The 56,686-nt window shown below is 67.1% G+C and carries 54 protein-coding genes and 3 tRNA genes (1 of these 57 cut by a window edge); 36 read left to right on the forward strand and 21 right to left on the reverse strand.

The window, feature by feature from the left end:
• From dnaA to ACWW1C_RS00055, 11 genes are all read left to right on the forward strand, one after another.
• Positions 1-1,470 (forward strand): chromosomal replication initiator protein DnaA, encoded by a 1,470-nt coding sequence (gene dnaA, locus ACWW1C_RS00005; protein WP_455981514.1) that lies wholly within the window; start codon positions 1-3, stop codon positions 1,468-1,470.
• A 652-nt stretch (positions 1,471-2,122) separates the two neighbouring features.
• Positions 2,123-3,313 (forward strand): DNA polymerase III subunit beta, encoded by a 1,191-nt coding sequence (gene dnaN / locus ACWW1C_RS00010; RefSeq protein ID WP_455981515.1) that lies wholly within the window; start codon positions 2,123-2,125, stop codon positions 3,311-3,313.
• A 28-nt stretch (positions 3,314-3,341) separates the two neighbouring features.
• Complete coding sequence (gnd, locus tag ACWW1C_RS00015; protein ID WP_455981517.1) at positions 3,342-4,235, forward strand: phosphogluconate dehydrogenase (NAD(+)-dependent, decarboxylating); 894 nt, start codon at positions 3,342-3,344, stop codon at positions 4,233-4,235.
• Positions 4,236-5,399 (forward strand): DNA replication/repair protein RecF, encoded by a 1,164-nt coding sequence (gene recF / locus ACWW1C_RS00020; RefSeq protein WP_455981518.1) that lies wholly within the window; start codon positions 4,236-4,238, stop codon positions 5,397-5,399.
• Positions 5,400-5,455: 56 nt separating this feature from the next.
• Positions 5,456-6,004 carry a DUF721 family protein gene (locus tag ACWW1C_RS00025; RefSeq protein ID WP_455984486.1) on the forward strand — a complete coding sequence of 183 codons (549 nt, stop codon included), beginning with the start codon at positions 5,456-5,458 and terminating at the stop codon, positions 6,002-6,004.
• Positions 6,005-6,222: 218 nt separating this feature from the next.
• A complete protein-coding gene (gene gyrB, locus ACWW1C_RS00030) occupies positions 6,223-8,250 on the forward strand; it encodes a DNA topoisomerase (ATP-hydrolyzing) subunit B (protein ID WP_455981519.1) in 2,028 nt (675 codons plus the stop codon).
• Between the two features lie 90 nt (positions 8,251-8,340).
• Complete coding sequence (gyrA, locus tag ACWW1C_RS00035) at positions 8,341-10,863, forward strand: DNA gyrase subunit A (RefSeq protein ID WP_455981520.1); 2,523 nt, start codon at positions 8,341-8,343, stop codon at positions 10,861-10,863.
• A gap of 44 nt (positions 10,864-10,907) precedes the next feature.
• Entirely contained in the window at positions 10,908-11,831 is a 924-nt protein-coding gene (locus ACWW1C_RS00040) for a DUF3566 domain-containing protein (RefSeq protein WP_455981521.1), read from the forward strand.
• Between the two features lie 90 nt (positions 11,832-11,921).
• Positions 11,922-11,995, forward strand: a tRNA-Ile gene (locus ACWW1C_RS00045).
• A gap of 152 nt (positions 11,996-12,147) precedes the next feature.
• A tRNA-Ala gene (locus ACWW1C_RS00050) sits at positions 12,148-12,220 on the forward strand.
• Between the two features lie 116 nt (positions 12,221-12,336).
• On the forward strand, positions 12,337-12,702 hold the full coding sequence (locus tag ACWW1C_RS00055; protein ID WP_455981522.1) for a hypothetical protein: 366 nt from the start codon (positions 12,337-12,339) through the stop codon (positions 12,700-12,702).
• A 67-nt stretch (positions 12,703-12,769) separates the two neighbouring features.
• Here ACWW1C_RS00055 and cwsA read toward each other — a convergent pair whose 3' ends face one another.
• Positions 12,770-13,138, reverse strand: coding sequence for a cell wall synthesis protein CwsA (cwsA, locus tag ACWW1C_RS00060; protein WP_455981523.1), 369 nt, complete (start codon positions 13,136-13,138; stop codon positions 12,770-12,772).
• Between the two features lie 120 nt (positions 13,139-13,258).
• On the opposite strand from cwsA, the gene ACWW1C_RS00065 reads away from it, so the two are divergent.
• Positions 13,259-13,786, forward strand: a complete 528-nt coding sequence (locus tag ACWW1C_RS00065; RefSeq protein ID WP_455981524.1) for a peptidylprolyl isomerase — start codon at positions 13,259-13,261, stop codon at positions 13,784-13,786.
• Between the two features lie 66 nt (positions 13,787-13,852).
• Here the strand turns inward: ACWW1C_RS00065 and ACWW1C_RS00070 are convergent, their stop codons facing one another.
• Positions 13,853-14,266 (reverse strand): PH domain-containing protein, encoded by a 414-nt coding sequence (locus ACWW1C_RS00070; RefSeq protein ID WP_455981525.1) that lies wholly within the window; start codon positions 14,264-14,266, stop codon positions 13,853-13,855.
• 148 nt (positions 14,267-14,414) lie between these two features.
• Positions 14,415-14,699 (reverse strand): cell division protein CrgA, encoded by a 285-nt coding sequence (gene crgA / locus ACWW1C_RS00075; protein ID WP_020099906.1) that lies wholly within the window; start codon positions 14,697-14,699, stop codon positions 14,415-14,417.
• Between the two features lie 80 nt (positions 14,700-14,779).
• Between crgA and ACWW1C_RS00080 the strand changes: the two genes are divergently transcribed.
• Both ACWW1C_RS00080 and ACWW1C_RS00085 read left to right on the forward strand, forming a co-directional pair.
• Positions 14,780-15,601, forward strand: a complete 822-nt coding sequence (locus ACWW1C_RS00080; protein ID WP_455981526.1) for a DUF881 domain-containing protein — start codon at positions 14,780-14,782, stop codon at positions 15,599-15,601.
• A 37-nt stretch (positions 15,602-15,638) separates the two neighbouring features.
• On the forward strand, positions 15,639-16,307 hold the full coding sequence (locus ACWW1C_RS00085; protein ID WP_455981527.1) for an aminodeoxychorismate/anthranilate synthase component II: 669 nt from the start codon (positions 15,639-15,641) through the stop codon (positions 16,305-16,307).
• A 19-nt stretch (positions 16,308-16,326) separates the two neighbouring features.
• Here the strand turns inward: ACWW1C_RS00085 and pknB are convergent, their stop codons facing one another.
• The 7 genes from pknB to ACWW1C_RS00120 form a co-directional block, all read right to left on the reverse strand.
• Positions 16,327-18,210 (reverse strand): Stk1 family PASTA domain-containing Ser/Thr kinase, encoded by a 1,884-nt coding sequence (gene pknB / locus ACWW1C_RS00090; protein ID WP_455981528.1) that lies wholly within the window; start codon positions 18,208-18,210, stop codon positions 16,327-16,329.
• Positions 18,207-19,436, reverse strand: coding sequence for a protein kinase domain-containing protein (locus tag ACWW1C_RS00095; protein ID WP_455981529.1), 1,230 nt, complete (start codon positions 19,434-19,436; stop codon positions 18,207-18,209). Before ACWW1C_RS00095 ends, pknB begins: the two co-directional genes overlap by 4 nt.
• Before the next feature lie 31 nt (positions 19,437-19,467).
• Complete coding sequence (pbpA, locus tag ACWW1C_RS00100; protein ID WP_455981530.1) at positions 19,468-20,946, reverse strand: D,D-transpeptidase PbpA; 1,479 nt, start codon at positions 20,944-20,946, stop codon at positions 19,468-19,470.
• Positions 20,943-22,358 carry an FtsW/RodA/SpoVE family cell cycle protein gene (locus ACWW1C_RS00105; protein WP_455981531.1) on the reverse strand — a complete coding sequence of 472 codons (1,416 nt, stop codon included), beginning with the start codon at positions 22,356-22,358 and terminating at the stop codon, positions 20,943-20,945. The genes pbpA and ACWW1C_RS00105 overlap by 4 nt, the downstream gene beginning before the upstream one ends.
• A 28-nt stretch (positions 22,359-22,386) precedes the next feature.
• A complete protein-coding gene (locus tag ACWW1C_RS00110) occupies positions 22,387-23,913 on the reverse strand; it encodes a PP2C family protein-serine/threonine phosphatase (protein ID WP_455981532.1) in 1,527 nt (508 codons plus the stop codon).
• Positions 23,910-24,377 (reverse strand): FHA domain-containing protein FhaB/FipA, encoded by a 468-nt coding sequence (locus ACWW1C_RS00115; RefSeq protein WP_455981533.1) that lies wholly within the window; start codon positions 24,375-24,377, stop codon positions 23,910-23,912. The genes ACWW1C_RS00110 and ACWW1C_RS00115 overlap by 4 nt, the downstream gene beginning before the upstream one ends.
• A 124-nt stretch (positions 24,378-24,501) precedes the next feature.
• Complete coding sequence (locus tag ACWW1C_RS00120) at positions 24,502-26,067, reverse strand: DUF3662 and FHA domain-containing protein (protein WP_455984487.1); 1,566 nt, start codon at positions 26,065-26,067, stop codon at positions 24,502-24,504.
• Between the two features lie 278 nt (positions 26,068-26,345).
• Here ACWW1C_RS00120 and ACWW1C_RS00125 point away from each other — a divergent pair.
• From ACWW1C_RS00125 to ACWW1C_RS00150, 6 genes are all read left to right on the forward strand, one after another.
• Positions 26,346-26,428: transfer RNA gene (locus ACWW1C_RS00125), tRNA-Leu, on the forward strand.
• A 174-nt stretch (positions 26,429-26,602) separates the two neighbouring features.
• The gene (locus ACWW1C_RS00130; protein WP_455981534.1) at positions 26,603-27,058 is read left to right on the forward strand and encodes an SRPBCC family protein; all 456 of its coding nucleotides are present in this window, start codon (positions 26,603-26,605) and stop codon (positions 27,056-27,058) included.
• Positions 27,059-27,184: 126 nt separating this feature from the next.
• Positions 27,185-27,403, forward strand: a complete 219-nt coding sequence (locus ACWW1C_RS00135) for a hypothetical protein (protein WP_455981535.1) — start codon at positions 27,185-27,187, stop codon at positions 27,401-27,403.
• Between the two features lie 100 nt (positions 27,404-27,503).
• Positions 27,504-28,337 (forward strand): SDR family NAD(P)-dependent oxidoreductase, encoded by an 834-nt coding sequence (locus ACWW1C_RS00140; RefSeq protein ID WP_455981536.1) that lies wholly within the window; start codon positions 27,504-27,506, stop codon positions 28,335-28,337.
• Positions 28,337-29,383, forward strand: a complete 1,047-nt coding sequence (locus ACWW1C_RS00145) for a DUF6670 family protein (RefSeq protein WP_455981537.1) — start codon at positions 28,337-28,339, stop codon at positions 29,381-29,383. The genes ACWW1C_RS00140 and ACWW1C_RS00145 overlap by 1 nt, the downstream gene beginning before the upstream one ends.
• 112 nt (positions 29,384-29,495) lie before the next feature.
• Positions 29,496-30,101 (forward strand): TetR/AcrR family transcriptional regulator, encoded by a 606-nt coding sequence (locus ACWW1C_RS00150; protein ID WP_455984488.1) that lies wholly within the window; start codon positions 29,496-29,498, stop codon positions 30,099-30,101.
• On the opposite strand, the gene ACWW1C_RS00155 is transcribed toward ACWW1C_RS00150, so the two are convergent.
• Both ACWW1C_RS00155 and ACWW1C_RS00160 read right to left on the reverse strand, forming a co-directional pair.
• Positions 30,098-30,595 carry a nuclear transport factor 2 family protein gene (locus ACWW1C_RS00155; RefSeq protein ID WP_455981538.1) on the reverse strand — a complete coding sequence of 166 codons (498 nt, stop codon included), beginning with the start codon at positions 30,593-30,595 and terminating at the stop codon, positions 30,098-30,100. The genes ACWW1C_RS00150 and ACWW1C_RS00155 overlap by 4 nt on opposite strands.
• The gene (locus tag ACWW1C_RS00160; RefSeq protein ID WP_455981539.1) at positions 30,592-31,458 is read right to left on the reverse strand and encodes an LLM class F420-dependent oxidoreductase; all 867 of its coding nucleotides are present in this window, start codon (positions 31,456-31,458) and stop codon (positions 30,592-30,594) included. The genes ACWW1C_RS00155 and ACWW1C_RS00160 overlap by 4 nt, the downstream gene beginning before the upstream one ends.
• Positions 31,459-31,542: 84 nt before the next feature.
• Here ACWW1C_RS00160 and ACWW1C_RS00165 point away from each other — a divergent pair, with 84 nt between their 5' ends.
• Genes ACWW1C_RS00165 through ACWW1C_RS00175 form a run of 3 tightly spaced genes read left to right on the forward strand, consistent with a single transcriptional unit; the run spans position 31,543 to position 33,505 of the window.
• Positions 31,543-32,367, forward strand: a complete 825-nt coding sequence (locus tag ACWW1C_RS00165; protein WP_455981540.1) for an SDR family NAD(P)-dependent oxidoreductase — start codon at positions 31,543-31,545, stop codon at positions 32,365-32,367.
• A gap of 2 nt (positions 32,368-32,369) precedes the next feature.
• Positions 32,370-32,990: a TetR family transcriptional regulator gene (locus ACWW1C_RS00170; protein ID WP_455981541.1), complete on the forward strand. Its 621-nt coding sequence runs from the start codon at positions 32,370-32,372 to the stop codon at positions 32,988-32,990.
• Positions 32,987-33,505 (forward strand): nuclear transport factor 2 family protein, encoded by a 519-nt coding sequence (locus ACWW1C_RS00175; RefSeq protein ID WP_455981542.1) that lies wholly within the window; start codon positions 32,987-32,989, stop codon positions 33,503-33,505. The genes ACWW1C_RS00170 and ACWW1C_RS00175 overlap by 4 nt, the downstream gene beginning before the upstream one ends.
• A 5-nt stretch (positions 33,506-33,510) precedes the next feature.
• Here ACWW1C_RS00175 and ACWW1C_RS00180 read toward each other — a convergent pair whose 3' ends face one another.
• The 3 genes from ACWW1C_RS00180 to ACWW1C_RS00190 are packed head-to-tail and all read right to left on the reverse strand — an operon-like array spanning position 33,511 to position 35,754.
• The gene (locus ACWW1C_RS00180; protein WP_455981543.1) at positions 33,511-33,825 is read right to left on the reverse strand and encodes a hypothetical protein; all 315 of its coding nucleotides are present in this window, start codon (positions 33,823-33,825) and stop codon (positions 33,511-33,513) included.
• 24 nt (positions 33,826-33,849) lie between these two features.
• Positions 33,850-35,208, reverse strand: coding sequence for a neutral zinc metallopeptidase (locus ACWW1C_RS00185; protein WP_455981544.1), 1,359 nt, complete (start codon positions 35,206-35,208; stop codon positions 33,850-33,852).
• A 9-nt stretch (positions 35,209-35,217) separates the two neighbouring features.
• A complete protein-coding gene (locus ACWW1C_RS00190) occupies positions 35,218-35,754 on the reverse strand; it encodes an anti-apoptotic protein (protein WP_455981545.1) in 537 nt (178 codons plus the stop codon).
• A 234-nt stretch (positions 35,755-35,988) separates the two neighbouring features.
• Between ACWW1C_RS00190 and ACWW1C_RS00195 the strand changes: the two genes are divergently transcribed.
• Together ACWW1C_RS00195 and ACWW1C_RS00200 are read left to right on the forward strand one after the other, a co-directional pair.
• The gene (locus ACWW1C_RS00195) at positions 35,989-36,720 is read left to right on the forward strand and encodes an LpqN/LpqT family lipoprotein (protein WP_455981546.1); all 732 of its coding nucleotides are present in this window, start codon (positions 35,989-35,991) and stop codon (positions 36,718-36,720) included.
• 4 nt (positions 36,721-36,724) lie between these two features.
• Positions 36,725-37,126 carry a hypothetical protein gene (locus ACWW1C_RS00200; protein WP_455981547.1) on the forward strand — a complete coding sequence of 134 codons (402 nt, stop codon included), beginning with the start codon at positions 36,725-36,727 and terminating at the stop codon, positions 37,124-37,126.
• Between the two features lies 1 nt (position 37,127).
• On the opposite strand, the gene ACWW1C_RS00205 is transcribed toward ACWW1C_RS00200, so the two are convergent.
• The 3 genes from ACWW1C_RS00205 to ACWW1C_RS00215 all read right to left on the reverse strand — a co-directional run bounded on the left by ACWW1C_RS00205 (position 37,128) and on the right by ACWW1C_RS00215 (position 42,216).
• Positions 37,128-40,214, reverse strand: a complete 3,087-nt coding sequence (locus ACWW1C_RS00205) for a BTAD domain-containing putative transcriptional regulator (RefSeq protein ID WP_455981548.1) — start codon at positions 40,212-40,214, stop codon at positions 37,128-37,130.
• A 103-nt stretch (positions 40,215-40,317) separates the two neighbouring features.
• A complete protein-coding gene (locus ACWW1C_RS00210) occupies positions 40,318-40,911 on the reverse strand; it encodes a DUF3592 domain-containing protein (RefSeq protein ID WP_455981549.1) in 594 nt (197 codons plus the stop codon).
• A 141-nt stretch (positions 40,912-41,052) separates the two neighbouring features.
• On the reverse strand, positions 41,053-42,216 hold the full coding sequence (locus ACWW1C_RS00215) for a S1C family serine protease (RefSeq protein WP_455984489.1): 1,164 nt from the start codon (positions 42,214-42,216) through the stop codon (positions 41,053-41,055).
• Between the two features lie 567 nt (positions 42,217-42,783).
• Here ACWW1C_RS00215 and ACWW1C_RS00220 point away from each other — a divergent pair.
• From ACWW1C_RS00220 to ACWW1C_RS00240, 5 genes are all read left to right on the forward strand, one after another.
• A complete protein-coding gene (locus ACWW1C_RS00220; protein ID WP_455984490.1) occupies positions 42,784-44,415 on the forward strand; it encodes a metallophosphoesterase in 1,632 nt (543 codons plus the stop codon).
• 48 nt (positions 44,416-44,463) lie between these two features.
• The gene (locus ACWW1C_RS00225; RefSeq protein ID WP_455981550.1) at positions 44,464-46,137 is read left to right on the forward strand and encodes a serine/threonine-protein kinase; all 1,674 of its coding nucleotides are present in this window, start codon (positions 44,464-44,466) and stop codon (positions 46,135-46,137) included.
• Positions 46,138-46,191: 54 nt separating this feature from the next.
• Complete coding sequence (locus ACWW1C_RS00230) at positions 46,192-46,818, forward strand: TetR/AcrR family transcriptional regulator (protein ID WP_455981551.1); 627 nt, start codon at positions 46,192-46,194, stop codon at positions 46,816-46,818.
• Positions 46,815-47,471, forward strand: a complete 657-nt coding sequence (locus ACWW1C_RS00235) for an enoyl-CoA hydratase-related protein (RefSeq protein WP_455981552.1) — start codon at positions 46,815-46,817, stop codon at positions 47,469-47,471. Before ACWW1C_RS00230 ends, ACWW1C_RS00235 begins: the two co-directional genes overlap by 4 nt.
• 83 nt (positions 47,472-47,554) lie before the next feature.
• A complete protein-coding gene (locus ACWW1C_RS00240) occupies positions 47,555-48,061 on the forward strand; it encodes a pyridoxamine 5'-phosphate oxidase family protein (protein ID WP_455981553.1) in 507 nt (168 codons plus the stop codon).
• Between the two features lie 49 nt (positions 48,062-48,110).
• On the opposite strand, the gene ACWW1C_RS00245 is transcribed toward ACWW1C_RS00240, so the two are convergent.
• Positions 48,111-48,422, reverse strand: a complete 312-nt coding sequence (locus ACWW1C_RS00245) for a GNAT family N-acetyltransferase (protein ID WP_455981554.1) — start codon at positions 48,420-48,422, stop codon at positions 48,111-48,113.
• A gap of 78 nt (positions 48,423-48,500) precedes the next feature.
• Positions 48,501-48,797 (reverse strand): WhiB family transcriptional regulator, encoded by a 297-nt coding sequence (locus ACWW1C_RS00250; RefSeq protein WP_455981555.1) that lies wholly within the window; start codon positions 48,795-48,797, stop codon positions 48,501-48,503.
• Positions 48,798-49,209: 412 nt separating this feature from the next.
• On the opposite strand from ACWW1C_RS00250, the gene ACWW1C_RS00255 reads away from it, so the two are divergent.
• Positions 49,210-49,917: a transcriptional regulator gene (locus ACWW1C_RS00255; protein ID WP_455984491.1), complete on the forward strand. Its 708-nt coding sequence runs from the start codon at positions 49,210-49,212 to the stop codon at positions 49,915-49,917.
• A gap of 13 nt (positions 49,918-49,930) precedes the next feature.
• Here ACWW1C_RS00255 and ACWW1C_RS00260 read toward each other — a convergent pair whose 3' ends face one another.
• Complete coding sequence (locus ACWW1C_RS00260; RefSeq protein WP_455981556.1) at positions 49,931-51,145, reverse strand: MinD/ParA family ATP-binding protein; 1,215 nt, start codon at positions 51,143-51,145, stop codon at positions 49,931-49,933.
• Between the two features lie 505 nt (positions 51,146-51,650).
• On the opposite strand from ACWW1C_RS00260, the gene ACWW1C_RS00265 reads away from it, so the two are divergent.
• The 5 genes in view from ACWW1C_RS00265 to eccCa are tightly spaced (at most 3 nt apart) and all read left to right on the forward strand, a layout consistent with a single transcriptional unit that may run on beyond the window.
• A complete protein-coding gene (locus tag ACWW1C_RS00265) occupies positions 51,651-52,511 on the forward strand; it encodes an ESX secretion-associated protein EspG (protein WP_455981557.1) in 861 nt (286 codons plus the stop codon).
• Between the two features lie 2 nt (positions 52,512-52,513).
• Positions 52,514-53,029, forward strand: a complete 516-nt coding sequence (locus ACWW1C_RS00270; protein ID WP_455981558.1) for a YbaB/EbfC family DNA-binding protein — start codon at positions 52,514-52,516, stop codon at positions 53,027-53,029.
• Complete coding sequence (gene eccA, locus ACWW1C_RS00275; RefSeq protein ID WP_455981559.1) at positions 53,022-54,743, forward strand: type VII secretion AAA-ATPase EccA; 1,722 nt, start codon at positions 53,022-53,024, stop codon at positions 54,741-54,743. The genes ACWW1C_RS00270 and eccA overlap by 8 nt, the downstream gene beginning before the upstream one ends.
• A 3-nt stretch (positions 54,744-54,746) precedes the next feature.
• On the forward strand, positions 54,747-56,222 hold the full coding sequence (gene eccB, locus ACWW1C_RS00280; RefSeq protein ID WP_455981560.1) for a type VII secretion protein EccB: 1,476 nt from the start codon (positions 54,747-54,749) through the stop codon (positions 56,220-56,222).
• A protein-coding gene (gene eccCa / locus ACWW1C_RS00285) for a type VII secretion protein EccCa (protein ID WP_455981561.1) crosses the window boundary here: on the forward strand, positions 56,219-56,686 show its beginning. 1,770 nt of this gene lie beyond the right edge of the window; 468 of the gene's 2,238 nt are visible here — the first part of the coding sequence; the start codon lies at positions 56,219-56,221; its stop codon lies off the right edge, out of view. The genes eccB and eccCa overlap by 4 nt, the downstream gene beginning before the upstream one ends.

A 56,686-nucleotide genomic window follows, 5' to 3' on the forward strand; every position in this document is an offset into this window, starting at 1 on the left:
TTGACCGCTAACCCCAGTGCATCGTTCACCGACATCTGGAAAAGCGTGGTCGCCGAACTCAACGGTGACCTCGGCGGCACCACGACCCTGACTGCCCAACAACGGGCCTGGTTGCGCATGGTTCAGCCGCTGGTGCTGACCGAAGGTTTCGCGTTGCTGTCGGTGCCGACGCAGTTCGTCCAGAACGAGATCGAGCGTCACCTGCGCGAACCGATCATCGCCGCATTGAGCCGACATCTCGGCCAGCGCGTCGACCTGGGTGTTCGCATCGCAGTCCCGGATACCGACGACCGGCCGGTGGCCTCGGAGCCCGCCGACGTGCCCGAACTCGAACCACTCACGGCTGCCGACGACCTGGACGACGACGCCGAAGAACTCTCGAGCGCCGAAGAGAACTGGCCCCGGTACTTCAACCGGCCGCCCGCCGACGAATCGGCCGACCTGAGCCTCAACCGGCGCTACACCTTCGACACCTTTGTCATCGGGGCGTCCAACCGGTTCGCGCACGCCGCGACCCTGGCCATCGCCGAGGCCCCGGCCCGGGCCTACAACCCGCTGTTCATCTGGGGTGAATCGGGTCTGGGTAAGACGCACCTGCTGCATGCGGCCGGTAATTACGCGCAGAAGCTCTTCCCGGGCATGCGCGTGAAATACGTCTCAACCGAGCAGTTCACCAACGACTTCATCAACTCGTTGCGTGACGACCGCACCGCGTCCTTCAAGCGCAGCTTCCGCGACATCGATGTCCTGCTGGTCGACGACATCCAGTTCATCGAAGGCAAGGAAAGCACTCAGGAAGAGTTCTTCCATACCTTCAATACGCTGCACAACGCGAACAAGCAGATCGTCATCTCGTCGGATCGGCCGCCGAAACAGCTTGCGACGCTGGAAGACCGGCTGCGGACCCGCTTCGAGTGGGGTCTGATCACCGACGTTCAGCCGCCCGAACTGGAGACACGCATCGCGATCCTGCGCAAGAAGGCGCAGATGGATCGCCTGGACGTGCCGGACGACGTGCTCGAGCTCATCGCGAGCCGGATCGACCGCAACATCCGCGAGCTCGAAGGTGCGCTGATCCGGGTGACGGCGTTCGCGTCACTGAACAAGACGATGATCGACAAGTCCCTCGCCGAGATCGTGCTGCGAGATCTCATCGCCGACGCCGGCACCACCCAGATCAGTATTGCCACGATCATGGCGGCGACGGCCGAGTACTTCGAGACCTCCGTGGAGGAGCTCCGCGGCCCCGGTAAGACCCGCGCCGTCGCGCTGTCCCGGCAGATCGCCATGTACCTGTGCCGGGAGCTCACGGACCTGTCTTTGCCGCGCATCGGGCAGGCCTTCGGCCGCGACCACACCACGGTGATGTACGCCGAGCGCAAGATCAAGAAGGAAATGGCCTCGCGGCGTGAGGTTTTCGATCACGTCAAGGAGCTCACCACCCGGATTCGACAGCGTTCCAAGCACTAGATCCGACTTTCCGACTTTCTGACACCGGCCCCGGGCACTCACGCCTGCGGGCCGGTGTTGTTTCAGGCGCCCGATCGTGGGTACTCCCCCGGCAGACCGGTCCAGGATCCCGCCCGATTCCTCGTCCGGCGATGTGATTTGTCCGAAAAAACTTTGGCATCACACGCACCTTGAGTCACACGATTCGGGTGTGCACAGCGCTGTGTACTACATGGGATAAACCCGGTGGTTTTGCTCAGAACAATCCACACGGCCCGATCGCTCCACAAATACACGGATTGGATTAACGCCGCGTGCACAGTCTGCTCACAGCCCGAGATCCCGCCGGTGAGGCCCCGACCAGCAACTCCGTGGATCCATCCACAGCGTGCACAGCCCCTATTACTAATACTTTTAGATCTATCTGGATCTTCTTCTAAAAGCAGTCTGTTGGGGAAACTCCCGGTGGACAACCGGATCCCGGCCGGTTTCCGGGGGTCGTCGCGGGCTGTCCGGCCTGATCGTTTAGCTTTCAACTTCACGCAGAACGCTCTACGGTGTTCTTCGATAGCCGGAACCACCGCCGATGCACCGCAAGCGCCCAGCGCCCATGCGACCTGCGTCCGCTGGGATCCGGCAGGCAAGCGTGGTGGGGTTACAGCGAAGGGACGCTATGGACGTGGCGACGACAGCGGGTCTGACCGATTTGAAGTTCCGTCTCGTTCGGGAAGACTTCGCCGACGCCGTGGCCTGGGTGGCCCGGATCCTGCCGTCCCGGCCCCTGAACCCAGTCCTGGCCGGTGTGCTGCTGACCGGCTCCGATGACGGTCTGACCATCTCCGGATACGACTACGAGGTGTCCGCCGAGGTTCGCGTTGCGGCTGAAATTGCTTCTCCCGGAAGCGTTTTGGTTTCCGGAAAGTTGCTCTCGGACATCACCCGCGCGCTGCCGGCCAAGCCCGTCGAACTCAGCGTCGAAGGCACCCGGGTGGCGCTGAGCTGCGGTAGCGCCCGCTTCTCACTGCCGACCATGGCGGTCGAGGACTATCCGGCGCTGCCGGCACTCCCGGATGAGACCGGCATCGTGCCCGCCAACGTCTTCGCCGAGGCCATCGGTCAGGTGGCCGTCGCCGCCGGCCGCGACGACACCCTGCCGATGCTCACGGGCGTGCGCGTCGAGATCTCGGGCGAGAAGGTCGTGCTGGCCGCCACCGACCGGTTCCGTCTCGCGGTTCGTGAACTGACCTGGAATTCGGCCGTGCCGGATCTCGAAGCCGCCGTGCTGGTTCCGGCGAAGACGCTGGCCGAGTCGGCCAAGTCCGGCTCCGACGGCACCGAGGTGCACCTGTCGCTGGGTGCCGGCCAGGCCGTCGGCAAGGACGGCATGCTGGGTATCCGCAGCAACGGCAAACGCACCACCACGCGCCTGCTGGACGCCGAATTCCCGAAATTCCGCCAGCTGCTGCCGGCCGAGCACACCGCGGTCGCCACCATCGGTGTCGCCGAGCTCGCCGAGGCCATCAAGCGTGTCGCACTGGTCGCCGATCGCGGTGCCCAGGTCCGCATGGAGTTCGCCGATGACATCCTGCGCCTGTCGGCCGGTGCCGATGACGTGGGTCGTGCCGAAGAAGACCTGCCCGTGGAGTTCTACGGTGAGCCGTTGACCATCGCGTTCAACCCCACCTATCTCACCGACGGCCTGGGTTCGCTGCACGCCGACCGCGTCACTTTCGGCTTCACCACCCCCAGCAAGCCTGCAGTGTTGCGTCCGGCCGGGGAGAATCAGTACTCGGGATCCGGACCGTTCCCCGCCGGGGACACCGACTATGTGTACTTGCTGATGCCGGTGCGCCTACCGGGCTGACCGGAACACAACAGCGGAGGAAGCACTGATGCAGCTGGGGTTGATCGGCCTCGGAAAAATGGGCTTCAACATGCGCGAGCGTCTGCGCGGTGGAGACCACGAAGTAATCGGGTACGACCCGCGGCCGGAAGTCAGCGACGTGCCGTCGCTCGCCGCGCTCGCCGAGCGGCTCGAAGCGCCCCGCGTGGTCTGGGTCATGGTGCCCTCAGGTGAGATCACCCGGGAGACCATCGAGGACCTCGCCGCCGTACTGAGCTCCGGCGACCTGGTGATCGATGGCGGCAACTCCCGCTTCACCGAAGACGCTGTGCACGCAAAGTTGTTGGCGGACAAAGGAATCGGCTTCATCGACGCCGGCGTGTCCGGCGGTGTCTGGGGCCTGCACGAGGGTTACGGCCTGATGGTCGGCGGCAGCGACGAGGACGTCGCGCGCGTCATGCCGATCTTCGAGACGCTGCGGCCCGAGGGAGATCTCGCCGACGGTTTCGTCCACGCCGGCCCGGTCGGTGCCGGACACTTCGCCAAGATGGTGCACAACGGCGTCGAGTACGCGTTGATGACGGCGTACGGCGAGGGCTACGAGATGCTGGCCGCCGAGCCGCTGATCAAAGACCCGCAGGCGGTTTACCAAGCCTGGACCAACGGCACCGTCGTGCGGTCCTGGCTGCAGCAGCTGCTGGCCAAGGCGCTCAAGGAAGATCCCAAGCTCGAAGACATCAGTAGCTACACCGAGGATTCCGGCGAGGGCCGCTGGACGGTCGAGGAAGCCATCCGGCTGCGGGTGCCGGTGCCAGGTATCGCGGCATCGCTGTTCGCGCGGTTCCTGTCCCGGCAGGACGACTCGCCGACCATGAAAGCCGTTGCGGCACTTCGTAATCAGTTCGGTGGTCACGCCGTACAAAGGGTCAGTAAGTCGGGCTAGGTGTTTGTTCGACAGCTCACCCTGACCGATTTCCGATCATGGCCGCGGCTCGACCTGGAACTCGCGCCCGGGCGTACCGTGTTCGTCGGCCAGAACGGTTTCGGTAAGACGAATATCGTTGAGGCCCTGTGGTATACCGCCACGCTCGGCTCCCACCGGGTCGCCTCGGACGCTCCTCTCATCCGGACGGGATGTGACCGCGCCGTCGTTTCCACCATCGTGGTGAACGACGGCCGCGAACTTGCGGTGGATCTCGACATCACTGCCGGCCGTGCCAACAAGGCGCGCCTGAACCGCTCCCCCGTCCGGTCTGCGCGTGAAATTCTCGGCGCCCTTCGGGCGGTGTTGTTCGCACCCGAGGATTTGTCGCTGGTCCGTGGCGATCCCGGAGAACGACGGCGCTACCTCGACGAGCTGGCCAGCACCCGGCGGCCCAGGTTGGGCGGGGTGCGAGCGGATTACGAGAAAGTGGTCCGACAGCGCACCGCGCTGCTGAAATCCGCGGGCGCCAGCCGTTTTCGCGGCACCGACGCGGGCGCACTCGAAACCCTGGACGTCTGGGACGGCCACCTGGCCAGTCACGGCGCGGAGCTGATCGCGGCCCGCGTCAACCTGATCAACGAATTACACCCGGAGATCACCAAGGCCTACCACCTGCTGGCGCCCGCGTCGCGGCCCGCATCGGTCCGCTACCGGAGTTCGGTGGAGGCAATCGAAGAGCAGGCGGGCACCGGATCGGTCGACGTCACGGCGTACGAGACAGCGCTGCTCGAGGAACTGTCCCGGCGCCGCTCCGCGGAACTCGAGCGTGGCGTATGTCTCGTCGGGCCACACCGGGACGATCTCGAATTGCGCCTCGGTGACCAGCTCGCGAAAGGTTTTGCCAGCCACGGGGAATCGTGGTCCATGGCCCTGGCGCTACGGCTGGGCGCGTACGAACTGTTGCGGACCGACGGCTCTGACCCGGTGCTTCTCCTCGACGACGTGTTCGCCGAACTCGATTCAGCACGCCGGCGCGCACTCGCCGACGTGGCACAATCGGCAGAGCAGGTTTTGGTCACAGCGGCGGTGCCTGACGACATTCCTCAGGACTGGGACGGTGTCCGGATCAACGTGGTGATGCGCGACGACGACGGCGGGCGGATTTCGGTGGTGGACGCATGAGCGAGGCTGACCGACCGGATCAACCGGGTCGCGCGGGCGATCAAGCCGGGCCCGACATGCCCGAAAGTGCCTTTCCACCACCACATCTCGCCCATCTGAAGGGTATGGATCTGGTGCGCCGCACGCTGGAGGAAGCGCGCGGCGCGGCCCGCAGTCAGGGAAAAGATGTCGGCCGCGGTCGTAACGCCCCGGTCGCGCGTGCTCGCCGTGGCGGGGGCCGGCGGAGGTGGTCCGGGCCCGGGCCCGATGCTCGGGATCCACAGCTGTTGGGCTCGGCGACCATGGACATGGCCCGCAACCGGGGTTGGTCCGGTCGCATGGCCGAAGGGTCGGTATTCGGCCAGTGGTCGATCGTGGTCGGTGAGCAGATCGCCGAACATGCCTCCCCCACCTCTCTGCGCGAGGGCGTTCTGACGGTGACGGCCGAATCGACGGCCTGGGCGACCCAGCTCCGGATGGTGCAGTCGCAGATTCTGGCGAAGATCGCGGCGTCCGTCGGCGACGGGGTCGTCACGTCGCTGAAGATCCTTGGTCCGTCGGGTCCGACGTGGCAGAAGGGCCCGCGGAATTTCGGCGCCCGCGGCCCGCGCGACACCTTCGGCTGAGGCGTTTTTCCGGCGACGCTCAGCGCGCCGATGAGTCTCAGATGATGCCCCTGGAGCGTCCGGACGCGACATCACCCGAGAAATTCCCCGCACGGCGCGAACAGACGTGTCAAAACGCTGTCAGAAAGTCAGTGCCGTCCGTACCTACCGGTAGACTGTCGACAGATCTGAGTGCGGTGTCCTCACCGCCCCGCGAACCCCAAGGAGACGCGTCCGACGTGGCTGCCCAAAAGAAGGATGCGCCGGCTGAGTACGGCGCCGATTCGATCAAGGTCCTCGAAGGTCTGGAAGCGGTCCGCAAGCGTCCCGGTATGTACATCGGGTCCACCGGCGAGCGCGGTCTGCACCACCTGGTCTGGGAAGTTGTGGACAACGCGGTCGACGAGGCAATGGCCGGTTTCGCGACCAAGGTCGACGTCCGCATCCTCGAGGACGGCGGCGTCCAGGTCACCGACGACGGCCGCGGTATCCCCGTGGCGATGCACGCCACCGGTATCCCGACCGTCGACGTCGTCATGACCGTGCTGCACGCCGGCGGCAAGTTCGAAGAGGGCGCCTACCAGGTGTCCGGTGGTCTGCACGGCGTCGGCGTCTCGGTGGTGAACGCCCTGTCGACGCGACTCGAGGCCGACATCCACAAGGACGGCTTCGAATGGCACCAGACCTATGACAAGTCCGTCCCCGGCACACTGCGCAAGGGCGAGCCGTCCAAGAAGAACGGCACGACCATCCGGTTCTGGGCGGATCCGGACATCTTCGAGACCACGGTCTACGACTTCGAGACGATCGCCCGCCGCCTGCAGGAGATGGCCTTCCTCAACAAGGGCCTGACCATCGAACTGACCGATGAGCGTGTCACTGCCGCCGCGGTGGTCGACGAGGTGGTCAGCGATCACGCCGAAGCGCCGAAGACCGCGGAGGAGAAAGCCGCGGAGGCGGGGGCGCCGCACAAGGTCAAGCACCGCATCTACCACTACCCCGACGGTTTGGTCGACTTCGTCAAGCACATCAACCGCACCAAGAGCGCCATCCAGCAGAGCATCATCGATTTCGGTGGCAAGGCCGAAGGCCATGAGGTCGAGATCGCGATGCAGTGGAACGCCGGGTACTCGGAGTCGGTGCACACCTTCGCGAACACCATCAACACTCACGAGGGTGGTACCCACGAAGAGGGTTTCCGCGCGGCACTGACCACGGTGGTCAACAAGTACGCGCGCGACAAGAAGCTGCTGAAGGAAAAAGAAGCCAACCTCACCGGTGACGACATCCGTGAAGGCCTGGCCGCTGTCGTGTCGGTGAAGGTCCGCCAGCCGCAGTTCGAGGGCCAGACCAAGACCAAGTTGGGCAACACCGAGGTCAAGTCGTTCGTGCAGAAAATCTGCAACGAGCAGCTGACGCACTGGTTCGAGGCCAACCCCGCCGAAGCCAAAACCGTTGTCAACAAAGCGGTTTCGTCCGCGCAGGCCCGCGTCGCGGCGCGTAAGGCGCGGGAGTTGGTGCGCCGCAAGAGTGCCACCGACATCGGCGGCCTGCCCGGCAAGCTGGCCGACTGCCGCTCCACGGACCCGACCAAGTCGGAACTGTATGTGGTGGAGGGCGACTCGGCCGGTGGCTCGGCCAAGAGCGGCCGCGACTCGATGTTCCAGGCGATCCTGCCGCTGCGCGGAAAGATCATCAACGTCGAGAAGGCCCGCATCGATCGCGTGCTGAAGAACAACGAAGTCCAGGCCATCATCACTGCCCTGGGCACCGGTATCCATGACGAGTTCGACCTGTCGAAGTTGCGGTACCACAAGATCGTGCTGATGGCCGACGCCGACGTCGACGGCCAGCACATCTCCACCCTGCTGCTGACCCTGTTGTTCCGCTTCATGAAACCGCTGGTGGAGAACGGCCACATCTTCCTGGCGCAGCCGCCGCTGTACAAGCTGAAGTGGCAACGCAGCGAGCCCGAGTTCGCCTACTCGGACCGCGAGCGCGACGGTCTGCTCGAAGCGGGCAAGGCGGCCGGCAAGCGCATCAACACCGACGACGGCATCCAGCGCTACAAGGGTCTGGGTGAGATGGACGCCAAGGAACTGTGGGAGACCACCATGGATCCGTCGGTCCGCGTACTGCGCCAGGTCACCCTCGACGACGCCGCGGCGGCCGACGAACTGTTCTCGATCCTCATGGGCGAGGACGTCGAAGCGCGTCGCAGCTTCATCACCCGGAACGCGAAAGACGTGCGTTTCCTTGATGTTTAGCGACCACCCCACGCCGAAGCGCTGTGAGTCCGGCTCTGCACGAGGCCAAAAAGCAATGTTTAACGTGAAACAATCCGCAGAAGGAACTCGATGACCGACACCATGCCGCCCGAGGGCGACCGCATCGAACCGGTTGACATCCAGCAGGAGATGCAGCGCAGCTACATCGATTACGCCATGAGCGTCATCGTCGGCCGTGCCCTCCCCGAGGTTCGCGACGGCCTCAAGCCCGTGCACCGCCGCGTGCTCTACGCCATGTACGACTCCGGCTTCCGGCCGGACCGCTCGCACGCCAAGTCCGCGCGCTCGGTCGCCGAGACCATGGGTAACTACCACCCGCACGGCGACTCGTCGATCTACGACACCCTGGTCCGCATGGCCCAGCCGTGGTCGCTGCGCTACCCGCTGGTCGACGGTCAGGGCAACTTCGGTTCACCGGGTAACGACCCGGCCGCCGCCATGCGTTACACCGAGGCCCGGCTCACCCCGCTGGCCATGGAAATGTTGCGCGAAATCGACGAGGAGACCGTCGATTTCATCCCCAACTACGACGGCCGCGTCCAAGAGCCGACCGTCCTGCCCAGCCGGTTCCCGAACCTGCTGGCCAACGGCTCCGGCGGTATCGCCGTCGGTATGGCCACCAACATCCCGCCGCACAACCTCCGCGAACTCGCCGAGGCCGTGTACTGGTGCCTCGAGAACCACGAAGCCGACGAGGAGACCACCCTCGAAGCGGTGATGGAGCGGGTCAAGGGCCCGGACTTCCCCACCCACGGCCTGATCGTCGGGACGCAGGGCATTTCCGACACCTATCGCACCGGCCGCGGCTCGGTCCGGATGCGCGGTGTCGTCGAGATCGAGGAAGACGCCAAGGGCCGCACCTCGCTCGTCATCACCGAGCTGCCCTACCAGGTCAACCACGACAACTTCATCACCTCGATCGCCGAGCAGGTACGCGACGGCCGGATCGGCGGCATCTCCAACATCGAGGACCAGTCCAGCGATCGTGTGGGTCTGCGCATCGTCGTCGACCTCAAGCGTGACGCCGTCGCCAAGGTGGTGCTGAACAACCTCTACAAGCACACCCAGCTGCAGACCAGCTTCGGTGCCAACATGCTGTCGATCGTCGACGGCGTACCGCGCACCCTGCGTCTGGACCAGATGATCCGCTACTACGTCGCGCACCAGCTCGACGTCATCAACCGGCGCACGCGGTACCGGCTGCGGAAGGCCAACGAGCGCGCCCACATCTTGCGCGGCTTGGTGAAAGCCCTTGACGCCCTTGATGAAGTCATCGCGCTGATCCGCGCGTCGGCCAACGCCGATGCGGCCCGGACCGGCTTGATGGAGCTGCTCGAAGTCGACGAGATCCAGGCGCAGGCCATCCTCGACATGCAGCTGCGTCGCCTGGCTGCCCTGGAACGGCAGCGCATCGTCGACGATCTGGCCAAGATCGAGGCCGAGATCGCCGACCTCGAGGACATCCTGGCCAAGCCCGAGCGGCAGCGCGCCATCGTCCACGACGAGCTCAAGGAGCTCGCCGACAAGTACGGCGACGACCGTCGTACCCGCATCATCGCGGCCGACGGTGACGTCACCGACGAGGACCTCATCCAGCGCGAGGACGTCGTCGTCACCATCACGGAGACCGGCTACGCCAAGCGCACCAAGACCGACCTGTACCGCAGCCAGAAGCGCGGCGGCAAGGGCGTGCAGGGTGCCGGGCTGAAGCAGGATGACATCGTCAACCACTTCTTCGTGTGCTCCACGCACGACTGGATCCTGTTCTTCACCACCCAGGGCCGGGTGTACCGGGCCAAGGCGTACGACCTGCCCGAGGCCTCGCGGACCGCGCGCGGCCAGCACGTCGCGAACCTGCTGGCCTTCCAGCCGGAGGAGCGCATCGCTCAGGTCATCCAGATCAAGAGCTACGAGGACGCGCCCTACCTGGTGCTCGCCACCCGCAACGGCCTCGTGAAGAAGTCCAAGCTGGCCGACTTCGACTCGAACCGGTCCGGTGGCATCGTCGCGATCAACCTGCGTGACGGCGACGAGCTCGTCGGCGCCGTGCTGTGCTCCGCCGAGGAGGACCTGCTGCTGGTGTCCGCCAACGGCCAGTCCATCCGGTTCTCGGCGACCGATGAGGCGCTGCGGCCGATGGGTCGCGCCACCTCCGGTGTGCAGGGCATGCGGTTCAACGAAGACGACCGTTTGCTGTCGCTCAACGTGGTGGTGCCGGACACCTACCTCTTGGTCGCGACCGCGGGCGGTTACGCGAAGCGGACGGCGATCGACGAGTACACCGCGCAAGGTCGCGGCGGCAAGGGCATCCTCACGATCCAGTACGACCCCAAGCGTGGCAGTCTGGTCGGTGCGTTGATCGTCGATGACGACACCGAGCTGTACGCCATCACTTCCGGCGGTGGTGTCATCCGGACCGCGGCACGTCAGGTGCGCAAGGCCGGACGGCAGACCAAGGGTGTGCGGTTGATGAACCTCGGTGAGGGCGACACACTGATTGCCGTCGCACGCAACGCCGAAGGGGCTGAAGGTGGCGACGAGGTTGACGCCGAGATCGACACCGCGGCCGAAACCGAGACCGACGAAACGTAGTGCTGCGACTGCTCCGCAGCCGCACTGATTGAAGGAGCCGCCAGGTGAGTTCCCCGAACGAGCCGGGATACACCCGTACCGGTGACGGGCCCACGAGCAATAGCGGGCCGGCCACCGGATCGGGTGGCGGCGCCCACGCGGCCGACCAGAGCGGTGAGGCGCCGCCCTGGCAGCGGGCCCGTACCGGGGCTCCGGCGGACGCTTCGGCGGCCGGCGGGCAGAGTCTCGACGAGCGACTGAACCGGTTCGTCAGCGGCACGGGTTCGTCAGCTGGATTGGCCGGTGGTTCGGCCTCCGAGGCAGAGACCACCATCACCCCCGCCATCACTCCGGATACCCCGGCCCCGCCCCCGGTGCCGGCTGTCCCGTCGTCACCCCCGGCGACCCCGCAGGGCAACGTGCCGCCGAAGCCGGTCCGCACAGCCGAGACGGTCCGGACCGAGACGCGGCCCGAGGCTGCGTACGCCAGCGAGATCCCGGACCTCTCCCGCCAGCCGCAGCGCCGGGCGGGCGAGCCGCGGGAGCCGCGCAGCACCGTCGCCACGGTGTCCCAGGCACCGGCCCGGGCGGCGGCGCAGCGGAGCCGTTCCGGCAGTCGGCAGGATGGCCCGGTGCGGGCCAGCATGCAGGTGCGCCGCGTCGATCCGTGGAGCGTGTTGAAGGTCTCCCTGGTGCTGTCGGTGGCGTTGTTCTTCGTCTGGATGATCGCGGTCGCGTTCCTGTACCTCGTCCTCGGCGGCATGGGTGTGTGGAGCAAGCTGAACAGCAATGTCGGCGATCTGCTCACCAGTGGTGGCGGCAGCGGCGGCGAATTGGTTTCTGCCAGTACGATTTTCGGCGGCGCGACCCTCATCGGGTTGGTCAACATCGTGCTGCTGACGGCCATGGCCACCGCCGCGGCGTTCGTCTACAACCTGACCACCGATCTGGTCGGTGGCGTTGAAGTGACGCTCGCGGATCGGGATTAGTCGGCAGGCCTGCGGGCGCGGCTGACGTCGCGTTTTGGGCGCAGAGGTACCCATACGGTAATCTCATCGCTCGGCCGCAAGGCCACTTTCGGGCCTATAGCTCAGGCGGTTAGAGCGCTTCGCTGATAACGAAGAGGTCGGAGGTTCGAGTCCTCCTAGGCCCACGGAAGTCGGTTTGACCGACTCCCCCACCGGAAGGGTGCACCGTGAGATTGGTTCTGCTGGTGCTCGGTGCCATGGTCGCAGTCGCCGCCGGCTTCGTGTGGCGGACCCGGCATGGCGCAGAGGTCTGGCATTCGATTCCGGACACCATCGAGGGGCCTTAGCTCAGTTGGTAGAGCGCTGCCTTTGCAAGGCAGATGTCAGGAGTTCGAATCTCCTAGGCTCCACAAAATCCACAGCAGTTCGCAAAGCGGTTCCGACAGCGATCGGGGCCGCTTTTGTTGTCTGCGAGGGCGGTCCGCCTTCCAACACCGCTCCAACATTGCGGTTCTACGCTGCCCTCATGACGACAGAGATCAGCTACACGAAGTGGATGTTGCCGCTGTCGGTGCCGTTCGGCCTCGGACCGAAGCACAGCGAAGTGGCAGTGCGCGACGGCGCGTTGCATGTGACCATGGGCTGGGGCTTCTCCGCCGAGATCCCGTTGACGTCGATCACGGAAGCCGGCCGCTGGGAAGGCCGCATCGCGTCCTGGGGTGTGCACGGCTGGCGCGGACGCTGGCTGGTCAACGGTTCGTCGGACGGCGTCGTGGCTCTCACCATCGATCCGCCCGCCAAGGCCAAGGTCTGCGGGGTGAGGGTGACGCTGCGGGAGCTGGGTGTCAGCGTGACCGACCCGGACGCTCTCATCGCAGCCTGTACACGCTGACGAACGTGAGCTTGGGTGCCAAATCCGGTCCGGAGCTGGCACCCAAGCTCAGTCTCGGTGCGAAAAACTAGGGCTGAGGCGTCACATCCACGCTCGGGGGCAGTGGGGAGGGCTCCGGCTGCATCGAGCGCCGCACGATCGAGAAGGTGACGCCACCCAGGGCCAGGACCGCGACCGTGGCACCCGCGATCAACAAGGGCCGGCGACGCTTGGCACCCGCCTGCACCACCACGGCCAGATCGCCGGCGGAGTCCTCATTGCGGTGGCAGCGTCGGCCCACCCAGCGGGCGGTTCCGACGGTCGAGCCGACGCCGAGCCCGAGCACCCCGCGCAGCATGAGCAGCGGCCCCACGACGGTGTATTTGAGCCCGCGACCCAGATGGGAACCGGAGCTGGGGCGGCTGACCTCGGGGACGTTCTCGGTGACAGTGCTCATCAACCAACCTCTCTGCCGGACACGATTTCTGCAGACCTCCCGAGCGGAGGTTCGGCCTCCCACGTTATTCGTTGGGGGGCGACTTCGGGGTCTTAAATGTGAGTGGCAGACTGACTTTCCGTGACGAGCCCCATTCAGACCGCGACCGCGACGCTGCACACCAACCGCGGCGACATCAAGATTGCTTTGTTCGGTAACCACGCGCCCAAGACCGTCGCCAACTTTGTTGGTCTCGCCCAGGGCACCAAGGATTACTCCACCGAGAACGCCTCGGGCGGCACCTCCGGCCCGTTCTACGACGGCGTCGTCTTCCACCGTGTCATCGACGGCTTCATGATCCAGGGCGGCGACCCGACCGGCACCGGCCGTGGCGGCCCGGGCTACCAGTTCGCCGACGAGTTCCACCCGGAGCTGCAGTTCGACAAGCCGTACCTGCTGGCCATGGCGAACGCCGGCCCGGGCACCAACGGTTCGCAGTTCTTCATCACCGTCGGGCCGACCCCGCACCTGAACCGTCGCCACACCATCTTCGGTGAGGTCGTCGACGAGGCGTCGCAGAAGGTTGTCGACGCCATCGCCACCACCGCTGTCGACCGCGGTGACCGCCCGACCGAGCCGGTTGTCGTCGACTCGATCACCGTTTCCTGAATTTCAGCCTGACGCGCGGCGCGGCAGTCCCCTACCGGGGGTTGTCGCGCCGTTTGCGTTGCGGAACTAAGGAATGAGTCCGGCGTCGGTCAGGGCGTCGAGGACGTCGATGGGGTCGGTGCCGACGTCCCACCGGGTGAAGACCAGGAGCCGGTCGTCGACGGTGTCGAGTTCCAGGAGCCGGACCTTACGGGTCACCCGGCGGAATTCGGTGATACGCACACTCTTGAGGTCTGCCTGTGTATAAGTGTCGGTCCGCCACCAGCCGCGAACGACCAGTCCCCCCGGTGTGATGGCGAGCTTGGGCCGGGCGCGCCAGGACATGCCGGCGAAGACCAGCAGACCGATGGCGGCGATGCCGCCGAGAACACGTCCGGGCAGGTCAGTGACCGAAGTCAGGGCCACCGCCGCGAGTACGACGCCGAATGCTCCACAGGCGGCGATACCGGCTGTCGGGGGACTCCATTGAGTTTGTTCCACGAGATGTCCACACCCTTGGGGGCAAGTTATCCACAGGCACTATCCCCAATGGGGATGAATCACATCGATGTGATTGTGTGTCGGTCAGGTTGCCAGTTGGGTTACGTAACGAGGCCGGAATGTAACGAACCGGGGTCGTTGACGCAGCTCAGCGCCACCGCATGGTCAGCAGTAGACCGGTGATCATGAACGCGAAGGCGATCGCGTAGTTCCACTGGGCGAGATCGGCCATCCACTGCAGGAGATGCGGAGTACCGGCCGGGTTCAGCGCGGCCAGCTGGAACACCGCCAGCCAGATCAGACCGATCAGCATGAGCGAGCAGAAGAACACCACGAACCACACGCTCGACGGTCCGGCCTTGACCTTCACCGGCGTCCGACTCACCGGGTTGATGGTGAAGTCGTTCTTCTTGCGAACCTTGGACTTGGGCATTGGTACCTTCGCGGACAGTCGGTGCCGCACTCCGGCGCCGGCGGAGAAAAACCGGCAATTCGGTGCGACGATGGAGCGGTATGCACTCAGAGCCTAACGCAGAAGACGTGTCGCCTCGCAGGCCCTGGTGGACGGCCGGGACCTCGGAACCTGCCCAACCGGCCCGCCACTCCGCGTGGCGATTCGGTGTGCCGGTTGTCTGTGTGCTCGCCGGCCTCCTGCTGGCCACCACCCATAGCGTGTCGGGGGGTAGCGAGATCCGGCGCAGTGACGCGCCCCGCCTCGTCGACATGGTGAAGGAAGCACAGCGCACCGCGGCGACGCGGACCGCCGAGCGTGACAACCTTCAGCATCAGCTCGAGAACCACCACGGCGGTACGCCCGGCGCCGACGCCGCGCTCGGTGCCATCACGAGCCGGGCCAACGAACTCGGTCTCGAGCTGGGCCTCGACCCCATGCGTGGACCGGGCCTGGTGATCACCCTCAACGACGCGCAGCGCAACGCACAGGGCCAGTACCCGCGCGACGCCACCCCCGACGATCTCGTCGTGCACCAGCAGGACGTCCAGGCGGTGCTCAACGCACTGTGGCTGGGCGGTGCCGAGGCGGTCCAGATGCAGGACCAGCGGATCCTGGCGACGTCGGCTCCGCGCTGCGTCGGCAATACCCTGCTGCTCAACGGCCGTACCTACAGCCCGCCGTACGTCATCACCGTGATCGGCAACGTCGAGGGCATGCGCGCCGCGCTCGCCGCCGCACCGCTGGTGACCCTCTACAAGCAGTACGTGGTGCGGTTCGGGCTCGGCTACACCGAGGTGCCGCGCACGTCGGTGGACGTCGTCGGTCACCGGATGCCGGTGAAGCTCCGGTATGCCAAACCGGCTGGACCGGTCACATATTGATTGATCAGGTACGTGGGTGACCCAGTAGCCTGACGGCATGCAGGTTCTCGTCCTCGACAACTACGACAGCTTCGTGTTCAACCTGGTCCAGTACCTGGGCCAGCTCGGGGTGCACGCACAGGTCTGGCGTAGCGACGACGAACGCGTCTCCAGTCCCGAAGGCGTCGCTGCTGTCGCGAAGGAGTTCGACGGGATCCTGGTGAGCCCCGGCCCCGGTACTCCGGAGCGGGCCGGCGCGTCCATTCCGTTGGTCCGCGCCTGTGCGGAAGCCCGCACTCCCCTGCTCGGGGTGTGCTTGGGACATCAGGCCATCGGGGTGGCTTTCGGCGGCACGGTGGACCGCGCACCGGAGCTGCTGCACGGCAAGACCAGCCTGGTGCATCACGCGGATAGCGGTGTGCTGCAAGGACTTCCGGACCCATTCACGGCGACCCGGTACCACTCGCTGACCATCCTGCCGGAGACCCTGCCGGACGAGCTGGAGGCCATCGGGCAGACCGACAGCGGCGTCATCATGGCCGTCCGGCACCGCGAACTACCGATCCACGGGGTGCAGTTCCACCCGGAGAGCATCCTGACCCAGGGCGGCCATCGGATGCTGGCCAACTGGCTCGCGTTCTGTGGTCAGGCGCCCGACGAGGGTCTGGTCAGCCGACTCGAGCAGGAAGTCGCCGACGCGGTCTCGGCCGCGACCCGCACCGCCTGACCGCGCACGCTGAGCAACGCTACGAAGCGAAGCTCAGCGTGATCGAGGCGCCGAAGTTGACTCCGCTGCCGGCTGCTGGCACCTGGCTCACCACCGCATTGCTGCGCTGGCCGCTGTTCTGGACGTCGGCGCCCTTGATCAGCACGCCGGTCCAGCCGAGCGCTCGCAGGTTCGGCTCGGCGTCGGTCCAGAACTGACCGGCCAGGTTCGGCATGACGAACTGGTTGCCCTGCGACACCTTCAGCGTGATCGGCGCGTCCTTGGCGGTGGGGGTGCCCGACGGCGGGTCGGTGCCGATGATCTCGCCGGCGGGTTTCGGGCTGTCGATCGGCGCCGTCAGGATCGTCTGGAAGCCGACGGTGTTGAGGTTCTTGGTTGCGATTTCGACGGTCTGCCCGTTGACGTCAGGGATCGGCACCAGGCCGGGCCCGGAGCCGACGATGATCGTGATGACGTTCGTGATCGCCGACGTCTGGTGGGCCGGCGGGTTGGTCGCGATGACGCGGTCCTTCTGCTCCGGCAGCGACTGCGACACCGTCTGCTGGATGTTCCGGAAACCGGTGGACTGTAGCTTGGCCATCGCGTCGGCAGGCGACAACTTCGAGACGTCGGGGACCTCGCGCTGCTCGGGGCCGGTGGAGATGTTGATGGTGATCTCGTCGCCGGCGGCGACGGACGCGTTGGCCGACGGTTCGGTGCCGATGACGTGGTCCGGCGCCACCGTGGAGTCGGGTCGCTGCTGTGTACGGGTCTTGAAGCCGCGGTTCTGCAGGTTGGCGACGGCGTCGGCCTGAGCCAGCCCGCGCACGTCCGGAATCTGCTGGTCGTGCGGTTTGCCGCCGATCAGGTTGATCGCGACAGTGACGACGACCGTCAGCACGGCCAGGATGGCGGCAGCGATCAGCCAGCGACCGATCGGCGTCGCGGCCCGGTCCGTCGAGCGGTAGGGCTGCGGGTTGACGCTGATCTGCTCCGGCATCATGCTGCGCGGTCCACCGAAACCGCCCGAGCCCATCATGGCGGTGCGTTCGGCGTCGGTCAGCACCTTGGGTGCATCGGGTGCCTCACCGGCGTGCACGCGGATCAGGTCGTTCCGCATGTCGGCGGCGCTCTGGTAACGGTTGTCCGGGTTCTTCGCCAGGGCCTTGAGCACGACGGCGTCCAGGCCCGGGGTGATGCCGGAGTGGCGCTGCGACGGCGGCACCGGGTCCTCGCGGACGTGCTGGTAGGCCACCGCGACCGGGGAATCGCCGACGAAGGGCGGCTCGCCGGTGATCAGTTCGTAGAGCACGCAGCCCAGCGAGTACACATCCGAGCGGGCGTCGACGTTCTGCCCGCTGGCCTGCTCGGGCGACAGGTACTGGGCGGTGCCGATGACCGCCGCGGTCTGCGTCATCCGGTTGCTGCTGTCGGCAATCGCGCGGGCGATACCGAAGTCCATGACCTTGACCGCGTTGGCCTTGCTGATCATGATGTTCGCCGGCTTGATGTCCCGGTGCACGATGCCGTGCTGGTGACTGAAGTTCAGGGCCTGACAGGCGTCGGCGATGATCTCGATGGCGCGCTGCTGCGGCAGCGGACCCTCGGTGTGCACGATGTCGCGCAGCGTCACGCCGTCGACGTACTCCATGACGATGTACGGCAGCGGCCCGTTGGGCGTTTCGGCCTCACCGGTGTCGTAGACGGCGACGATCGCCGGGTGGTTCAGCGCCGCGGCGTTCTGGGCCTCGCGGCGGAAGCGCAGGTAGAAGCTCGGATCGCGAGCGAGGTCGGCGCGCAGCACCTTGACCGCCACGTCACGGTGCAGGCGCAGGTCCCGCCCGAGGTGAACCTCGGACATGCCACCGAAACCGAGGATGTCCCCCAGTTCGTAGCGGTCGGAGAGGTGCTGGGGCGTGGTCATGAGATGGCCGGTCCTGACAGATCAGGGAGCGAAGCCGACTGACCCGCCGGTGCGCCGGGCGTCTTCGTGGTCTCGGTGATGGTGTTGGTGACTGTGGACTGCTGCTGGTTCTTCTGGTCCTGCCGGTCCTGCGCGTTCAGCACGATCAGGATCGCGATGACGATCGCCAGCGCACCCAGGACACCCGCCGCCCACAGCAGTGCGCGCTGTCCGGGCGAGAACGTCCGTCGCGCGGGCGGGGCCGGCCGGTGGCTACCGCTGGCCGGCCGGGGCCGCGGGGTTGCCGGCGCCGGACGGGCGGGCTCGATGGCCGCCCGCGCTTGCGTGCTCGACGGAATCGCCGCCGGAGCGGCCCGCCCGATGGTCGGCGCCTGGTTGGGCCGCGGGGGGCGCCGTCCGGCCCGGACCGCGGCGACGGCGTCGGCGAACGGGCCGCCGCTGCGGTAACGATGGATGGCGTCCTTGGCGAGGCTGATCTCGATCAGTTCGCGGACGTTCGGGGGCAGGTCGGCCGGCAGTGGTGGCGGCGCTTCCTTGATGTGCTTCATCGCGACGGTGAGGGCGCCATCGCCGGTGAACGGCCGTCGGCCGGATACGGACTCGTAGCCGACGACACCGAGCGAGTAGACGTCGCTGGCCGCGGTGGCGTCGTGGCCCAGAGCCTGCTCGGGCGCGATGTACTGGGCGGTGCCCATCACCATGCCGGTTTGGGTCACGGGAGCGGCGTCGACGGCCTTGGCGATACCGAAGTCGGTGAGCTTCACCTGGCCGGTCGGGGTGATCATGATGTTGCCGGGCTTGACGTCGCGGTGCACCAGGCCGGCGCTGTGCGCGACCTGCAGGGCCCGACCCGTCTGCTCGAGCATGTCCAGCGAGTGCCGCAGGGACAGCCGGCCGGTGCGCTTGATGACGGAGTTCAGCGGCTCGCCGTTGACCAGCTCCATGACGAGGTAGGCGGTGCGGCCGGCGTCGTCGAGCTCGGTCTCGCCGTAGTCGTAGACGCTGGCGATGCCGGGGTGGTTCAGCATCGCGACCGTTCGCGCCTCGGCGCGGAACCGCTCGACGAATTCGGGGTCGGTCGAGTACTCGGCCTTCAGGACCTTGATGGCGACCTGTCGACCGAGCCTGCTGTCGACGCCTTCCCAGACTTGACCCATGCCACCTGTGGCGATGAGTCGCTGAAGTCGATAGCGGCCGGAAAGTGTGACTCCGACGCGTGCGCTCATCCGCGATCCGCCTCCGCTTCTCGCTGCCCGCTCATGATCCCTCCCGTAGCGCCGCGGCGATAGTGGCCCGCCCGATGGGTGCGGCCAGCGCACCGCCGGTCGCGGACAAACGGTCTCCACCATTCTCCACTAGGACGGCGACGGCGACCTTCGGGGATTTCGCCGGGGCAAAAGCGATGTACCACGCATGTGGTGGTGTGTGACGTGGATCGGTGCCGTGTTCGGCCGTGCCCGTCTTTGATGCGATCTGCACGCCGGCTATGGCTCCCTTCTGCTGCGTCACCTGCTCGGCGCCGACCATCAGATCCGTAAGTGTAGCCGCGACCTGGGATGAGATGGCCCGCCGCTGTTGGTGCGGTGAGGTAGCCGCGATGTTGGAAAGGTCAGGTCCCTTGAGGTCGTCGACCAGGTACGGGGCCATGCTGACGCCGCCGTTGGCGATGGTCGCGGCAATCATCGCGTTCTGCAGCGGGGTCAGCGCGACGTCCTTCTGGCCGATGCTGGAGATACCCAGGGCCGGGGCGTCGGAGATCGGGCCGATGGTCGACTCGGCGACCTGCAGCGGGATCGACGGCGGCGGGCTGTCCAGGCCGAACTGCTTGGCCATGGTCCGCATCGCGTCGGCCCCGTTGTGCAGGCCCAGTTCGACGAAGGCGGTGTTGCAGGACTTGGCGAAGGCCTCGCGCAGGGACACCGTCGGGCCCCCGCCGCAGGCCGAGCCGGCGTAGTTCTCCAGAGTTGCGGTGCTGTCCGGCAACGTGATTCGCGAGGCGGAGGTGAGCTGGGTGTCGGGGGTGGCACCGGCCTGCAGCGCCGCGGCCGTGGTCAGCACCTTGAATGTCGACCCCGGCGGGTAGGTCTCGGAGATCGCCCGGTTCTGCAGCGGTGAATCGGGGTTGTCGCGCAGCGCCTGCCAGGCGGCGGACTGCTTGTCACCCTCGTGCGAGGCGAGCAGGTTGGGGTCGTACGACGGAGACGACACCATGGCCAGAATCTTGCCGGTGGACGGATCGAGGGCAACCACCGAGCCCTTGCACGGATTGCCGCCGCAGCCTTGCTGCATCGCGTCCCACGCGGCCTGCTGGACCCGCGGCACGATCGTGGTGTCGACGTTGCCGCCGCGCGGATCACGGCCGGTGAAGAAGTCTGCGATGCGGTTGCCGAACAGCCGCTCGTCGGAGCCGTTGAGGATGCTGTCCTCGGCGCGCTCGAGACCGGTGCTCGAGTACTGCAGCGAGTAGAAGCCGGTGACCGGCGCGTAGACCAGAGGGTTCGGGTAGATGCGCAGGTAGCGGAACCGACCGTTGGTCGGCATCGAGTAGGCCAGCAGCTGGCCGCCCGCGGTGATCTGGCCCCGCTGGCGCGAGTACTCGTCGAGTAGCACCCGCTGGTTCCGTGGGTCGGCGCGCAGGCTGTCGGCGGCGAACACCTGGGTGGTGGTGGCGTTGAGCAGCAACAGCACGACCAGTGCCATCACCAGTCCGGACACGCGACGAAGCGAGGTGTTCATTGTTTCTCGATCACCTCGGTGTTGGCCGCGGCGATCGACGATTGGTTCGGGCCCCGGGTCGACAGCGGACGGCGCGCGACGTGCGACACCCGCAGCAGCAGCGCCAGCAGCACATAGTTGGACAGCAGCGACGAGCCGCCGTAGGACATCCACGGGGTGGTCAGGCCCGTCTGCGGGATGAGTTTGGTGACGCCGCCGACGACGATGAACAGCTGCAGTGCCAGCGCGGCGGACAGGCCGGCGGCGAGCAGCTTGCCGAAGCTGTCGCGCACGGCGATGGCGGTGCGCAGACCCCGGATGATGACGATCGTGTACAGCATCAGCACCGCGGCCAGGCCGACGAGCCCGAGCTCTTCGCCCACGGCGGCGATGATGAAGTCAGTGGACGCGTCGGGCACCGTGCCGGGCTGCCCGTTGCCCAGACCGGTGCCGAAGATGCCGCCGGTGGCGAAGCTGAACAGGGACTGCACCATCTGGTAGCCGGCGCCGTCGGGGTCGGCGAACGGGTCCAGCCAGTTCTGCACACGCACCCGGACGTGGTCGAAAAGCTGGTACGCCGCAAGGCTTCCCACGCAGAACAGGCTCAACCCGATGATGACCCAGCTGAGCTTTTCGGTGGCGACGTACAGCAGCACCAGGAATGTCGCGTAGAGCAGCAGGGACGCCCCCAGGTCTTTCTCGAACACCATGACGCCGATCGACCCGATCCAGGCCACCAGCAGCGGTGCCAGGTCGCGGGGCCGCGGCAGGTCCAGCCCGAACATGTGCTTGCCGGCGCTGGTGAACAGGCTGCGCTTGGTGACCAGGACGCTGGCGAAGAAGATCAGCAGCAGGATCTTGGAGAACTCGGCGGGTTGAATCGAGAAGCCCGGCAGGCGGATCCAGATCTTGGCGCCGTACTGCTCAGCCACTGAATCGGGCAGCACCGCGGGGATGGCCAGCAGCACCAGGCCGGCCAGGCCGCAGATGTAGCCGTAGCGGGCCAGCATCCGGTGGTCGTGCACGAACATCAGCACGGCGGTGAACACCAGGATGCCCAGCAGCGTCCACAGCATCTGCTGGTTGGCGTTGCCGCCCGGCAGGATCCCGGCGGGCCGGGTGTGTGCCGACAGGTCCAGCCGGTAGATGAGGACCAGGCCCAGGCCGTTCAGCAGCGCGACGACCGGCAGCAGCAGCGGGTCGGCATAGGGCGCGTACCGCCGCACGGCGAGATGGGCGCCACCGAACAGCGCGACGAAGCCGACGGTGAACTGGATGAGGTCCAGACGCAGGCCGCTCTCCTGATTGGCCTCGACGATGAGCAGAGCCACAGTCGTGATCACGGCCGCGAACCCCAGCAGCGCCAACTCGGAATTACGCCGATTGGGTAGTGGAGGGGCGACCGCGACCGGAGACTGCGGCTGCGTCGTCATGCCGCGACTCCCGCTCGCTCTCGGGCCGTCATGACGCGTTCCGGCAGTTGGTGCCCGGCTCCTGAGGTGGCGGAGGGAGTGCCGTGGCCGTCGGGGACGGCGCCGCGGGCGAGGTCGGGGCGGGCGCGGGGCTGGAGGGGTTGGGTGCCGGTGCCGGTGCGGGCGTCGGCGCCGGGGTCGGGGTCGTCGAAGCCGGGGCCTCGGGGCCGGGGGCCGGACCGCGCGGCGGCTGGGGCACCACCGACAGCGACGGTGCCGGTGCGGGAGCCGGCGGGGTGACGACGGGTGGCGCGCACAGCGGCAGCAGTGAGCTGTGGCTGAGTTCCTTGAGCTGACGGATCGCGTCGTCGACGGTGCCTGTCGGCAGGCCGGCGGTGACCTGGGCCCGGCCGGACTCGCGCAGATCCGCGACCTTCATGGGCTGGCAGCCCGGATGGGTGTCGTCGACGCCGATGATCGTCATCTCGGAGTGGGTGTCGAGGCACGCCAGCAGGTATGGCTCCTGCAGTGGTAATCCGAGAAGCGAGCCCGGGACGCCGCGCATGATGTAGACCGAGCCGTTGTAGCCGGACACGTAGTAGTTGCTTCGGATCAGGTAGCGCCCGACGGCCAGTCCGCTGACGAGCAGCAGGATCAGCAGGATGGCGCCGATGATCAGGTTGCGCCGGGTGTGCCTCTTCTTCGCCGGTGGATCAAGTTGTGCCGCAGGCTTTTTCGCTGCAGCTGCGGCGCGCTTCGGGTTGAAGGCGGAAGCGCGTCCGGCGGCGGTGTTGGGCGGCAGGGTGTCGTCGTCCTGACCGGACACGGCGCCCGCGAGGATCGGTGCGGTCTGGCCGTATTCGTAGTCCACGACGTCGGCCACCACCACGGTGACGTTGTCCGGGCCGCCGCCGCGCAGCGCCAGCTCGATGAGCCGGTCGGCGCAGTCCACGACGTCCGGGATCTGCATGGCGTCCTGGATGGTCTCGTGGCTGACCGGGTCGGACAGCCCGTCCGAGCAGAGCAGGTAGCGGTCGCCGGCGCGGGCCTCGCGCATGGTCAGCGTGGGCTCGACCTCGTGGCCGGTCAGCGCCTTCATGATGAGCGAGCGCTGCGGATGGCTGTGCGCCTCTTCGGCAGTGATGCGGCCGTCGTCGACCAGGGTCTGGACGAAGGTGTCGTCCTTGGTGATCTGCGTCAGCTCGCCGTCGCGCATCAGGTAGCCGCGCGAGTCGCCGATGTGCACCATGCCCAGCCGCGTCCCCGCGAACAGGATGGCGCTCAGGGTGGTGCCCATGCCTTCGAGTTCGGGGTCGGCCTCGACGTGCGCCGCGATTGCGGCGTTGCCGTCGTGGACGGCGTCGTTCAGCTTGGCCAGCAGGTCGCCGCCGGGTTCGTCGTCGTCCAGGTGGGCGAGTGCGGCGATGACCAGTTGTGAGGCGACCTCGCCCGCGGCGTGGCCGCCCATGCCGTCCGCCAACGCGAGGAGGCGGGCCCCGGCGTAGACGGAGTCCTCATTGTTGGCGCGGACCAGGCCGCGGTCGCTGCGCGCGGCATATCGAAGTACGAGTGTCACGGGCGCAGCTCGATTACCGTCTTGCCGATTCGAACCGGCGTTCCCATTGGAACCCTTACCGCCGTCGTCACTTTCGCCCTGTCCAGGTATGTACCGTTGGTCGATCCTAGGTCTTCGACGTACCACTCGGAGCCTCTCGGCGACAGCCGGGCGTGCCGTGTCGAGGCGTAGTCGTCGGTGAGCACCAGGGTGGAGTCGTCGGCCCGGCCGATCAGGACGGGCTGGCTGGTCAGGGTGATCCGGGTGCCTGCCAGGGCTCCTTCGACCACCACCAACTGGCGCGCGTACCGGCGTCGGTCCCGGTTGGGCAGCAGGGTGCCCCGGAACGCCAGACCGCGCCGCACCATGACGGCTCCGGTGGGTGCGTAGATGTCGGTGCGCAGGACGCGCAGAACCGACCAGATGAAAAGCCAGAGCAACAGAAGGAAACCGACCCGCGTCAGTTGCAGAACTAACCCCTGCATCCGACGTCCTCTCCGTTGCCGCGTCGAGGCTGGGCCCGGTGCCCGGTAGCCGTCGGCATCGTCACGATACTTTGGCGGTCACCGGCCGGTGCGAACATCATCCGGCCGGTGACGGAAACCGGGCTCAGTGAACGCGGACCACGATCTCGGAGTGACCCACCCGGATGACGTCGCCGTCGGCCAGCTGCCACTCCTGAACCGGGGCGTTGTTGACGGTGGTGCCGTTGGTCGAGTTCAGATCCGAGAGCAGCGCGGTGTGCCCGTCCCAGCGGATCTCGAGGTGCCGGCGCGAGACACCGGTGTCGGGCAGCCGGAACTGCGCGTCCTGTCCGCGGCCGATGACGTTGGCGCCTTCGCGCAGCTGGTAGGTGCGGCCGCTGCCGTCGTCGAGCTGGAGCGTGACGTTCGCGCCGGCGGCACCGTAGCCACCGCCGCCGTACCCGCCCGGCTGGCCGTACTCGGGCTCGGCGTAGCCGGCGCCTGCGCCTGCGCCGCCGCCGTAACCCGGCTCGCCGTAGCCACCCGGGGCCGGGGCGTAACCCTGGTCGGCCGGGGCCTGGCCGTAACCCTGGTCGGGCTGGGCGTAGCCGCCCTGCTGCGGCTGGCCATAGTTCTGCTCGCCGTAGCCGCCCTGGCCGGAAGGCTGGCCGTAGCTCGGCTGGCCGTAGTTCTGCTGGGGCTGGCCGGCCGGTTGACCGTAGCCCTGGTCGGGCTGGTGACCGTAGCCCTGGTCGGGCTGGCCGTAGCCGCCTTGCTGCGGCTGGCCGTACCCGCCCTGCTGTCCGTAACCCTGGTCGGGCTGCTGGCCGTAGCCACCTTGCTGCGGCTGGCCGTAGCCACCCTGCTGTCCGTAACCCTGGTCGGGCTGCTGGCCGTAGTTCTGCTGTCCGTAACCCTGGTCGGGCTGGCCGTAACCCTGCTGCGGGCCGACCGGTGGCGGTCCGGGGGGACCACCCTGGGGTCCACCGAAGCCGCCCTGGCCGTACCCGGACGGGCCGGCGCCGTAACCGGCCTGGTCACCCTGCTGTCCATAGCCGCCCTGCGGACCGTAACCGGGGCCGCCCTGGCCGGCCGGCTGTCCGTAGCCGCCTTGCTGCTGTCCGTAAGCCTGCGGGGGCTGGCCATAGCCCTGGTTCGGGTCCTGCGGGTACTGCTGACCGCGCTGCTCGTCGGGCTGCCGTCCGTAGTCGTACTCGTCGCCTGGCTGGCCCTGTCCCTGGCCGGGGCGGTGGGTCGGGTTGTCAGTCATCGTTGGTACTCCTGGTTCTGCGGTGTGCACGCGGTCGCTGGGTGCCGGCCGCGGTGGCCCGGCGGTTGAGTCGGGGTTGACCGCGCCGTGGACGCGGAATTGGCCGGTATGAAGGCCAGGTGACGGCTCAAACCTGACGACCACCTCACCATACGTTTGCCATCCCCGCTCATGGACGAATCCCTCAAGGTGTTTGGCAAAAGCACTGGGTGTGAGGTCAGGATCGGCGTTCACCTTCTCGAAATCGGTGTAACTGAGCGTAATGACGTAATCGTTCGGTGCCAAAATACGGCCGCCGCCGACATCATGGGCACCGGACTCGGCTTCTCGCTGAAGCGCGGCCTCGACTTCCGGGGGTGCGATCGACCCCCCGAAGACGCGGGCAAAAGCGTCTCCGACCGTGGTCTCGAGCTTGCGCTCGAACCGGTCGACCAGACCCATGTCCCCCTGCCTTCGCTTCTTCTCGATGGTCCAGATGTGATGTGCGCAATAACTGCGCACCGCACTGTTACGCATGTTATCGGCCTGACCTTGTAATACGTGACCAACAGAATCGTGAGAATTCGAAAGCTGCTGGTCAAGAGGTGGCGAGCCGGCACGCGGTCCCTCCGATCGCGCCATTTCGCGCTGTCTGAGGGTCCAGCCGGACAGAAGCCGGGTGGTCAGCGGCGGATTTGGAGCCGGGGGTAGGGGTGGTGATACTCTCTCCCAGTTGTTTGGGGCGAGTGGCGGAATGGCAGACGCGCTGGCTTCAGGTGCCAGTGTCCTTCGGGACGTGGGGGTTCAAGTCCCCCTTCGCCCACTCAACAAAAGCCGTGAATCCGGTTCGGATTCGCGGCTTTTGCATTTGGTCGAGCGCCGCTGCGAGCCCGTGCGGGCGGATCGGCCCGGAATTCGCGCAAAGCACTCATAGATGGCCGGCTGTTCTGGGCAAGAGGGTGGCCTGCCGGACGGTGCCGATGGATAGGATCGCGCCATGAAGGGTTCGGTCACCGTGCACATGAACGCCGGCGCCGATCAGGTCTGGAACTTGATCGCCGACATTCACAACACCCCGAAATACTCGCCGGAAGTGTTCGAGTCCGAATGGCTGGACGGTGCCGACGGACCGGCACTCGGCGCGCGATTCCGCGGCCACGTCAAGCGCAACGAGATCGGGCCGATCTACTGGACGACGTGCCGCGTCACTGCTTGCGAACCCGGGCGCGAGTTCGGTTTCGCGGTGCTGGCCGGCGACAAGGCGGTCAACAATTGGCACTACGCCCTTGCGCCCGCCGGTGATGGCACGGACGTCACCGAATCGTTCTGGATGACGCCCGGCCTGCTCGACACCGTGTTCGGCATTTTCGGTGGCCAGTTGCGCACCCGGCGCAACATCCGGGACATGACGACCACGCTCAACCGGATCAAGGCCGAGGTCGAGGCCGTCTGATACCCATGTGTTCACCGCGGTTCAGTTTGGTCTGACGCCGTGAACACCCTGCTCCGTCTGCGGTATGACGACGGAGCCACCCGCAGCATGATGCGCACCGCCGGTGCCGACCCATAGGGTTCGGCGATGACTGCATTCGCCTGCCGGCAGAGCCTGGCCGCGGTCGTCGCCGCACCGCGAACTCGATTCCAGCGCAACGTAATTGGCAATCCGACCTGGGCGGACAGGATCGCCGCGGTTCGGGTGCGCCGATCCCCCGCCGCACTTGTGCCCGCCATGTATCGCGGCCGCCCCGACTTGCTGTTCGAGGAAGCGGCGACCGAGCGCGAGATGTATCGGCTGTAGAGCCCTGGGGTTCGGGGGCCGTCGCCGGCGCGGCGTAGCTCAAGTGACCACATGGTAATATCGGCCGGGTCCCGGTGAGAACACCGTGTGGGAGGAAGCCATGTCCATTCGTAATGCCGTGATGGATCTCGTCCAGCGCCGCACCCTGCTGCCCGAGCGACTCGATGCCGCACTGGCCGGTCCGGGCCGCGACGTCAGCGACCTGACCATCGTCGTGACCGGCGCCTCGGCGGGTATCGGGCGGCAGGCAGTCATCCAGCTCAGCGCCCGCGGCGCCACCGTCATCGCCGTCGCCCGCCGCGAAGACGAACTCCGAACACTCGCCGCCGAAACTGGATGCTCCTGGCGCACTTGCGATCTCGCCGATCAGGACGCCACCGCCCGGCTGCTGACCGACCTCGCCGAGGAACGCGTGGATGTGCTGGTGAACAACGCCGGCCACTCGATCCGCCGCAGTATCGCCGACGCCACCGACCGGCTGCACGACTACCAGCGCACGATGGCGCTCAACTACCTGGCAGCGGTCCAGCTGAGCCTGGGCCTGTTGCCGGGCATGATCGAGCGGGGCCGGGGGCAGATCATCAACGTCTGCACCTGGGGCCTGCACGCCAACACGTTTCCGCGCTTCTCCGCGTACGCCGCCTCCAAGAGCGCGTTGGCGATCTTCGGCCGCAGCCTGGGTGCCGAGCGGCCGCACCGCGGCATCACCGCCACCAACGTGTACTTCCCGCTGGTCCGCACCGAGATGATCGCGCCCACAGCCGAATACGAGGATGCGCCGGCATTGTCGGCGGACGAAGCGGGCCGCTGGATCGTGCGCGCGGTCACCCATCAGCCGGTGGAGGTCAGTCCCGCGGTGCTACGGGCGGTCCTGCCGACGATCGACTACCTCTCGCCCGCTGCGGCTGACCGCGCGATCGCGGCGCTCACCTGATGAACATCTCCCGCGCGTTGTCGCGCGTCGTCATCGACGGTGTGCTGCCGCTGATCGACAGCCGGATCCCGGCCTCGCGCCAACCATTCGACGCCCCTGAGATCCTCAAGCCCCACGATCTCTCGCGGGCCTGGGGCGTGACGCATTTCGGCGTCTTCGTGCCGGACCTGCCGGATCCGTACCGCTACGTGAACACCATGACACTGCTGGGTGCGTCAGGCGCCGAGCTGTTCGATCTCGACCACCTGGCGGCGCCCGATGCGCGCGATACCGCCACGGTCTTCTCCTCGACGGCGCACGCGGACCAGCGGTTCTATCGGGCGTATGACATGCACACCGACTGTTGGTTCACCGCCGACGGCCGCCGGCTGCGCTGGGCCGAGGATCTGGCCATCAATGTCGCGCTGCCGCACGTCGTCGTCCGAGGCCGCTACCCCCAGTTCGGCGTCGACCTGAAACTCGAAGTCACGGAACAGGTTTCATACTTCGTGAAGTCGCCCGTCTACGACCACCTGAGCCTGCTCGCCCCCTACACCGGTACCGTCGACGGGGTGCGGGTAAGTGGTCTCGGCACCTTCGAATACGCGAGAATCCGCACGCACCAAGCACTTACGCGTCGGCCGATACCAGCCCGACTCAAGCTGCCGCTGGACTTCTTCACCTACCAGATCATCAACCTCGACGAGCGCACCCAGGTGCTGTTGACCGACGTCCGCGCCCGCGGCCGGACCGCGTGCAAATTGGCTCACGTGCGCGTGCTCGGCGGTGAGACCGAGGTGTACTCCGACGTGCATTTCGCGGTCACCGAATACGGCGAGCCCCTCGTCGACGATCGTGGAAACACGATGCGACGGCCCCGCAAGTTCAAGTGGTCGGTGCGTGATGGCGACCGGGAAATCCTGGCCCTGATCGGCACCGTCGACGCGCCGTGGCGCCACGGCCACGGGCCGGGATACGCCGCCGCGTACACCTATACCGGTACCTGGGGTACCGGATCGGTCTCGGGCAGTGCGTATCTCGAGTGGATCGACGTTCAGCCGGACTGATCCGGCCCGTTCGTCCCGGGCAACGGTCAACCCTGGGCAGAGGTGCCGGGCACCTGATTAGGCTGTCCCGATGACCACGCGCCCCGTCAGCGGCAGAACCGGCACCAAGGGTGTGCCGCGCGGTGAGCGCGAGCAGCTGATCGTCGAGGCCGCGATCGCCGAATTCAGCCGCGCGACGTACGCGGGTGCGTCCCTGGCGGCCATCGCTGCGCAGGCCGACGTCTCCAAGACTCTGATCATCAGTTACTTCGGGTCCAAAGAGGCGGTGTACGCCGCCTGCGTCACCAAGATCGGCACCGAGATCGAGCAGGCCGTCGCCGACGCGCTCAAGTCCCCCGACCACCTGGCCGGCGCCGGCGCCGCAGCCGGCGAACCGGTGCTGGCCGCGATCTTCACGACGTTCGAGGGACATCCGGGCGACTGGCACGTGTTGTTCGACCGGTCGGTCCCCAACGGCCCGGCGCGGGATGCGGCACGCGAGCAGCGGACGATCTTGCGCCAGCAGGCGTTCGCGGGTGTGTCGCGGTCCCTCGGAGGTGTCGGCCTGACCGATCCCGTCGACCTGGTCGCGGCCACGGGCGTGTGGGAACACATGGTGTCGGCGCTGATGTTGTTCTGGCGCAATCATCCCGACGAGCCCGCCGCCGAGATGGTGGCGCGCGCCCACCGCGTCTTGGCGGCCATGGCCGGGCAGACGCTCGAAAGCGCGACGGATTAGTTCACGATCCGTCCGTCGACGCCCTCCGCCAGCAATCTCCGGGGCGGCTCGGTTCCGTCGAGGAGCCGGGTGACGCGTTTGACGATCTGCCAGCCATGCGCCGTCCCGGCGGCGCGACGGAGGTGGAAGTGGCTGACGCCGGCGCGGATGGCTTCGTAAGTCGTTGTGCGCTTGAGTAATAGCGTCGATTCGCACACCGCCACGGCGTCGTCACCGTGGATCGTGACGACGGCGGGACTCAAAAAGTGCGTGCATCCGGTGGTGATGAAGTCCTGATGACCGCGCGAGCGCACCATCGAGGCGACGTCGTCGCGGCCCGTCATGATCCAGTTCTCGACGTCGTACACGCCGTCCGGTGCCCACATCGCGGCAACGGCCTCTGCCTCGCCGGCGTCGACGAGCGGCCCGTAGGAGGCGATCATCCGCTCGATGGCGCGTTCGTCTTCGATGCGTCGCAGACGGGCTTCGAGCTCGGCGAGCCGCTGTTCGGTCATCGTTGCTCCGTGGCGGGCAGATTTGCCAGGTCCGCCAGGGCGCCGAGTTGTTCGCAGCAGTGCGCCGCGGATCGGGAAGAGATCACGCACGTGACGGACGTCGCGCCGACGTCTTCGAGCGCGCCGAGTTCGTCGAGGGTCCGTTGTGGTGCACCCATCGGATCCAGCGGCGGCGTCGCGAGCACAACGTCGAAAGGATCCGGAAGGTCCACGGCAGCAAGCATTGTCGAGATCTCTGTTGATGAGAGGCCGAAGGGCATCCAGCCGTCCCCGAGTTCGACGGCGCGGCGCAGCGACCGGCGGGTCCGGCCGCCCACCCAGACGGGTACCCGCGGCTGCAACGCGCAGGGGTCCATCACGACGGAGTTGTATGCGTAGTACTCACCTTGGTGCACTGGGTGATTGGTCGCCAACGCGTCACGCAGCGCGCACATCGCTTCGTCTGCCCGGGCGCCACGGTCGTCCCACGCCGCGTCCAGCAGGTCGAATTCCTCGCGGAGTGAGCCGACACCCACACCCAGGATCAGCCGTCCACCGCTGACCTGGTCCAGCGTGCCGTAGCGCTTGGCGATCTCCAGCGGATGGTGGTAGCCCAGTACCAGCACCGAGGTCGCCAACCGGATCCGCGACGTGCGTCCGGCGATGAAAGCCAAGGTGGCCAACGGATCCCAGTACGTGGAGCCCCGGGTCGCCGCGACATCAGTCGGCACGACGACATGTTCGGAGCAGGTCAGGAAGTCGATGCCGAGCAGGTCGGCGACGGCGGCGATCTCGCCGATCTCCGCGGCGCCGGCAGTCGCTTCCCACGTCGACGCGGTGGCGGGAACCTGGATGACCACCGGCGTCTGTAGTCCTATCCGCATGCACGCGCCCTTCCGTCGTGGCGCCTGGATCGGATACCCTCGGACGCAGAAAACTAAAATGAATTTTAGATATGGAGTGGGGACTTGTCTAGCGTGGACGCACTGCAGTTGCAGCAATACGGGCCGTGGGCCGTCATCGCGGGTGGCTCGGAAGGTGTCGGAGCCGAGTTCGCGGCGCTGCTGGCGGAGGCCGGCATCAACCTGGTGTTGATCGCGCGTAAACCGGAGCCGCTCCAGGCCACCGCCACCCGCTGTCGCGAGTACGGCGTGACCGTGCGCGCACTCACCGTCGACCTGACCACCGACGCCAGTGTCGATCAGATCAGCAGTGCCACAGCCGATCTGGAGGTCGGACTCCTCATCTACAACGCCGGCGCCAACACCCACAGCGCGGAGTTCCTCGACGGCGACCTCGCCGCCTTTCAGCGGGTCATCGACCTGAACGTCACCACGCCACTGCGACTGGTCCACCACTTCGGAGCACCGATGCGGGATCGGGGCCGAGGCGGGTTGATGTTGGTCGGATCGCTGAGCGGCCACCTCGGATCAGCGCGGCACACCGTGTACGGCGGTGTGAAGGCATTCAGCCGCATCTACGCCGAGGGTCTCTGGCTGGAGCTGCGCGAACACAACGTGCACGTGCTCGAGCTCGTCCTCGGCCTCACCAGGACACCCGCGATGGAGCGGGTGGGCCTCAACTTCGACATCCCCGGGATGCCTGCCTCCGATCCGGCTGACGTCGCGCGCGAAGGCCTCGCGAATCTCGCCAACGGACCGGTGCACATCGTCTCGATGCACGCCGACAACCCCACGGTCCACCCCACCGGTGATCGCAGCAAGGTGCTGTTGGCGTCCCACGCGATGATCCAGAAGATGTTGCAGGGCACGCCTGCCGGACCGCCGGCATAACCATGCCCCGCGCACCACTGGACCGGGAACCGGCGACTCCGAGAACTCCCGCACAGATCGACCGCTGCGACCGCATCCTTGCCACCGCAGCGCGCCTCGGGGCGCGCCACGGACTGGAGGAAGTCCGGATGCAGGATGTGGCGGACCAGGCCGAGGTTTCCATCACCACCGTCTATCGCTACTACCCCACCAAGCATCATCTGTTCGCGGCGCTGCTGTTTCACCTCACCCAGACCGCCGCACCGCCGGGCCCGACGACGGGGCACGCGGTCGCCGATGTCACCGAGTTCATGGCGGGCATCATCCGGAACATGCTGGCCCGTCCGCAGTTGGCCCGCGCGATGATCACGTCGGTCAATGCCCGGCGCGCCGAGTCGACGGCCCGCGGCGACTACAACCTGCGGCGGAACATCTTCGGTGTCGCGGGGATCGCGGCGCCCACGGCCGACCAGACCCAGATCGCGCTGCTGCTCGAGCAGTGCGCGTACGGCATCCTGTCGTGGGCCATCACCGGGGAGACGACGCCCGAGCAAGCCGAGCGCGACATGCGCCGCGCCTGCGAACTGCTGCTGGCGCCTTGGCGCAAGCGGCCCCGAACCCGACGAAGCGAGAGCGACCAATGACGGCCCACATCACCTTGAGTACCGGCGATCAGGCCTACGCCATCGAGGCCATCAAGCGCACCTTCGCCCGCCGGCTGCGGTGCATGGACACCAAGCAGTGGGAGATCTATCCGACGCTGCACACCGACGACGTCATATCCGAAACCTGGGATGGCCTGCCCGACAACAACAATTGGACACCCAAGCCCGGTAGTCAGAACCGCGTCGTCGGCAAGGAACCACTGACGCGGGCCATTCGGTCACTGCTCGACGGCGGCACCACCGTCACGACCGTCCACCATGGCCATACTCCCGAGATCGAGCTGACCGGCGACACCACCGCCACCGGCATCTGGGCCATGGAGGACCAGCTGTGGTGGACCAACGGCGGTGCCGAGGAACATCTGCACGGCTACGGCCACTATCACGAGCAGTACCGCTGCGAAGACGGCCAGTGGCTGATCAGCTACCGCAAGCTGACGCGGCTGCGGGTCGACACCACACCGCATTTCTTCGACTTCCTCAAGCGGCGGTAGCGCGCTCACTTGCGCTGACTGGCGGCGTACTCCTCGGGGCGGTTCGTCTTCATCCACGCGCGCACGGGCCAGAACAGAACCCACAGGACTCCGTACCCGGCGGCGTAGATGGCCGCGCACAGTGGCGCCGCGATCAGCCATCCCGGGTAGATCAGCAGCAGGCAGAACTGCAGAAACTGTTTGACGCCAACGGGATAGCCATCGGCCATCGAGAAGAACGTCTTCGGGTGCATCGCGTTCAGCAGGGCACGCCAGGCGGAGGTCTTGTCGTCCTCCGGGGCCTCGACCTGAGTAACGGCGGTCTGGTCGGGTTGGGTCATGAAAGGGCTCCTTGATGAGGGATGTCAGAGGGTCAGGCAGGGCTTGGCGCCGTCGTACACACCGCGGCGGTAGGCATCGACGCGTTCGGTCCCTTGGCCGTGGTGTTCGACGTCACCGCCGTCGGTGCGGTAGAGCAGCAGTGCGGCGACGGCCTTGTCCAGGTCACCTGGCGACAGGCTGTATCTGCTGTCGGGGCGGTTGTGCAGCAGGATGCTGGCAGCCCAGGAACCGGCCAAACAGTCTGCGCGCAACGATGTTTGCTTACTGTCCTGCGGCTGACCCATTCGCATCAGCGCCGCCAGGCCGTACTGCGTTGCGATGAGCGTCGCCACCGAGAAATCGCCGCCGCTGTCATAGATGTCGGGCATCGTCTTGACGTTGTCGAAGCCGACATAGTCGTCGTCGACGCAGTAGTACAGCACCGAGCCCTTCATCGACTTGCCGCCGCAGTCGGGCGCCTGGTCCGGATCGATCTTGCGCGGCGCCTTCAGCGGGGTCCAGTCGTATTTGCCGTCGGTCAGCTCGGGGATCAGCTGAGTGAAGTAGTCCTCGAGATCTGCTGGGACACCTTCGATTATCGCGTCATACGGGGCGTCGCCCCCGGCCGCCTGATCGGCGGCGTTGTTGAACGGCAGCTCGACCACCACCGGGTCGCCGTTGCGGTAGTCCGCGCAGACTTTCGGACCCTTGTCGAATCCGGTGCGGAACGAGTTCACCCGGTCGAACCCGCTGCCGTGCGCACTCAGATCGTGTTTGGCGGTGCCGGGCTCGTCGCGCAGGAACAGGAAACCGGCGAGGGCATTGTCCAGATCGTCGGCACTGGGGTTGTACGTGTCTTTGGCGTGCGCGGCCCACGCCCCGGCAAAGCAGTCGGCCTGGATTTCCTTGGTGACGGTCTCGCCCTGGAAGTTCGCACGGGCCTGGATCGCATGGCCCCACTCGTGGGCCAGCACGACCGGAATTACGAAGTCACCGAACTTCTTTCGCAGGTCGGGCAGCAGCCCGGTGGCGTCCCAGGCGACGTCGTCGCCCTTGGAGCAGTAGAACGCATTGCCGGCGACGTCCGCCGGTGAGTCCGCGCACGGCGGCACCGGGCCCTTCTTCGGGTCCACGCCGTAGAAGCCGCCCTCGACCGGTGTGTAGTCCTTCTTGTACAGCTTGGGAAACTCGCTCTGCCAGTAGGTTTGAATTTCGCCGATGGCTTGGGCGACGAGCTTGTTCACGGGATCCGAGGTGTCGCCGTGGATCTCGACGGGCGGGGCCAGCTGCTTCGTCGACGACGACGGCCCCGCCTGTGGTTTCAGCTGCTTGTCACCGCAGCCGGCGACGACGAGGGTGCACGCCGCCAGTAGCGCGGATGCCCGCCAGAGTGCCCGGTGCATTCCCATCGGTTACGACGTGGGCTTGTCGTCGACTTTGAACCCGTAGTTCACGTCGGAGCCGTCGACCTTGTTGACGGTGACCGTGACGCCGTACGTCTGGCCGCTGTCTTTGAGTTCGCAACGCAGCGTGGCGCCGGGCGTGCCTTTCAGGTTTTCCGGGCAGGTCAACGATTCGGGTTTGGTGCCGAACTGCTGACTCAGCTCCTCGCTGATCTGGTTGGCGACCTGCGCCTTGTCGATGGTCTGGATCATGTCGAACTTGACGTTGTCACCTTCGATGCTGGTGACCGTGACGTTGACGGTGCTGGTCTTGTCGCCGACCTTCATGGTGCAGTTGACCTCGGCGCCCTTCTGGCCCGCGAGATTCTCGGGGCAGGTCACCGAATCGGCCTTCTTGCCGTCGGCCCCGGTCATCTTGGTGATGATCTGGCTCTCGACGTCTTTCTTGCTCACCGACGGTGTCCCGCTGGAGCAGGCAGCGGCGCCGAATACGGCAACCGTGATCGCGGATGCCAGAACGAGCCTCTGACACGTCGTGTTGGTCATGTCGCCAACCCCTTCCGAGTTCGGGCGCCAGCCACCGGCGCCGCACTTATCAAGCGGACGGCAAAAGTTAGCGCCGCGATATTGGAATCCGGTTGGAATTCCGTGCAGGTCCGGCTGGTGACCGCCGCGTTCCAACCGCGTGCGTCGCGGGGTTCAACGGAATTCCAATCGGGCGTCCATATCGTGACGCCGAGGACGTGACCGACGTCCGTCGTCTACCCCTGAGGAGTCACGATGCAGATGTCGCATCGGCCTGTCATCGCCATCGCCGCCGCGGTCTGCCTGAGCATCACGCTGGGCGCTTGCGGAGGCGGTGACAAGAACAAGAGCTCGACCAGCTCCAGTTCCAGCTCGTCGAGTTCGAGCAGTAGCTCGAGTGCGACGTCGTCGACGAAGGCGGCGCCGAAGCTGAAGCCGCGCAAGGCCGAGGAGTCCGGCACGAACCCCACGATCGCCGACTACATCAAGGAAGAGAAGATTCAGGAGACGTCGATCCATCCTGGGGATCCGGGTGCTCCCGCGGTGGACATCGAGCGCCCGACGGGCTGGGACAGCGCCGGCGAGGACACGCCTGATTATGCGTACGGCGCCCTCGTCTACACCGGACCCGGCGCGCAGAGCACCGACTACACGGCGAACATCGTCGCGTTGGTGTCGCGCCTGGACGGTCCGGTGGATCCGGACAAGCTGCTCAAGCTCGCCGGCGGCGAGGTGAAGAACCTCCCCGGTTTCGAGTCCGTCGGTGAGGAAGCGGGTACCTCGGCCGGCTTCCCGGCGTTCCGTATCGCCGGCACGTACAACCTGAAGAGCGGCGGCAAGGCCGCGTTCGGGCAGGAGACGGTGGTCTTCAAGGGGCCCGACGGCCTGTACGTGCTGCAGATCAACGCGACCAGCGACGAGAGCCAGGGCCACGAGCTGTTCGAGGCGCTGGACGCAGTGGACAAATCGTTGAAGATCACCTTCTGACGAAATGGCAACGGCGCCACCCCGAAGTAAGGCGTATCTGCTCAAGAGCCGAACCAACACCTGGTGGGTGAACGTCGAACTGGAGCTGACGGACACCCAGGTGCGGTGCCTTGCGTCCGAGTATTCGAAGTGGGTCGACGACCAGTTGGGCCTGACCGACTACAAGGCGAAACTGTCGGCAGGCGAGGAGGTGGTGATCTTCGACTTCCCACGCGACGCGGTGACGGTCACCTGGTTACGCCAGTTGTACCGGGGCGGCTGTGAGGTCAGCCGGGGGAACTCTCGCAAATGGGTTGTCTCCCTGGTGTATCCGTCCGGGTTCGGCAGTGTGCTGGACCTGATGACGGACCGGGCGATCTGGCGCCAGTGGCGTGAGGAGCTGCCCGACCGGACCGTGAAATCCTGACCTACACGGGCTCGACCGACTGGGCCGCCAGCCGCTGCGCGATGCCACGGGCGAAGGCTTGTTCGCCCGTGGCATCCGCCAGGCGGCTCGCCCGGTGCACCAGTGCGTGGGCGCTGTCGGGCCGGCCCTGGTGCAACTCGATATCGGAGAGCAGGCACAGGAACATCGTGTTCATGACGGTGGTGCCATCGCAGGTGTATTCGTCGAACGCCTGGAAGGCGACTGCCGCGTCCCCGTCGCCGGAGCCGATGACCTGCGCCCAGACCCGGACGATGCGCGCGCACGCAGCCCATTGCGGGCTGCCCGCCGCGGTGAACTCGACGTCGACCTGATCGGCGAGTTCGACGATGCCGTCGGTGACACCGAGGACCGCCGCACATTCGACGTAGGTCAGCCGCGCGGCCAGGATGTTGAACACATCGCCGCGGCTCTGCGCGAGATGCAGTGCGCGGCGGTGGTATTCGTGCATCGCGTCCGAGTCGCCGCGGACGGCCTCGGCGATGGCCATCCAGCAGTAGACGCGGGGATGGAAGAAGTGCAGCGGATCGGTGACCGTCTCGGGCGGCGGAAAGTTGTCCATCATGTGCAGGCCGGTGCTGATCAGCATGTCGGTATTGCCGCGCAGGGTGTACAGCAGGATATGCACGAAGTCGTTGACGAGACCGATCACCGCATCACCGGACTTGTCGTACTGGTCTTGCAGGCCGATGGCGATGATCTCGACCTCGTCGATGCGGCCGTGCGCGCACAGCAGCATGGACTGCAGTGCGATGGCGCCATAGAAGTTGCGGCCCTTGACTTCCTGGCCGATCTCGAAAGCCCGCTGGACGGCCGCCGCGGCCGACTCGCTGGCCTGCCCCTCGAGGATGTTCTTCGCGCCCGCGAGATGCAGCCACAGGGTGGCCTGCCGGTCCAGGTGTTCGGGTTTGGCCGGCAGCCGGTCGCCGATCTGCAAGGCATGCTCGGCCAGCCCGGCGACGTCGTGGTACGCCGAACGGTTCAGGGCCCGCTGGATGGCGACCTCGAGAATGCCAAGGGCGACATCAGGATTCAGCTCGGCACCGGCCCGCCAGGCATGGTCGGCCGTCGCGATGACGTGTTCGTACGCGGCCGTCGGCAGCGTGGCCGTCCGGGTGGTGGCGATCGCGGCGTGGACGCTGGTGCGATCGGTGGTCGCGAGCTGTGCGATGAGCGCGTCGCGCACCAGGCCGTGGCTGAACCGGTAAGCGCCCGGGCGCGTGGGCAGTTCGTCGAGCAGGCCGGTCTGATACGCCGGGCGCAGCCGGCTCTGCACCGTCGAGACCGACAGGTCGACGATGTCCGCCAGGTCGGCGACGTTGAATTCGGGCCCGACGACAGCGGCCGCGCAGAGCACCCGACGGCACGGCCGGTCCAGTACGCCGAGGCGCCGGCCGACGATGCCGACCACCGCGTCCGACAGCGCGGGATGGCCGCGTTGCGGGGCGCCGTCGGTGTCCAGCGCCCGCGCGAGTTCCTTGATGTAGAACGGGTTTCCGCCGGCCTGCTCCCAGACTTGCGCCGAGACGGCCGGCGGGATCGCGCTATCGGCCACCGCGTCGACGAGGTGTGCGGCGGCCGCGCAGTCGATGCCGTCCAGATGGAGCGTGACGGTGTCGTTCGACCGGACGATGCGTTCGAACGACGACCGGTTCATGGGTCGGTCGGCCCCGAAGAACGTCCAGTTACCGACGACCTGGATGGGGATGCGCGGGAATTCTTCGGCGAGCAGGACGAGCGTGTTGATCGACGCGGGATCCGCCCGCTGCAGATCGTCGATGACGAGCACCAGCGGGGCGATACTCGACAGCTCGCGCAGCGCCGACACGATTCTCTCGACCAAGGCGAATCCCGTTGGCGCGAACCGGCTGCCGGCGTTGAGGTCGTCGTCACCGTGCCATTCGGGCACCAGGGCGTTGACCACGCCGGGGGCCTCCCGCAGCACGGCCTTGCGGCCGGCGGTGCCGAGCTCGCCGCCCAGTTGGCGCAGTAATTGGATCCAGGTCCACAGCAGCGGCAGCTTCACCCCGCTCGGGTGGCCGGCCCAGGCCACCGCGATACCCGCGGCGCGGGCGCGGTCGACGGCGGCCTGCGCCAAAGTCGTCTTCCCGATGCCGCTGTCGCCGGTCACGAGCGTCACGCCGCCGGCGCCGCCCGCGGCTCGACGCACCGCCGCGGTCACGGCACCCAGCTCGGTGTCCCGGCCGACGAACGGGGGCGGTGCCGCCGGATCGGGATCGGGGTTCAGCACGTGCGGTGCCGGTGCGACGCGCAGTTCCGCGGCCCCGTCGCGGATCTTCTCGAAGAGGGTCTGCAGGCCTTCGCCGGGCCGCGCGCCGACCTCGCGGTCGAGGGTCGTGCAGGCCCGCTCGAAGGCCTGGATGGCGTCGGCGGTGCGGTTGGACCGGTGCAGGGCAAGCATCAGATGGCCCCACAACCGTTCCTGCAGCGGGTGTTCCGCCAGGGCCGCCTCGATCTCGGGTACCAATTCGCCGCCGCCCCCGAGTTGCAGCGCGGCATCGAAGCGGGCCTCGATAGCAGTGGTCCGCAGGGCTGCGAAGCGGATGGCCTCGGGTGCGGCGAACTCGTGATAAGCGAACTCGCCGAACGGATCTCCGTGCCAGAGCGCCAGCGCCTCGGTCAGCATCTCGACGGCGGCCCCGGCCGAATGGCGGATCAGCGCCGTCCGGCCTTTCGAGACAAGGTTTTCGAAGCGGAGCAGATCGATGGAATCGCCGGCGAGCAGGTTCAACTGGTAGCCGTGGGGATGGGAGGAGAGCCGTTGGCTCTGGCTGTCGGCCCGGCGGGTCTCGGCGGTCTGGTCATGCCCCAATTCGGCGCCCGGGTCGAGGACGCGACGGAGGTTGGCCACATAGGAGCGCACCGAGGCCAGTGCCTTCGGGGGTGGTTCGTCGCCCCAGACGGCGTCGATCAGGCGGTCGATGCTGACCACCGTGCCGTGATTGGCCACTAGCACAGCCAGTACGCACCGCTGCTTCGGTCCGCCGAGCGCCGCCGGCGTGCCGTCGACCCGGGCGGCTACTGCACCCGAGAGGTAGTACTGGACCATTTCCCCCGATTCACAGCAAATTCAGAACTGGGGAGACGATACATCCGCGCGTGACCTGCGGCATCCCAGATGAGCCTGTCAATCTGCTGGCGGGTTGGTCAGTTCAGAGAATTTCCGGTTCGCGCTTGCGGCCGGCCCGGCCCGCGATCCCGAACCCGGTGCCCACCAGCAGGAACGGGGCGCCGATGATGCCGAGCAGGGTGGGTAGGAACCAGACCTGCCAATAGGTGTTGATCGTGGCGTCATGCGGGTTGTCGGGGCGGTACCGGACGTCGACATGCTCGCCGAGCTTGGCCGGTGGCGGATTGGTGCTGATCGAGCCGAGGAAGCGGATGTGGGTGCCTGCGGCCGTGGCGAATTCGACGCGCGCCCGGTAGCGCGGGCTACTGCCGCCGCCGCTGGGTACCAACTCGACGACAGTGCCGTCGGCGTGACTGTCGGACGAATTCGATTGGGCGACAAACGCTGCGCAGACACCGGCCGCGACGGCCAATGACAACCCGACCGCCAGGAACGCTTTCGCCAGGACCGGTGCGACGGATTTCTTGGGTACGTCGGCGCCGAGTTCTGTCGCGATGGTTGCCGCCGGGTCGGAAGACCTGGCACGGGTGCGGTGCTTGCGCAGTAGCGCAACGAGAACGGCGATATCCACGATCACGATGACGGCGACCAGCACCACGATGTACTCGACGCGCATGGCCCCTCCGGAAATGTCGGCACGGAGAGGGTAGGACGGCGCGATTGGAATCCGCTTGGCGCCGGGGCGGCCGAAGACACCCGTGAGGGTTGTGTACGCGTATCTCGGGTTCCGCGTACACAACCCTCACAGGGTTGGGAATCAAGCCTCTGTCTGTCCCAAAGTCACGGCCGCGGTGTGCTCTGCGCCGGACGGGTCGGCGTAGGTCAAGGTGACGCTGTCACCGGGAGCCTTGGACCGGATCGCCGCGACGAGCGCCTCAGGACCGTCGATCGGCTGATTGTCGACCTTGGTGATCACGGCGCCCTTGTCCAGGCCGGCCGCGGCGGCGGGACCGTCGGCGACGACCCCGGCCACTGCCGCGCCCTGGGCGCTGTTGGCGGCCAGCTTGACGCCCAGCGAGGCGTGCTGGACGGTACCGGTCGAAATCAGTTGGTCGGCGATGCGCTTGGCCTGATCGACCGGGATGGCGAAGCCGAGTCCGATCGAGCCGGGCTGGGAGCCACCGGAATCCGGGCCACCACCGAGTGATGCGATCGCCGAGTTCACGCCGATCAAATTGCCGTTCATGTCGACGAGCGCGCCACCGGAGTTGCCGGGGTTGATCGCAGCGTCGGTCTGGATGGCGCTCATCACGGACTGCTGTCCGGTCTGCTCGTCACCGGTGCTCACCGGACGGTTCAGCGAACTGATGATGCCGGTGGTCACGGTGCCTTGCAGGCCCAGCGGCGAGCCGACGGCCACGACGTTCTGTCCGACGCGCAGGTCCTTCGAGGATCCGATGCTGATCGGCGTCAGGTCGGACACGCCCTGGGCCTTGACCACCGCGATGTCGTCGGCCGGATCGGCGCCCACCACGGTGAAGGGCACCGTGCGGCCGTCGGACAGCGTGACGGTGGCCTTGGTCTGACCGCCGCCGGTCATGCCGCGAGGCAGGCCGCCACCGGGGCTCAGGCTGCGGGGCAGCGCATCCTGTTCCGCAGCAGTCTGATTGGCCTCGGCGACCACATGGTTGTTGGTCAGGATCAGGCCGTCCGCGGTGAGGACGATGCCCGACCCCTCCCCGCCCTGCTGGCCGGTCTGGACCTGCAGTTTCACGACGCTCGGCAACACCTTGGCCGACACCGCCTCGACGGAACCGGCCGGCGCCGGTGCGGCCGCGACAGCCGCCGGCACCGTGCGGTTCTGAACCCCTGCGGCGAGCGGAACCTGCGCCGTCGGCGCCATGCTGCCGTAGTGGTCGACCGCGGCCATGGTGCCTGCCGCGCCTGCCGCGATGGCTACCGCGGCGACGCCGAAGGCCAGCAGGCCGGAGCGGGATCGCTTAGCTGGCGCCGGCGGTACGGGTGCGGCGGGGTACTGCTGCGGCGCCGCGTACGGAGTTCGCAGCGGCTGGGTGTACTCGTCGGAAGCGTGGTGGCGACGGTAACGGTCGTTGCTCCACTGGACGAGTTTCTCCTGTTCAGCGGCATACTGCCGCGACCAGAGGTGCTGGTTGTCCGGAGTCGGCTGTTCTGACGGGTGTCTCATTGGCGTTGACTACTTTCTCGAAACGTCGGTAAGACATGCGTGCTCGCGCTTGATGTCTCCACCGTGCCGTCGCCAACTGAGGCGTTGCTGAGAAAGAGTTCGGGACAGCCAAAGACTTTTCAGATCACTTGAGCGCCGTCGTGGGCCGGTGGCGGGTCCAGGTCAGGGTGTGGCCGTCGTTGATCGCCGTTCCGTGAACCCCTGCTGAACTTCGGCCCTGATTCTGGTGTCGGACTCGCGGAACGGGCCGTGCTGAGCCACGATCGACGGGTGCGTCCGACCCGACTGACCGCCGCCGGTGAAATCCCGGACACGGGCATCGCCGACGACTTGTCGACGACCATGACCATCGCCGAGCAGTACGACTGGCATCAGCGGTACCTGCGCCGGCACCGCGTATCGCGACGGAATTTTCTGCGTGGATCGGCGGCCGCCGCTGCGGTGGCGGCCCTGGGACTGGCGCCGTTCGGGCGCCGCGCCTACGCACAGGACGCGCCGCTGAGCGTGGCCAACCGACGCGTCGGCTTCGGCGGTGACGCCACCGAACAGCTCCGGCTGGCCGCGCAGCTGTCGCGAAATCCCGGCAGCACCAGGGTCTTCGTCGACCACGGTCCCACCGATCAGCTGGGTGCAACCATCGAAGCCGAGGTCCGCAACCTCGTCACGCAGATCCCCACCAGCGACCGCGGCGTGCTGGCGGCCGAGCAGTTCTACGCCCATGTCCCGGTCGACGGTCTGCCCGGCGGCACCGCGCACTTCTACCGGTGGCGCACCGAGGACGGCTTCGTCAGCGACGTGCGGTCGGCGAAGACGGCGATGCCGAGCGTGCGAAAGGCGTTGGCGCCGTTCCGGTTCACCATGATGGGCGACCAGGGCACCGACGACATCCCGCGTCAGCCGGCCGGGCTGAAGCGCGGCGACTACGACGACAGCTACTACAAACCGGACAACGAGCCCGACGTCCCGCACACCGCCAACGTGTTCAACCAGATCATCGCGTCCAACCCCGAATTCCACCTACTGGCCGGAGATATCGCCTACGCCGACCCGTCCGGCGGTGGCAAGCCGCTGTCGTTCGTGCCGTCCGGGGGCAAGGCCGCGCACGGCTTCGACAAGTACAACCCGTTCGTCTGGGACGTCTACTTGAGCTCGATCGAGGCCAGCGCGGCGAGCACGCCGTGGATGTTCGCGACCGGTAACCACGACATGGAGGCTTCGTATCCGAGTCACGGTTACGGCGGTCACCTGGCGCGCATGGATTTTCCGGACAACGGCCCGGCCGCCTGCCCGTCGGTCTATTCGTTCACGTACGGCAATGTCGCGGTGCTGTCGCTCGACGCCAACGACGTTAGCTTCGAAATCCGTTCCAACACCGGCTATTCCGACGGTACTCAGAACTCCTGGGTCGAGCGCACCCTGGCCGCGTACCGCGCTGACCCCGCTATCGATTTCATCGTCTGCTTCTTCCACCACTGCGCGTACTCGACCACCGACTCACACGCCAGCGACGGCGGCGTGCGGGCGGCGTGGTGCGAGCTGTTCGACCGCTATTCGGTTGATCTCGTGCTGCAGGGACACAACCACGTGTACGAGCGCACCGATCCGATCCGCGCCGACCGCCCCACCAAGGTCGCCGGAGACAACTCGACCGTCGAGGCGGAGACCGACGGCACCGTCTACTACACCGTGGGCTGCGCCGGCCGGCCGCGATACGGCTTCCAGCCAGGTGAGCCCGAGAGCTACCGCGGCCACGAAGCCCCCGACACCTTCGTCCCGAACAGCTACGTCTGGACGTCCGAGGGCAAGAAGAAAGCGGAGGCGGTCGGCTGGTCGCGGGTGCGTTTCCGCAACTACGCGTTCATCCGCGTCGACGTCCGGCCCGGACAGCTCCTGAGCGAGATGGACGTGACCGCGGTCGACGAACACGGCCGGGAATTCGACAAAGTCACCTATCGCCGCAGGGTGCGCGCGTAACCCGTGCATCAGCCGGTACGGCAGTCATGCCTGTCTTATGGTTAGCCGGTGGAAGGGACACCGTTCGGCCGGTACCGGCTGATTGAGCTGCTCGGTCGCGGCGGCATGGGTGAGGTCTGGAAGGCCTACGACACCACCATGAAGCGCGTCGTCGCGATGAAGGTGCTGCCTCCGACCTTCGCCGACGACGAGCAGTACCAGGTGCGGTTCCGCAGGGAGGCACACGCCGCAGCCGGGCTCGATGAACCGCACGTAGTACCGATCCACGATTTCGGTGAGATCGACGACCGCCTTTTCGTGACGATGCGCCTGATCGACGGAAAGACCGTCCAGGAGCTGTTGGCCGACGGTCCGCTGGCACCCGAGCGCGCCGTCTCGATCGTCGAGCAGATCGCTGCCGCGCTCGGTGCCGCGCACGGGGTCGGGCTGGTGCACCGCGACGTGAAACCCGCCAACATCCTGGTCACGCCAGACGATTTCGCGTACCTCATCGACTTCGGCATCGCGCGCGCCGCCGGCGAGACCAAGCTGACCCATACCGGCGCCACGATCGGCACGGTCGCCTACATGGCTCCCGAGCGGTTCACCAGCGACCGGTGCGACGCGTGTTCCGACATCTACGCGCTGACGTGCGTGTTGCACGAATGTCTGGTCGGCGCCCCACCGTTTCCGGGCGACAGCATGGAGCGGCAGATCACCAGCCACCTCTATTCGGATCCGCCGCGGCCGTCGACCATGCGGCCGGGAATTTCGGCATATATGGATCAGGTCATCGCCACCGGAATGGCCAAAGACCCCGAACTGCGTTATGCCACAACGAAAGACCTCGCCGTCGCGGCCCGCGCCGCGCTGAGCGCACCGGTGCAGCCCGCCCAGCCGGTCGCGCCGTCCGCCTGGGGCGCCCCGGCGGTCCCCTACCCGCCGACCGGCCCTGAGTCGTATCCCGCGCACGCGCACACTCAGTACGCGAACCCGGCGCAAGGTCTGGGTGCCGGGTCCGCGCAGTGGTCGTCGCCCCAGATGGCGAATGCCCAACCGGCACAATCGTGGTGGCGCAACTCGGCGGTGGTGATCGTCGCGGCATTGGTCACGGTGGTCATCCTCGGAGGTGCCGGCGTGGCTTATGTGATGTGGTCCGACACCGGCTCGGGCGATCAGCCCCAGGCGACGAATGACCCGAGCGCGCAACTGTTTCCGTCGAAATCCACCGGCACCGGCGGGACGGGCGCGTACCCGACCGGGAGCATGTCCACACCCGCCTCCAGCGTCGGATCGACGCCGCCGGGACCGAGTCAGTTGCAGACCGCAGACGGTCTGACCAATCTGATCGGGACCATCAAAGCGAAGTTCGGGGACGCCATGGGTTTCAAGCTCGTGGTCTACCCCGACTACGCGATCATGGATCGCGTCTCTCCCACCAACAAGCACGTCGACCAGAGCTTCATGTATCGCGGCGGCAGCTGGAGCAAGTGGGGCTCGGACACCAGCACCAGTTCGTTCGACGTGCTGGCGGATCTCGGCGCCATCAACGCACAGGCGGTGGCCGCCACCATGGCCGGCGCGCCGCAACAAATGGGCGCGGAGCCCGGCTCGCCGCTGTACCTGATCATCGAAGGCGAAGAGGGCGGGGGCCTGGGTCTGGCGATTCACTCCACCGCACCGGGGACCGGATACATCCAGGCCAATGCCGACGGGTCCATCAAGCAGATCTATCCGCCGTAACGGGCGCGCGTCCGCCCAGTAGTAACGGAGCGATTGCTCTGTTACTGTGATCAGGTGCCCCGTCCCCGTGTCCACGACCTCGATGCGGTGCTCGACGCCGCCGAGTCGCTGGCCGTCGAGGTCGGGCCGGCCGGCGTCACCACCCGTTCGGTGGCCGCGACGGCGGGTGTCTCCAACGGCGCCATCTATCACAACTTCGGCTCGCGAACCGAACTCGTCGCCCGCACGTGGCTGCGTGCCGCCCGCCGATTCCTCGACGTGCAAACAGAATTGGTCGACGCCGCACTGACCGACAACGCCGCCGATCCGGTGGACGCCGTCGTCGCCGCCGCGCAGGCCCCGGCGGTGTTCTACGAACGCCGGCGGCAGTCGGCTCAACTGGTGTGGCGGGTGCAGCGCGACCAACTGCTCGGCCCCGACCTGCCGGAGCCGCTCGCGGCCGAACTCAAGGACCTCGACCGCCAACTGGTCGACCTGATGGTGCGGCTGTCGTCGCACCTGTGGAACCGCCGCGACGGCGCGGCGGTCGACGCCATCACGGTGTGCATCGTCGATCTACCGACCGCAATCATCCTGTCCCGCAACAGAATCAGCAACAGCTGGGCCCGTGACCGGCTGACCGCCGCGGTCCGTGCCGTCCTCGCCGACGAACCCACCCCAACCAGGAGGAAACAACCATGACCATCACCGTCAGCTACCAGGACAAGATCGCCGTCCTCAATCTCGGCGACGACGAGAATCGTTTCTCCCTGGGCTTTCTCGACGACATCAACGCCGCGATCGACGATCTGGTGGCGGGCGGCGCTCAGGGGCTCGTCACCACCGGCGCCGGGAAGTTCTACTCCAACGGGCTGGACCTCGACTGGCTGATGGCGCACGGCGACCAGATGCAGTCGTACGTCGGACGGGTCCACGCGCTCTTCGCGCGAGTGCTGACCCTGCCGATTCCGACGGCCGCCGCGGTAAACGGGCACGCCTTCGGCGCCGGCGCCATGCTCGCGATGGCCCACGATTACCGGACCATGCGCTCGGACCGCGGGTTCTTCTGTTTCCCCGAGGTCGACATCCGGATTCCGTTCACCCCGGGTATGGCAGCACTGATCCAGGCCAAGCTGACTCCGCAGGCCGCGATCGCGTCGATGACCACGGGCCGGCGATTCGGTGGCGACGACGCCGCCAAGTACGCACTGGTGGAGGTCGCCGCGGCCGAGGACGCGGTGGTCCCCGCCGCGGTGGAACTCGTGCTTCCGGTGGCGGGCAAGGATTCGGCGACCATGGCCGCGATCAAGGCGACGATGTTCGGCCCGGCGATCGCGGCGCTGCGGGCCGAGTAACGGCCCCGCGACCGGGCCCGACGGGCAGCTCGCTGCGGGGTCCGATGGGCAGCTCGCTGCCGCCGCCTGATAGGCATAAGAGCGTGGGACAGAACGAGCGCAAGAAGATCGTGATGAGCGACGAGGAGATCGTCGAGTTCATCGATCGGAGCCGGACCGCGACCATGGCCACCGTCCTGGCTGACGGCCGGCCGCACCTGGTGGCCATGTGGTACGCCGTGCTCGATGGCGAAATCTGGTTCGAGACCAAGGCCAAGTCGCAGAAGGCGGTCAACCTGCGCCGGGACTCGACCATCACCGTGATGATCGAGGACGGCGACACCTACGGCACGCTGCGCGGAGTCTCGATCGACGGCACTGCCGAGATCATCGATGATCCCGACACCTGCCTGCGTGTCGGTATCAGCGTGTGGGAGCGCTACACCGGCCCGTACACCGACGAGATGCGCCCGTTCGTCGACCAGATGATGAACAACCGCGTCGCGGTCCGCGTGGTGCCGGGCCGCATGCGCAGCTGGGACCACCGCAAGCTGGGCATGCCGGACATGCCGATCAGCGGCTCGACCGCGCAATACCTGAACCAGGAGTGATCTCGGCGCGCCCCGTATCACTCTCCGATACGGAGCGCGCCCAAACCACTCAGGCCCGGTCGACCAGCGGCGCGTATTCAGGGTGCTTGGCGATGTATCCGCTGACCATCGAGCACTGCGGGACGATGCGTAACCCTGCGGCCCGGGTCGCGTCCAATGCTTCGGCAACGAGGATCGTCGCCAGCCCACGGCCGCCGTACTCGGGCTGAACTTCGGTGTGCGGGAAGATGCGTCGGCCGTCCCGGTCGATGTAGTCGATCAACCCGACCGTCTTGCCGTCGACGGCGATGGTGAATCGTCCGGCTTCCGCGGTGACGGTGGTGGGTGCTCCGGTCTTGTCGGTGGTGCTCACAGTGGCCATGGAAGCCACGGTAACCCTCGTGCGTAATCCGCCGCCCGCGCTGCCGCCCCCTCAAACGGCAGCGTGGGCAGCGGGGTACTACGCGACTTCGAGGAAGATGCGGCGCTGACGACGGACCGGGTAGCCGTTGGCCTCGGCCAGCGACCGCAGCTGCTTCATCGCGAACGTCCGGCCGCGGCCCTCGTCGGCCGGGATGACGATGCCGGCCCAGAGGCCTTCGGCGCGGGGCAGTTCGACGGCGTCACGCGCGCAGGCCCAGCGGCGCGGGCACTGCCGGCAGAGGCTCTTGGCCTCTTCGCTGGCGATCGTCGTCCACTGCTCCGGGCTCCGGGTGCACTCACCGAGCGGCAGGCCGTCCATGGCAATTGCGGTCATCGGAGTACTCCTTTGTTGTTGCGCTGCGACTGTTCCGTCGCGGTTGAGAAGAATCTATAGCACCAGACTGCAGTAACGCAACAGTTAAACCGTAGCGTTAGATGAATACGCAGGTCAGAGGCTCACAGGCGACCAGAAATCATCCGAATGGTCCGGAATAACATTGGTGAAAGTCGTCGTTTGGAGGGGGTGTACGGTCTAACTGAAGCGTTTGGCGCCGCACCGATACGGTTCAGTGACTGTTAACGCAATAGTTATGCGGGACGGAACGGGTTAAGCTGTACCGGACTGCCGACAGCGCTCCGGATTTCATGTTGAGCGCGGGCCGCAAGGATGGGAGGTGACCTCGGTGCCGAACATCGATCCCGATGACGTCACCGAGTACATCGCCCTGCCTGCAGTCGATCCCGGAATGGAGCGCGCGGGGGCAGCCGCGGCCGCCCGCCGGCGCGAACTCGACATCAGCCAGCGCAGTCTGGCGGCCGACGGCATCATCAACGCCGGAGCGCTGATCTCCTTCGAAAAAGGGCGCAGCTGGCCACGCGAGCGGACCCGCCTGCGCCTCGAAGAGGTGTTGCAGTGGCCGCCCGGAACCATCGCACGGATCCGCAGTGGCGAGCCCGTGCCGACACAGGCATCGGTGGGGCCTCAGGCGCAGGCCGCACCCGCCCCGGCGTTGACCAACGCGGGTGAGGTTCCGCTGATCGCGCAAGCCGTCGTCGCCGCGGTGAACACGTTGGGTGCCACGGCCGACGCCCTGCCGGCGATCGAGGACTCCGAGTTCACGCCGTGGGTCACGCAGATTCTGTCCGACCTGCGGCAACTCGAGGCCGTCGCTGCCAGCGCCGCCCGGCTCGGGCCGGTATCGCCGCCGCTGATCAAGGCCTTGGGACTCGTGCGCGCACGGATCGACGAGCTGACGTTGCTCGGCGCCAAAGCCCCCACCGCGACGCTCGGGCAGCGGCTGTATGCGGCTCGCCGCGGTGCCAATCTGACCATTCAGGAGACAGCCCTCGCGGCCGGCGTGCCCGAGGCCGTCGTGGTCGGCGCCGAAGCCGAAGCGGCGGTGTCCGACCAGGACAAGCAGTTGGTCGAAAAGCTGCTTCTACAGCTCGTCTAAGCCGTAGCGGGCGTCAGGAACGCTCGCGGTGGCGGTCGTCGCTGGTCGGGAAGTTCGCGGCGAGCAGGGCGGCGATCTCGATGAATTTGCGCCGCGTCGCCGGCGCCATTTCCCGGGTGCCGGCGATGACGCCGCCCGGTCGCAGGTGCCCGTCGAACGGGACCTCGACGACCGCCTGTCCCTGCCCGGCGAACTGCTGGGCCAGGACCGAGCGGGTCCGCTTGTCGGCATGCCCGTCAGAATCGTTGAGTACCACCACAGTTCGCTGCAGCAGACCGTTGAGGCCGTGTGCGGCCAGCCAGTCCAGCGTCTGCCCGGCCGCGCCGGCGCCGTCGACCCAGGGCGACGAAACCACGACGAGCGCGTCCAGGTCCCGCAGCACCTCCTGGGTGACGGGGCTGTCCATCGTGGAGCTGCAGTCGACGATCGAGATGGTGAAATGACGATCCAGCCGGGACGCGGCCTCCCGGTAAACCGCGGGATCGAGCACCCGGCGCCGTGCCGGGCTCGCCTCACCGGCCAGCACGAACAACCCGGCGGCATTGCTGCCGACCCGGTTGCGGATGTCGGCGAAACTCTCCAGGTGCTGGTCGGCAGCCAACTCCCAGTACGAGCTCAGGGCCTTGGGGTCGACACGGCTGCCGAGCTTGCCGAACGCGGTGTCGGCGTCGACGGCCACCACCCGGTCCTCCTGCCGGAGTTCGGCAAACAGCGATCCGAGCGAAGCCGACACCGTCGTCTTGCCGACGCCGCCCTTGCCCATGACGCCGACCTTGTAGTGGCCCGACAGCGCCGACCGGATCCGGTTGATCTGGTGGGCCTCCTGGATCTCATCGGGTGACGGACCGAGGTTGACCAGGCCGAATGTCGCCTTGAACAACGTCTTGCGCCAGCCACGACCGGGCTCGGGCTTGCGGGCCCGGAGCAGGTCGTCGCGGCGGATGGCATCGGCGTACGACCCTGGTGGCGTGAAGTGCCCTTGGGGACCGTGCGGCCAGGGCTGATGAGGATGTGGTCCCGGCTGCATCGGACCGGGCTGCATCGGACCGGGCTGGATGGGGCCGGGCTGCGGTGGGTAGCCGGTCCGGCGCTGCAGCGGTTCGGTGTGCTGCATGCCGGTGTTGTTCGCGGCCGGATCCACGCGGGGCCAGGCCGGCGGCGTGTTCACGGGATGTCCGGCAAAAGCGCTTTCCGGGGGGTTGTGCTGCGGTTCGAAGTGGTCAGTCACCGAATACGCGCTTTCTCTCCTCGGTTCGCTCGACGCAGGTGCCAAGACGCGGATGCCATCCCAGTATCGACCACGTCGGCGCCGACAGTGGGATGGCTGGGCCCAATGCCGGTGTCGGCCATTTGCCGGACGTCGCGGTCAGGCCGACCCGGGTGGTGTCAAATTCATTGACTATCAAAGGTTTTCGGTGCGCGACGGAAACCGTCCACCGGTGCGTCGCGCCACCGAATTGGTGCGGACCGGTCGCCAGGCCCGCTGGTAGGCTCGATGCGGGTTGTGGGGAAGCGCTGTGGGGGTGGTGTGGGGCCGCCCGCGCAGGTCAGATGCCGTGACTCGCGTAGGAGTTTGGCCATCGGCCTGCCGTCCGTGGGGTGGCGTACCAAGATGGTCACGGAGGACAGCGATGCCCGGCGCTCAGCGCTGGGACAGGGGGTGGAGCCGAGATGCAGCGGGTGGACACACGCACCGGGCGTAATGCCGGGTCGGCTGGTTCGGAGCGGTTGTCGTGACCGGCCCGTACACCGCGGCCAGCACCGCCTCGGGCGGTATCGACGACGTCATCGCCGTCGAGGTCACGATCGACGGCATGTTGGTCATCGCGGACAAGCTCGGTCTCATGGATTTCCCGACGAGCCTCGGCATCCGGCCGAACATCCCCCAGCTGGACCTGCGAAACATCGTGTGGGAGCAGGTGCGCCGCGACCTCACGGCGCAGGGCGTCCTCGACCTTTACGGGAACCCGCATCCGGAAGTCGCCGCGATGGTGGACACCCTGAGCCGCGCCGACCGCACCATCGAGGGCCGCTGGTGGCGCCGCGACGTCGGCGGGAAGATGCTGCGTTTCGTGGTCTGTCGCAAGGGCGAACGGCATGTCGTCGCAGCCCGTGACGGCGAGCTGCTGGTCGTGCAGCGGGTCGCCCCGCAGGTCGGCCTGGCCGGCATGGTCAACGCCGTGCTCGGCTCGGCCAACCCGGCCAACGTCGAGCCGCTGACCGCGTCGTCCAGCCGTCTCGCCGACTCCCGCACGCCCGAGCAGCTGACCCAGTTCGGCATCAGTCTGAGCTCGGCGCGGACGTATTCCGAACTCATCGGCAACCCCGACTCGTGGGTGGAACTGACGGCCAACGAGCGGCACGAGGGCGGCACCTACAGCCAGGCCGATGTGGCCGCCGGCGTGCTCGACTCCCGGCTGGGCCGCATCGTGTCCCTGCCGCGGAAGGTCAGCGGCGAGTTGTACGGCAGCTTTCTGGCCGGCACCGACGAGAACCTGGAACGCGCCCTGCAGGGGTTGTTGGAGTTCCTGCCGTCGCGGTCCTGGTTCGACACGCCCTCCGCGGGCGCCGCCGCCGACGACTACCAGGACTGACGTTGGCGGCCCATCAGAATGACGGGTTCGATGACGACGAACCGGGTGAGCATCCGGACGACGAGTCGGACGACGATCTCGGCGGCGCGCTCGACTACCTATACGCCGACGACGACGTGTTCACTCCCGCCGTCGGCGCCGAAGACGACGCGCCGTCCATCGATGGCGAGCCCGTCCCGTTCGGGTACACGGTCGCGAACCCGCCGCAGACGGTGACGGTCACCGCCCTCATGGACGGCCGGATCCATCGGGTCCGGCTCGCCCCAGCCGTCACCGCCATGTCGGAGGCCGAACTGGCGGAGGAAGTTCTCGTGATCGCCGGGCTGGCCCGTCAGGACGGCAGGTCGGCGCAGTACGACGTCATGTACTCGGGACTGCGGGAACTGGGCCACGACCGTGCCGAGGCCAAGGATTTCCTGTCGCGCAATCTCGACCTGCCGTCGCCCGAAGAGGCCGCCGCTACCCGCGCCCACATCTTTGCCACCAGATATTCAGGGGAAGTAGACGCACATGAGTGACCAACTCGCCGCCATGTTCAACAATGCCGTCGGCATGCTGGATACCGCGCCGGCGCGTTCGATGCAGCTGTTCACCGAGATCACCTCGGCCGACGAGACTGCGTGCGACGCGTGGATCGGGCGGATCCGGTGCGGCGACGCCGACCGGACGACGCTGTTCCGGGCCTGGTACTCGCGCGGCAACCTCGGGATGCTCGCCGGACAGGCCGAGGTGTCACTGGCGCAGGTCAACGCGCGGGTGCGGATCGGCGGCGAGCTCGGCGACATCACCTACCCGGTGAACTCGCCGCTGGCGCTCACGCTGGCGTTCGCGGTCAACGAGGCCGCCGAGGGCAACTACGCCGACGCGCTGGAAGCCGTCGAGAGCGCGGCGGTCGGCGGGTCCGAGCATCTGGTGGCTTGGGTCAAGGCCGTCATCTACACCGGCGGCCAGCGCTGGACCGACGTCATGGAGGTGCTCCGCGGTTCGGAGAGCTGGCCGGACGCGTTCCTGGCCGGCGCCGCGGGGGTGGCCCGTGGTGTCGCCGCGGCCAACCTCGGACTGTTCACCGAGGCCAAGGACAAGCTGACCGAGGCCAACGAGTCGCCGGCGGGCACGGCATGCGGCCGGCCGATCGCCTGGTATCTGGCCATGACTTTCCGCGACCAGGGCAACGAGGAGGGCGCCCGGCGCCTGCTGGAGTGGCTGCAGGCCAATTTCCCGGAGCCGAAAGTCACTGAAGCGCTTCGTGATCCGAATTACCGGCTGCAGACCACCACGACGGAGAAGATCGCGGCCCGCTCCGACAAGTGGGATCCGAACAGCGTCGTGGCCGACACCTCGGCGCGGGACAAGATGCTCACCGATGCGCAGGCCGAACTGGACCGGCAGATCGGTCTGGCCAAGGTCAAGGAGCAGATCGAGACCTACCGCGCCGCAACGCAAATGGCGAAAATCCGGGCCGCGCGCGGTATGAAGGTGGCGCAGCAGTCCAAGCACATGATCTTCACGGGGCCGCCGGGAACCGGCAAGACCACCATCGCACGCGTGGTCGCGAACATCCTGGCCGGCCTCGGCGTCATCTCCGAGCCCAAGCTGGTCGAGACGTCCCGCAAGGACTTCGTCGGCGAGTACCTGGGCCACACGGCGGTGAAGACGTCGAAGGTCATCGACCGGGCGCTGGGCGGCGTGCTGTTCATCGACGAGGCCTACACGCTCATCCAGGACGGGCTGCAGGGCGGCGATGCTTTCGGTTCCGAGGCCATCGACACTCTGCTGGCCCGCATGGAGAACGACCGGGACCGACTGGTCGTCATCATCGCGGGGTACAGCTCGGACATCGATCGGCTCCTCGAAGCGAACGACGGGCTGCGGTCCCGCTTCGCCACCCGCATCGAGTTCGAGTCCTACTCCCCCGAGGAGATTGTCGAGATCGCGAAAGTCATTGCCAAGAGCAATGATTCGCTGATCAACGACGAGGCGGCCAAGCACGTGCTGGAAGCGGCGACCACGTTGTACCAGCACGAGCTGAACGGCAAGCCGGCCATCGACATCGCGGGTAACGGCCGTTACGCGCGCCAGCTGGTCGAGGCCGGTGAGCAAGCCCGCGATATGCGCCTGGCCCGTTCCATGGACATCGAGAGCCTCGGTGTCGAAGCGCTCAGCGAGATCACCGGCGATGACATGGCTTCCGCGATCGGCGGGGTGCACCGGCGACTGAACATCGGCGAATAACCGATGGCAGATTTCCGGCTCACCACCAAGGTTCAGGTCAGTGGCTGGCGCTTCCTGCTCCGCCGCGTCGAGCACGCCATCGTGCGGCGCGACACCCGCATGTTCGACGACCCACTGCAGTTTTACAGCCGGTCGGTGTCGGCGGGCATCGTCGTCGCGGTGCTCGTCTGTCTCGGCGCGGCGATGATGGCCTACTTCAAACCACAGGGCAAGCGGGGCGAGGACGCGCTCCTCGTCGACCGCAGCACGAACCAGCTGTACGTCGTGATGCCGGGGACACAGCAGATCCGTCCCGTGTACAACCTCACCTCGGCCCGGCTGGTTCTCGGCCACACGGGTGAACCACAGGTCGTCAAACCTGCCGAACTCGCGAAGATGTCGAAGGGCCAACCGATCGGTATCCCCGGGGCGCCCTACGCGACAGCGGTGAACGGCACGCCGGGCACCTGGTCGGTGTGCGACACCGTCACCAAGCCCGAGAGCGTCACCCCGACCGTCGAGACCTCGGTGCTCGTCGAACCCGTCGTCGCGGGCGGCGGCGTCGGTCCCATCCGTCCGGATCAGGGCGTGCTGGTCAAGTACCAGGACAAGACCTGGCTGATCACCAGGGACGGACGGCATTCGATCGACCTCGCCGATCGAGCCCTGACCTCCGCCGTGGGAATTCCCGTCGGGTCGAAATCGGCGCCCATCTCGTCCGGCCTGTTCAACGCGCTGCCGAACGTCGGCCCCTGGGCTCTGGCCCCGATCCCGGCCGCGGGCGCGCCCAACACCGTCGGCTTGCCACCGAATCTGGTGAACGGCACGGTGTTCCAGACCGTCACCGACGCCAGCAAGCAGCAGTACGTGGTGCTGCCCGACGGCGTCGCGAAGGTCAACGACACCACCGCGGCCGCGCTGCGGGCCACCAACTCGTACGGGCTGATCTCGCCGCCGTCCGTGGAATCCAGTGTCGTGGCCAAGATTCCCGAGCAGACCTACACCTCCCCGTTGCCGGCCAAGCCCATGACCATGCTGCTGCCGCAGGACGATCCGACCGTGTGCTGGACATGGCAGCGGGAAGCCGGCGACCAGGGCGCCAAGACCACGGTGATCGTCGGTCGGCACCTGCCGATCCCGGCGAGCTCGATGGGCAACGGCATCAAGCAGATCAGCGGCGACGCCACCGTCTACATCGACGGCGGCCAGTACATCCGGCTGCAGTCCCCTGATCCGCGGTACGGCGAGGCCCAGTACTACGTCGACGCGCAAGGGGTCAGGTACGGGATCGCCAACAACGACACCGCGAAGGCCCTCGGTCTCAGCGGCGCCACCACGGCGCCGTGGCAGGTGGTCGGCCTGCTGATGGAAGGCCCGGTGCTGTCGAAGGAGGCGGCGTTGCTCGAACACGACACACTGCCGGCGGATCCAAAACCGCGGAAGGTGGGTGGCGGCAACAACGAGGCCGCGGCTCCGTCGCATCCGGGAGGTGCGTCATGACGACCAAGAAGTTCACCCCGTCGATGAAGCGCGGTCCACGCTTGACGCCGGGTGAGATCAACGTGACGCCACCGGATGACCTGGGCATCGAAATCCCCGCGTCCGGCATGCAGAAGGCGATGCCGTACGTCATGGGTGGCGGCATGCTCGGAATGATCGCGATCATGATCTTCACCGGTGTCCGCCAGCTGTCGCCGTACATGCTGATGATGCCGCTCATGATGATCATGGGCACCGTCGGTTACATGGCCAGCGGCGGTGGCGGCGGCAAGAAGGTGCCGGAGATCAACGAAGACCGCAAGGAGTACCTGCGGTACCTGGCCGGCCTGCGGACCCGCGTGACGTCGTCCGCGGATGCCCAGGTGACGTTCTTCAGTTATCACGCACCGCATCCCGAGGACCTGCTGTCGATCGTCGGCACCCAACGGCAGTGGTCGCGCAGCGTCAGCGGCAACAACGCCGAC

This window comes from Mycobacterium sp. HM-7 (assembly GCF_053852335.1).

Bases quoted from the DNA above. Each gene is read 5' to 3' on its own strand.
- dnaN (WP_455981515.1), top strand. From the start codon at position 2,123: ATGGACGTGGCGACGACAGCGGGTCTGACCGATTTGAAGTTCCGTCTC.
- gnd (WP_455981517.1), top strand. From the start codon at position 3,342: ATGCAGCTGGGGTTGATCGGCCTCGGAAAAATGGGCTTCAACATGCGC.
- ACWW1C_RS00025 (WP_455984486.1), top strand. From the start codon at position 5,456: ATGCCCGAAAGTGCCTTTCCACCACCACATCTCGCCCATCTGAAGGGT.
- gyrA (WP_455981520.1), top strand. From the start codon at position 8,341: ATGACCGACACCATGCCGCCCGAGGGCGACCGCATCGAACCGGTTGAC.
- ACWW1C_RS00055 (WP_455981522.1), top strand. From the start codon at position 12,337: ATGACGACAGAGATCAGCTACACGAAGTGGATGTTGCCGCTGTCGGTG.
- cwsA (WP_455981523.1), bottom strand. From the start codon at position 13,138: ATGAGCACTGTCACCGAGAACGTCCCCGAGGTCAGCCGCCCCAGCTCC.
- crgA (WP_020099906.1), bottom strand. From the start codon at position 14,699: ATGCCCAAGTCCAAGGTTCGCAAGAAGAACGACTTCACCATCAACCCG.
- ACWW1C_RS00080 (WP_455981526.1), top strand. From the start codon at position 14,780: ATGCACTCAGAGCCTAACGCAGAAGACGTGTCGCCTCGCAGGCCCTGG.
- ACWW1C_RS00085 (WP_455981527.1), top strand. From the start codon at position 15,639: ATGCAGGTTCTCGTCCTCGACAACTACGACAGCTTCGTGTTCAACCTG.
- pknB (WP_455981528.1), bottom strand. From the start codon at position 18,210: ATGACCACGCCCCAGCACCTCTCCGACCGCTACGAACTGGGGGACATC.
- ACWW1C_RS00095 (WP_455981529.1), bottom strand. From the start codon at position 19,436: ATGAGCGCACGCGTCGGAGTCACACTTTCCGGCCGCTATCGACTTCAG.
- pbpA (WP_455981530.1), bottom strand. From the start codon at position 20,946: ATGAACACCTCGCTTCGTCGCGTGTCCGGACTGGTGATGGCACTGGTC.
- ACWW1C_RS00105 (WP_455981531.1), bottom strand. From the start codon at position 22,358: ATGACGACGCAGCCGCAGTCTCCGGTCGCGGTCGCCCCTCCACTACCC.
- ACWW1C_RS00115 (WP_455981533.1), bottom strand. From the start codon at position 24,377: ATGCAGGGGTTAGTTCTGCAACTGACGCGGGTCGGTTTCCTTCTGTTG.
- ACWW1C_RS00120 (WP_455984487.1), bottom strand. From the start codon at position 26,067: ATGGGTCTGGTCGACCGGTTCGAGCGCAAGCTCGAGACCACGGTCGGA.
- ACWW1C_RS00130 (WP_455981534.1), top strand. From the start codon at position 26,603: ATGAAGGGTTCGGTCACCGTGCACATGAACGCCGGCGCCGATCAGGTC.
- ACWW1C_RS00135 (WP_455981535.1), top strand. From the start codon at position 27,185: ATGACTGCATTCGCCTGCCGGCAGAGCCTGGCCGCGGTCGTCGCCGCA.
- ACWW1C_RS00140 (WP_455981536.1), top strand. From the start codon at position 27,504: ATGTCCATTCGTAATGCCGTGATGGATCTCGTCCAGCGCCGCACCCTG.
- ACWW1C_RS00145 (WP_455981537.1), top strand. From the start codon at position 28,337: ATGAACATCTCCCGCGCGTTGTCGCGCGTCGTCATCGACGGTGTGCTG.
- ACWW1C_RS00155 (WP_455981538.1), bottom strand. From the start codon at position 30,595: ATGACCGAACAGCGGCTCGCCGAGCTCGAAGCCCGTCTGCGACGCATC.
- ACWW1C_RS00160 (WP_455981539.1), bottom strand. From the start codon at position 31,458: ATGCGGATAGGACTACAGACGCCGGTGGTCATCCAGGTTCCCGCCACC.
- ACWW1C_RS00170 (WP_455981541.1), top strand. From the start codon at position 32,370: ATGCCCCGCGCACCACTGGACCGGGAACCGGCGACTCCGAGAACTCCC.
- ACWW1C_RS00175 (WP_455981542.1), top strand. From the start codon at position 32,987: ATGACGGCCCACATCACCTTGAGTACCGGCGATCAGGCCTACGCCATC.
- ACWW1C_RS00180 (WP_455981543.1), bottom strand. From the start codon at position 33,825: ATGACCCAACCCGACCAGACCGCCGTTACTCAGGTCGAGGCCCCGGAG.
- ACWW1C_RS00185 (WP_455981544.1), bottom strand. From the start codon at position 35,208: ATGCACCGGGCACTCTGGCGGGCATCCGCGCTACTGGCGGCGTGCACC.
- ACWW1C_RS00190 (WP_455981545.1), bottom strand. From the start codon at position 35,754: ATGACCAACACGACGTGTCAGAGGCTCGTTCTGGCATCCGCGATCACG.
- ACWW1C_RS00195 (WP_455981546.1), top strand. From the start codon at position 35,989: ATGCAGATGTCGCATCGGCCTGTCATCGCCATCGCCGCCGCGGTCTGC.
- ACWW1C_RS00200 (WP_455981547.1), top strand. From the start codon at position 36,725: ATGGCAACGGCGCCACCCCGAAGTAAGGCGTATCTGCTCAAGAGCCGA.
- ACWW1C_RS00205 (WP_455981548.1), bottom strand. From the start codon at position 40,214: ATGGTCCAGTACTACCTCTCGGGTGCAGTAGCCGCCCGGGTCGACGGC.
- ACWW1C_RS00210 (WP_455981549.1), bottom strand. From the start codon at position 40,911: ATGCGCGTCGAGTACATCGTGGTGCTGGTCGCCGTCATCGTGATCGTG.
- ACWW1C_RS00220 (WP_455984490.1), top strand. From the start codon at position 42,784: ATGACCATCGCCGAGCAGTACGACTGGCATCAGCGGTACCTGCGCCGG.
- ACWW1C_RS00235 (WP_455981552.1), top strand. From the start codon at position 46,815: ATGACCATCACCGTCAGCTACCAGGACAAGATCGCCGTCCTCAATCTC.
- ACWW1C_RS00245 (WP_455981554.1), bottom strand. From the start codon at position 48,422: ATGGCCACTGTGAGCACCACCGACAAGACCGGAGCACCCACCACCGTC.
- ACWW1C_RS00250 (WP_455981555.1), bottom strand. From the start codon at position 48,797: ATGACCGCAATTGCCATGGACGGCCTGCCGCTCGGTGAGTGCACCCGG.
- ACWW1C_RS00255 (WP_455984491.1), top strand. From the start codon at position 49,210: ATGGAGCGCGCGGGGGCAGCCGCGGCCGCCCGCCGGCGCGAACTCGAC.
- eccA (WP_455981559.1), top strand. From the start codon at position 53,022: ATGAGTGACCAACTCGCCGCCATGTTCAACAATGCCGTCGGCATGCTG.
- eccB (WP_455981560.1), top strand. From the start codon at position 54,747: ATGGCAGATTTCCGGCTCACCACCAAGGTTCAGGTCAGTGGCTGGCGC.